This window comes from Streptomyces sp. NPDC059788 (assembly GCF_042732265.1).
Classification (GTDB): Bacteria; Actinomycetota; Actinomycetes; order Streptomycetales; family Streptomycetaceae; genus Streptomyces.
In genome coordinates this window covers 113560-170692 of the sequence record NZ_JBHWHY010000011.1, presented here as the reverse complement: position 1 = coordinate 170692, position 57133 = coordinate 113560, and the positions used below count along the sequence as shown (strand labels likewise).

At 72.1% G+C, this 57133-nt stretch carries 50 protein-coding genes (2 of these 50 running past the window's edge); 16 read left to right on the top strand and 34 right to left on the bottom strand.

Annotated features, from left to right (window positions below; all coding sequences use genetic code 11):
• Nucleotides 1-456 carry the 3' end of a type VII secretion protein EccCa gene (gene eccCa / locus ACFV57_RS12630; protein ID WP_385229445.1) on the top strand. The gene continues 3501 nt to the left of window position 1, outside the view, so 456 of the gene's 3957 nt are visible here — the last part of the coding sequence; its start codon lies off the left edge, out of view; its stop codon occupies nt 454-456.
• Between the two features lie 126 nt (nt 457-582).
• Here the strand turns inward: eccCa and ACFV57_RS12625 are convergent, their stop codons facing one another.
• Nucleotides 583-1464 carry a WXG100 family type VII secretion target gene (locus ACFV57_RS12625; RefSeq protein ID WP_385229442.1) on the bottom strand — a complete coding sequence of 294 codons (882 nt, stop codon included), beginning with the start codon at nt 1462-1464 and terminating at the stop codon, nt 583-585.
• Complete coding sequence (locus ACFV57_RS12620; protein ID WP_385229439.1) at nt 1461-1769, bottom strand: hypothetical protein; 309 nt, start codon at nt 1767-1769, stop codon at nt 1461-1463. Before ACFV57_RS12620 ends, ACFV57_RS12625 begins: the two co-directional genes overlap by 4 nt.
• Before the next feature lie 271 nt (nt 1770-2040).
• On the opposite strand from ACFV57_RS12620, the gene ACFV57_RS12615 reads away from it, so the two are divergent.
• The 4 genes from ACFV57_RS12615 to ACFV57_RS12600 all read left to right on the top strand — a co-directional run bounded on the left by ACFV57_RS12615 (nt 2041) and on the right by ACFV57_RS12600 (nt 7674).
• Nucleotides 2041-2469 (top strand): hypothetical protein, encoded by a 429-nt coding sequence (locus tag ACFV57_RS12615; RefSeq protein WP_385229436.1) that lies wholly within the window; start codon nt 2041-2043, stop codon nt 2467-2469.
• 496 nt (nt 2470-2965) lie between these two features.
• Nucleotides 2966-4324 carry a hypothetical protein gene (locus tag ACFV57_RS12610; protein WP_385229433.1) on the top strand — a complete coding sequence of 453 codons (1359 nt, stop codon included), beginning with the start codon at nt 2966-2968 and terminating at the stop codon, nt 4322-4324.
• A 342-nt stretch (nt 4325-4666) separates the two neighbouring features.
• Nucleotides 4667-6898 (top strand): ATP-binding protein, encoded by a 2232-nt coding sequence (locus tag ACFV57_RS12605; protein ID WP_385229430.1) that lies wholly within the window; start codon nt 4667-4669, stop codon nt 6896-6898.
• 92 nt (nt 6899-6990) lie between these two features.
• Complete coding sequence (locus tag ACFV57_RS12600) at nt 6991-7674, top strand: hypothetical protein (RefSeq protein WP_385229427.1); 684 nt, start codon at nt 6991-6993, stop codon at nt 7672-7674.
• 97 nt (nt 7675-7771) lie between these two features.
• On the opposite strand, the gene ACFV57_RS12595 is transcribed toward ACFV57_RS12600, so the two are convergent.
• The 4 genes from ACFV57_RS12595 to ACFV57_RS12580 form a co-directional block, all read right to left on the bottom strand.
• Nucleotides 7772-8071, bottom strand: coding sequence for a hypothetical protein (locus tag ACFV57_RS12595; protein ID WP_385229424.1), 300 nt, complete (start codon nt 8069-8071; stop codon nt 7772-7774).
• A gap of 188 nt (nt 8072-8259) precedes the next feature.
• Nucleotides 8260-8898: a hypothetical protein gene (locus tag ACFV57_RS12590; RefSeq protein ID WP_385229421.1), complete on the bottom strand. Its 639-nt coding sequence runs from the start codon at nt 8896-8898 to the stop codon at nt 8260-8262.
• A gap of 155 nt (nt 8899-9053) precedes the next feature.
• The gene (locus ACFV57_RS12585; protein WP_385229418.1) at nt 9054-9710 is read right to left on the bottom strand and encodes a hypothetical protein; all 657 of its coding nucleotides are present in this window, start codon (nt 9708-9710) and stop codon (nt 9054-9056) included.
• Nucleotides 9710-10309: a hypothetical protein gene (locus ACFV57_RS12580; protein ID WP_385229415.1), complete on the bottom strand. Its 600-nt coding sequence runs from the start codon at nt 10307-10309 to the stop codon at nt 9710-9712. The genes ACFV57_RS12585 and ACFV57_RS12580 overlap by 1 nt, the downstream gene beginning before the upstream one ends.
• Before the next feature lie 12 nt (nt 10310-10321).
• Here ACFV57_RS12580 and ACFV57_RS12575 point away from each other — a divergent pair, with 12 nt between their 5' ends.
• The 3 genes from ACFV57_RS12575 to ACFV57_RS12565 all read left to right on the top strand — a co-directional run bounded on the left by ACFV57_RS12575 (nt 10322) and on the right by ACFV57_RS12565 (nt 12484).
• On the top strand, nt 10322-10516 hold the full coding sequence (locus tag ACFV57_RS12575; protein ID WP_385229412.1) for a hypothetical protein: 195 nt from the start codon (nt 10322-10324) through the stop codon (nt 10514-10516).
• 348 nt (nt 10517-10864) lie between these two features.
• Nucleotides 10865-11194 (top strand): WXG100 family type VII secretion target, encoded by a 330-nt coding sequence (locus ACFV57_RS12570; protein ID WP_385229409.1) that lies wholly within the window; start codon nt 10865-10867, stop codon nt 11192-11194.
• Nucleotides 11195-11491: 297 nt separating this feature from the next.
• A complete protein-coding gene (locus ACFV57_RS12565; RefSeq protein ID WP_385229405.1) occupies nt 11492-12484 on the top strand; it encodes a PE-PGRS family protein in 993 nt (330 codons plus the stop codon).
• 414 nt (nt 12485-12898) lie between these two features.
• Here ACFV57_RS12565 and ACFV57_RS12560 read toward each other — a convergent pair whose 3' ends face one another.
• The 9 genes from ACFV57_RS12560 to ACFV57_RS12520 form a co-directional block, all read right to left on the bottom strand.
• A complete protein-coding gene (locus ACFV57_RS12560; protein WP_385229402.1) occupies nt 12899-14011 on the bottom strand; it encodes a PE-PGRS family protein in 1113 nt (370 codons plus the stop codon).
• 42 nt (nt 14012-14053) lie between these two features.
• The gene (locus ACFV57_RS12555) at nt 14054-14395 is read right to left on the bottom strand and encodes a WXG100 family type VII secretion target (protein WP_385229399.1); all 342 of its coding nucleotides are present in this window, start codon (nt 14393-14395) and stop codon (nt 14054-14056) included.
• A gap of 566 nt (nt 14396-14961) precedes the next feature.
• On the bottom strand, nt 14962-16251 hold the full coding sequence (locus ACFV57_RS12550) for a S8 family serine peptidase (RefSeq protein ID WP_385229396.1): 1290 nt from the start codon (nt 16249-16251) through the stop codon (nt 14962-14964).
• Between the two features lie 90 nt (nt 16252-16341).
• Complete coding sequence (locus ACFV57_RS12545) at nt 16342-17829, bottom strand: WXG100 family type VII secretion target (protein WP_385229393.1); 1488 nt, start codon at nt 17827-17829, stop codon at nt 16342-16344.
• 2 nt (nt 17830-17831) lie between these two features.
• Nucleotides 17832-18161 carry a hypothetical protein gene (locus ACFV57_RS12540; protein WP_385229390.1) on the bottom strand — a complete coding sequence of 110 codons (330 nt, stop codon included), beginning with the start codon at nt 18159-18161 and terminating at the stop codon, nt 17832-17834.
• On the bottom strand, nt 18161-19300 hold the full coding sequence (gene mycP / locus ACFV57_RS12535) for a type VII secretion-associated serine protease mycosin (protein WP_385229387.1): 1140 nt from the start codon (nt 19298-19300) through the stop codon (nt 18161-18163). The genes ACFV57_RS12540 and mycP overlap by 1 nt, the downstream gene beginning before the upstream one ends.
• Nucleotides 19301-19622: 322 nt before the next feature.
• On the bottom strand, nt 19623-19916 hold the full coding sequence (locus tag ACFV57_RS12530) for a WXG100 family type VII secretion target (RefSeq protein WP_030024340.1): 294 nt from the start codon (nt 19914-19916) through the stop codon (nt 19623-19625).
• Between the two features lie 134 nt (nt 19917-20050).
• Entirely contained in the window at nt 20051-20374 is a 324-nt protein-coding gene (locus tag ACFV57_RS12525) for a WXG100 family type VII secretion target (protein ID WP_385229383.1), read from the bottom strand.
• A 274-nt stretch (nt 20375-20648) separates the two neighbouring features.
• Nucleotides 20649-22277 (bottom strand): type VII secretion protein EccB, encoded by a 1629-nt coding sequence (locus ACFV57_RS12520; RefSeq protein WP_385229380.1) that lies wholly within the window; start codon nt 22275-22277, stop codon nt 20649-20651.
• A 375-nt stretch (nt 22278-22652) separates the two neighbouring features.
• Here ACFV57_RS12520 and eccE point away from each other — a divergent pair, with 375 nt between their 5' ends.
• The 3 genes from eccE to ACFV57_RS12505 all read left to right on the top strand — a co-directional run bounded on the left by eccE (nt 22653) and on the right by ACFV57_RS12505 (nt 28189).
• A complete protein-coding gene (gene eccE / locus ACFV57_RS12515) occupies nt 22653-23873 on the top strand; it encodes a type VII secretion protein EccE (RefSeq protein WP_385229378.1) in 1221 nt (406 codons plus the stop codon).
• Nucleotides 23873-24721 (top strand): hypothetical protein, encoded by an 849-nt coding sequence (locus ACFV57_RS12510; RefSeq protein WP_385229375.1) that lies wholly within the window; start codon nt 23873-23875, stop codon nt 24719-24721. Before eccE ends, ACFV57_RS12510 begins: the two co-directional genes overlap by 1 nt.
• A 414-nt stretch (nt 24722-25135) precedes the next feature.
• Complete coding sequence (locus tag ACFV57_RS12505; RefSeq protein WP_385229372.1) at nt 25136-28189, top strand: SCO5717 family growth-regulating ATPase; 3054 nt, start codon at nt 25136-25138, stop codon at nt 28187-28189.
• Nucleotides 28190-28410: 221 nt separating this feature from the next.
• Here the strand turns inward: ACFV57_RS12505 and ACFV57_RS12500 are convergent, their stop codons facing one another.
• The 8 genes from ACFV57_RS12500 to rimP all read right to left on the bottom strand — a co-directional run bounded on the left by ACFV57_RS12500 (nt 28411) and on the right by rimP (nt 36945).
• Nucleotides 28411-29361 carry a bifunctional riboflavin kinase/FAD synthetase gene (locus ACFV57_RS12500; protein ID WP_385229369.1) on the bottom strand — a complete coding sequence of 317 codons (951 nt, stop codon included), beginning with the start codon at nt 29359-29361 and terminating at the stop codon, nt 28411-28413.
• Nucleotides 29362-29768: 407 nt separating this feature from the next.
• On the bottom strand, nt 29769-30752 hold the full coding sequence (gene truB, locus ACFV57_RS12495) for a tRNA pseudouridine(55) synthase TruB (protein ID WP_385229366.1): 984 nt from the start codon (nt 30750-30752) through the stop codon (nt 29769-29771).
• Complete coding sequence (gene rbfA / locus ACFV57_RS12490) at nt 30749-31198, bottom strand: 30S ribosome-binding factor RbfA (RefSeq protein ID WP_385229363.1); 450 nt, start codon at nt 31196-31198, stop codon at nt 30749-30751. Before rbfA ends, truB begins: the two co-directional genes overlap by 4 nt.
• A 55-nt stretch (nt 31199-31253) precedes the next feature.
• On the bottom strand, nt 31254-31550 hold the full coding sequence (locus ACFV57_RS12485) for a DUF503 domain-containing protein (RefSeq protein ID WP_385229360.1): 297 nt from the start codon (nt 31548-31550) through the stop codon (nt 31254-31256).
• A 148-nt stretch (nt 31551-31698) separates the two neighbouring features.
• Nucleotides 31699-34788, bottom strand: a complete 3090-nt coding sequence (infB, locus tag ACFV57_RS12480) for a translation initiation factor IF-2 (protein WP_385229356.1) — start codon at nt 34786-34788, stop codon at nt 31699-31701.
• A gap of 147 nt (nt 34789-34935) precedes the next feature.
• Nucleotides 34936-35247 carry a YlxR family protein gene (locus tag ACFV57_RS12475; RefSeq protein ID WP_385229353.1) on the bottom strand — a complete coding sequence of 104 codons (312 nt, stop codon included), beginning with the start codon at nt 35245-35247 and terminating at the stop codon, nt 34936-34938.
• 169 nt (nt 35248-35416) lie between these two features.
• Nucleotides 35417-36409: a transcription termination factor NusA gene (nusA, locus tag ACFV57_RS12470; protein ID WP_385229350.1), complete on the bottom strand. Its 993-nt coding sequence runs from the start codon at nt 36407-36409 to the stop codon at nt 35417-35419.
• A gap of 2 nt (nt 36410-36411) precedes the next feature.
• Nucleotides 36412-36945, bottom strand: coding sequence for a ribosome maturation factor RimP (gene rimP / locus ACFV57_RS12465; RefSeq protein ID WP_385229347.1), 534 nt, complete (start codon nt 36943-36945; stop codon nt 36412-36414).
• 118 nt (nt 36946-37063) lie between these two features.
• Between rimP and ACFV57_RS12460 the strand changes: the two genes are divergently transcribed.
• The 3 genes from ACFV57_RS12460 (at nt 37064) to ACFV57_RS12450 (ending at nt 39238) form a co-directional block, all read left to right on the top strand.
• Complete coding sequence (locus ACFV57_RS12460) at nt 37064-37669, top strand: hypothetical protein (protein WP_385229344.1); 606 nt, start codon at nt 37064-37066, stop codon at nt 37667-37669.
• Nucleotides 37670-37745: 76 nt separating this feature from the next.
• A complete protein-coding gene (locus ACFV57_RS12455) occupies nt 37746-38252 on the top strand; it encodes a ferritin-like domain-containing protein (RefSeq protein WP_385229341.1) in 507 nt (168 codons plus the stop codon).
• Nucleotides 38253-38320: 68 nt separating this feature from the next.
• On the top strand, nt 38321-39238 hold the full coding sequence (locus ACFV57_RS12450; protein WP_385229338.1) for an aminoglycoside phosphotransferase family protein: 918 nt from the start codon (nt 38321-38323) through the stop codon (nt 39236-39238).
• A gap of 491 nt (nt 39239-39729) precedes the next feature.
• Here the strand turns inward: ACFV57_RS12450 and ACFV57_RS12445 are convergent, their stop codons facing one another.
• From ACFV57_RS12445 to dxr, 6 genes are all read right to left on the bottom strand, one after another.
• Complete coding sequence (locus tag ACFV57_RS12445) at nt 39730-41430, bottom strand: proline--tRNA ligase (protein WP_385229335.1); 1701 nt, start codon at nt 41428-41430, stop codon at nt 39730-39732.
• Nucleotides 41431-41525: 95 nt separating this feature from the next.
• Nucleotides 41526-42059 carry a GNAT family N-acetyltransferase gene (locus tag ACFV57_RS12440; protein WP_385229332.1) on the bottom strand — a complete coding sequence of 178 codons (534 nt, stop codon included), beginning with the start codon at nt 42057-42059 and terminating at the stop codon, nt 41526-41528.
• A 96-nt stretch (nt 42060-42155) separates the two neighbouring features.
• Nucleotides 42156-43001: a GNAT family N-acetyltransferase gene (locus tag ACFV57_RS12435; protein ID WP_385229328.1), complete on the bottom strand. Its 846-nt coding sequence runs from the start codon at nt 42999-43001 to the stop codon at nt 42156-42158.
• Nucleotides 43002-43251: 250 nt separating this feature from the next.
• Entirely contained in the window at nt 43252-44409 is a 1158-nt protein-coding gene (gene ispG, locus ACFV57_RS12430; RefSeq protein WP_073760739.1) for a flavodoxin-dependent (E)-4-hydroxy-3-methylbut-2-enyl-diphosphate synthase, read from the bottom strand.
• A gap of 178 nt (nt 44410-44587) precedes the next feature.
• The gene (locus tag ACFV57_RS12425; protein WP_385229325.1) at nt 44588-45889 is read right to left on the bottom strand and encodes a M50 family metallopeptidase; all 1302 of its coding nucleotides are present in this window, start codon (nt 45887-45889) and stop codon (nt 44588-44590) included.
• On the bottom strand, nt 45886-47157 hold the full coding sequence (dxr, locus tag ACFV57_RS12420; RefSeq protein WP_385229322.1) for a 1-deoxy-D-xylulose-5-phosphate reductoisomerase: 1272 nt from the start codon (nt 47155-47157) through the stop codon (nt 45886-45888). The genes ACFV57_RS12425 and dxr overlap by 4 nt, the downstream gene beginning before the upstream one ends.
• A 75-nt stretch (nt 47158-47232) precedes the next feature.
• Between dxr and ACFV57_RS12415 the strand changes: the two genes are divergently transcribed.
• Entirely contained in the window at nt 47233-48057 is an 825-nt protein-coding gene (locus ACFV57_RS12415) for a YwqG family protein (RefSeq protein ID WP_385229319.1), read from the top strand.
• Between the two features lie 57 nt (nt 48058-48114).
• Here the strand turns inward: ACFV57_RS12415 and ACFV57_RS12410 are convergent, their stop codons facing one another.
• The 5 genes from ACFV57_RS12410 to ACFV57_RS12390 all read right to left on the bottom strand — a co-directional run bounded on the left by ACFV57_RS12410 (nt 48115) and on the right by ACFV57_RS12390 (nt 56477).
• A complete protein-coding gene (locus ACFV57_RS12410; RefSeq protein WP_385229316.1) occupies nt 48115-50034 on the bottom strand; it encodes an acyl-CoA dehydrogenase family protein in 1920 nt (639 codons plus the stop codon).
• A 522-nt stretch (nt 50035-50556) separates the two neighbouring features.
• Nucleotides 50557-51249 carry a response regulator gene (locus ACFV57_RS12405; RefSeq protein ID WP_385229313.1) on the bottom strand — a complete coding sequence of 231 codons (693 nt, stop codon included), beginning with the start codon at nt 51247-51249 and terminating at the stop codon, nt 50557-50559.
• Nucleotides 51224-52639, bottom strand: coding sequence for a sensor histidine kinase (locus tag ACFV57_RS12400; protein ID WP_385229310.1), 1416 nt, complete (start codon nt 52637-52639; stop codon nt 51224-51226). Before ACFV57_RS12400 ends, ACFV57_RS12405 begins: the two co-directional genes overlap by 26 nt.
• Before the next feature lie 326 nt (nt 52640-52965).
• Nucleotides 52966-54411 carry an aldehyde dehydrogenase family protein gene (locus ACFV57_RS12395; protein WP_385229307.1) on the bottom strand — a complete coding sequence of 482 codons (1446 nt, stop codon included), beginning with the start codon at nt 54409-54411 and terminating at the stop codon, nt 52966-52968.
• A 398-nt stretch (nt 54412-54809) separates the two neighbouring features.
• Nucleotides 54810-56477 (bottom strand): PucR family transcriptional regulator, encoded by a 1668-nt coding sequence (locus tag ACFV57_RS12390; RefSeq protein ID WP_385229304.1) that lies wholly within the window; start codon nt 56475-56477, stop codon nt 54810-54812.
• Between the two features lie 262 nt (nt 56478-56739).
• On the opposite strand from ACFV57_RS12390, the gene ACFV57_RS12385 reads away from it, so the two are divergent.
• Nucleotides 56740-57133, top strand: partial view of a RidA family protein gene (locus ACFV57_RS12385; protein WP_385229301.1) — the 5' portion only. The gene runs 191 nt beyond the window's last position; 394 of the gene's 585 nt are visible here — the first part of the coding sequence; the start codon lies at nt 56740-56742; its stop codon lies off the right edge, out of view.

The following is a 57133-nucleotide window of genomic DNA, read 5'->3' as shown; positions in this document are numbered from 1 at the left end:
GGGCCGCAGCTCCAGGAGGTCATCACCGGACTGGCCGGTTCGCTGGGCCGCCGGATGCCGGGGCCGGACGTCACGCCGGAGCAGCTGCGCAACCGCAGCTGGTACGACCTGCCGGACGCGTTCGTGATCGTGGACGACTACGACCTGGTGGCGACCAGCAGCGGCAACCCGCTGCAGCCGCTGCTGGAGTACCTGCCGTTCGCCCGCGACCTCGGCCTGCGCCTGATCCTGGCGCGCAGCTCGTCGGGGGCGGGACGGTCCTCGTTCGAGCCCGTGATGCAGCGGACCAAGGAACTCGGCGCCCAGGGCCTGATCCTGTCGGGCGACCCGGGCGAGGGTCCGCTGATGGGCAACATCAAGGCGACCAGCCTGACGCCGGGGCGTGCGCACTTCATCACGCGCAAGCGTGGCGCGCAGCTGGTGCAGACCGGGTGGCTGCCGGCGCACAGCGGGTGACGGGCGGTACGGCGGTGCCGTACCGGCTGTGACGACAGCGAGAAGGCGGTGGGGCGCCTCTCCTTCGGGAGGGGCGCCCCACCGGCGTTGCGGGACCTCTACGGGCCGTGTGACGAGGCGCCGGGCTCAGCCGAAGGCGCCGTGGCGGCGGACGTCGGGGTCCTTGGCGGCCTTGTTGTCGGCGGCGGGCTGTTTGCCGGAGGCGGGCTGTTTGTCGGAGGCGGGCTGTTTGTCGGCGTCGCCTCCGGGGGCGGACTGCGGGGCGTCCGTCTTCCGATCCGCCGCTGCCATCCCGTTGGGCGCCTCCCGCGGGGCTTTGGAGGCGCCCGGAGCCGCCGGGTCGGTCGGCGCCGCGGACCCGGCCGGTTCGGCCGTCGTCGTCGGCGTGGCCCCGGGGGTGCCCCCGTCGGCGGCCGCGGACTCCCCCGTACGTACGCCCCCGGCCACCCCCGCGCCGCCCCGCGCGCGCTTCGGATCACCGGTCTGTGGCGGCCCGAAGGGGTCGGGCCCCTGAGGCGCGCCGGAGGTCGCCCACTGCGCGGTCAGCGGGGGCCGCTGCCCCTGGCCGCCCTTGCCGCCCTTGCCGCGGAAGACGCCGCCGAGCGACGTGGCGAGCTGGCCCAGGGCCATGAAGCCGTACGCGGTCTGCGTACCGGAAGACTGCGCGCCGTCGCCCTGGGAACCGGCCGAGGCGGAGTCGTGCGCGCCGGAGCCCGCGCCCGCGTGCGCTCCCTTGTCCTGGGAGGCGTCCTGGGTGGCTCCCTGGGAGGCGGCGTTCTCCAGATCGGCGGCGGCCAGTTCGAAGGCGGGCAGCGTCTCGTCGACGGACCGCTTGAGGCGGTGCCACTCCGCCGCGAACGCCTCGCCCGCGGGGCCGTGCCAGTTGGCGGCCGCCGCCTTGCCCACGTGCCGGTCCAGGTCCCGCACGAGGCCGTCCAGATGCCTGCCCATGTCCCGCCAGCCGGCCGCCGCCTCGTGCAGGGTCTGGGGGTTGCGCTGCTCGCTCACTGGACACCCCGGATCGTCTTGACGAGCTCTTCCTCCGCCGCGTCCGTCGACACGGCGGTCTCCCTGATGCCGCCGGCGACCTCGGCCAGCCGCTCCCGCAGCTGTTCCAGCGCGCGCTCCGCCTGCTCGTACACCTCCAGGTACGGCGCGGCCGCCTCGCGGGAACCGAACCCGTCGCGCAGCGCCTCGGCGTCACCGCGCCGTCTGAATGCGGTCAGCTGCCGGCCCAGGTCGTCCGCGGATATCTCGAACTTGGTACCGAGCTTGTGCAGCTCCTCGGTACTGATCCGGACCTCGTCTGACATCTTTTCTCCCCGAATTGATTGGCGCGGCCCGAATGTCGCGGCTCGAAAGCGCGGCGGACTGCCGGACAAGGCCCCAGGTCTAGCACACCCGGATAGCGGCCGACCGCCGCGCACGAAGCGGCGGGAGGGCATCACGGGGAGGGAAAAGGGACCTATATCCCGCAATGCCAACAACCCTCCTTGACGAGTCGTTCGGATCCGTCATTAGACTCATGACGCCGGTGCAGCTCTCGCGGTTGCTGTACCACCGAGTTCACAGGGGGCAGAAGACATGAGCGGTATGAGTGGCATGGGCAATGAGCGGCAGATCCAGGACGAGGATCTGATGGACGTAGCCCAGGACCCCGAGCAGGCGCACCGGCTGCGCAAGGCCCTGCAGACACTGGCCGGCAACCCCAATGTCGGCGGGAAGCTCCAGGAGATGGCCAAGGAGGTGCTCTCCGGGCGGATCGGCATGAAGGACGCCATCCAGTCCGAGGAGTACATGGGCGCCATCGGGGACCGTATGCAGGAGATGCGGCGGGCCGCGGAGAACCAGACGCAGGCCGAGCGGGAGGCCTCCCGCGAGCAGTTCGCGAAGTGGCAGAAGGAGCAGGAAGCGAAGGAGGACCAGGAGCGCGCCGAGCGCGACGGGCCCTCGGGCGCCATCGTGACGGGGCCGCGGCGGGGCGGCCGGGGCGGCACGAGCCACCGGAACTGAGCCTGCGGGCCCGGTTTTTCACCACCGGGCCCGAAGCCCGGCCCTTGTTCGTGTCCGGCGCCCGCGGCCGGTGCCCGCGGCCGGTGTCCATGACCGGCGCGCGCCCGGCGCCCGTGCCCGGCGCCCGTGCCCGGCGCCCTTGGCCGGTGTCACGCCGGTGTCCACGGTCGGGGCTTATCTTGTCGTTGCGGTACGGGATTCGGATCGGCCGGGGCCTTCGGCCGCCTTCGCCGCCGGCGCCCTCACGACGCCTTCCGTACCTTTCGGACTTCATTCGATATCACGTTCTCCCGCTCGCCCGCGCTCCCGACCGGCGTTTGATCGCATTCGCCGGTTTGCGGCCGCTTCTCGGTGGCACTTGCCGGTCCCTGATGGATCTCGATCGGCGTTGCAATCGTGCGCGGTCGCGTGCCGGAGAAGCGCACGCGGGAGAGAGCGGAGCAAAATGCCACAAATTCGGGTGCTCGGTAAGGGCGCGCGGATCACGGCGGGTACCTTGTGCCTGCTTTTCCTCCTGCACACCCTGTACTGGCTGGGCCATGATCTTGTGACGGCCGGTCCCGGCTTTCTGTGGGATTTGTGGACCGGCGGCGTGTCACCCGGCTCCGGCGGCACTTCCGGCGCTTCCGGTTCGGCCGGCTCCTCCGGTTCCGGTGGCGTTCCGGCGGCCGCCTATCCGGCCACGACTCCGTACGAGCTGGGCCTGGCCCTGGTCCAAGGCGCGGCCGTGGGAGCCGCGTTCGCCGGGCGGCGGGCGGCGGGCGGCCTGCTCGCGGTGGCGACGGCGCTGACGTTCTCCACGCGTGTACAGGCCATCGTCAGCACCGGCAACCACACCTCGACCAACCGCTGGTTCCCCGGCCTGAACCACAGCGACGACTCGGTCCTCCTGGCGGTCTTCCTCTCCGCCGGGCTGCTGGTGCCGCTGGCCCTCGTCGCCGCCGTCGTGCTCCCGGCCGGCATCCGGACCTGGCCACGTCCCGGCACGGCGCCCGGAACGCCGCCGACGCGCCCCGCGGGCCCGGCGGGCCCCGTGTCCGCGATCGTGCTGGGCGTGCTCACGCTCCTCTGGGTGTGCTGGATCTGCTACATGCTGGTGCAGAGCCTCGGCAGCGGATACGGAGTGCCGCTGGACGTCCTGTTCACCGGCCGCGGTCTGCTCGTGGGCCTCCTGGCCCTGGCGCCCGGCTGGGCCTGGCTGACCTTCCTGCCGCTGTCCGCGGTCGGCGCGCTGCTGGCCGCCACCCGCCGGGTCTCCGCCCGCGGCTTCGCCCTCGGACTGGCGCTGACGCTGCTGCCGGCCGCCCTTCTGGGCATGTGCGCCTATCTCCGTACCGGGACGCTCTTCGAGCTGGGCGACGTCGCGCCGGGAGGCGCGCTGCTGAGCCGGGCGCAGACACTGGTCGAGCTGGTCGGTTCGATCGCGCTGCTGGTCCTGATGGGGCGGCGCGGGGTGCCGGTCCAGCCGGGGGTGCCCGGGATGCCGGCGATGCCGGGGCCGGGGGTGCCTGGGTACGGGGGTCCCGCGTACGGGGTGCCCGCGTACGGGGTGCCCGGGGCGCCTGGCCTGCCGGGGCCCATGGGGGCGCCCGCGTATGGGGCGGCCGGCGGGCCGGGGCCGATGCCGATGCCGGGCGCTCCGATGCCGGGCGCTCCGATGCCCGGCGGTTATCAGGGGGCGCCGGGGCACCAGGGGCCGCCGGGGCACCAGGGGCCGACTGGGCACCAAGGGCCGTCGTACTCGCCGCCGGGTGGGTTCCAGACGCCCGGTGGCCAACCGGGTCCTGGCGGCGCTCCGGCGCCCGGCGGGTATCCGCCACCGCAGGGCGGCTTCGGACCGCCGCCCACGGGCTGACCTGGGTCTCGGCGGCGCGACGGTGCCGGTGTCAGTGCCGGATCGTAGGATCGGCCCGAGTCGAGGTACGGGGTTCGGGCCGAGGAACGGGTTCGGGCCGAGGTGTTGGTTCGCGTCGAGGTATCGGGCCGCGTCAAGGTTTCGGTTCGCGTCGAGGAACATAGCGCGAGCCGAGGAACGGAGCAGGGGAAGCGGAACGGAGCACGGGAAGCTCTGACAGCACGAGCGGCGCGGAGCGCGCGGACGGCGCGCGCGGAGCGCCCATCGGGAACGGGACGATCGGCGCGGCAGCCGGCCGGCACGCACACGCGGCGATCCACGACGGTGGAGGGCGAAGGATTCATGGGGGACGAGGAATTCAGGAACGCCTCGGACGAGGAGCACAGCGGTAGGGAGGGGTACGCGCCCCACCCCGCCATCGGCGGCCGCACCGCCGTCCTGCGCGTACTCGCCGCATGGCGCATGCAGTGGCCCGGCGCGCCCCGGGTCATCGTGATCACCGGTAGCCCCGGCAGCGGTCGTTCGCGCCTGGTGGCCGGCTTCCTCATGCTGTGCGACCCGGAATACCGCAAGCGCCTGCCGCTGGACGACCTGGACCCGACCACCGTGCCGCCCGACCTGCCCTCGCCCGCCGTGCCGGACCCCAGGGGCATCACCACCGGCCAGTTCCTGTGGACCATCGCCGACCACTACGGCCTGAGCGCCACCCGCACGGCGGACATCGTCCCCGAACTCGCCGCGGCCGACGATCCGGTGACGGTCGTCGTCCCGGACGTCGACCGGGCCGGCCCGGTCCGGGCCGCCGACGAGCCCGCTCGCCTGGTGCGGGACGCGCTGAAGCCGCTCGCGGAGTCCGGGAGGGTCCAGCTGCTCGCCGATGTACCGCGTGCGCTGGCCGCCCAGGTGATCGAGTCGCTGCCGGCCGGCCAGGGGCAGATCATCGATCTCGACGAGCCGCGCTGGGCCGACCCCGAGGGGCTGGTCCTCCAGGTGGAGACGTCGCTCGACCCGGGTGCCGGGGCCCCGGCACTGCCGTACACAACCGCCCCCGCGGCACGCCGGGCACTCGCCGAGGCCGTCGCGGAGCGCGCCGGGGGCAGCCGCCTGACCGCGCAACTCGCCGTGCAGTGCGTCCTCATGCGGCCGGAGGGCTTCGACCCGGCCGACACGGCGCAGCTGCCGGCCGGTGCGGGTGAGGCTCTGGACTGGCACGCACGGCGGCTGGGCGCCGATCCGCAGACACTGCGGATGATGCTGGCGCCGCTGGCGCTCGCCGAGGGGGACGGGCTGCCCCACGCCCTGTGGGGGCCGCTGGCGACCGCCGTCGCCGGACGCGACCTGAGCCAGGACATCGCGGACGGGATGCTGCTGGCGGGGCCGTTCGTCGAATCAGTCGCGGCGCCGGAGGCCGTGGAGGCCCGGGACACAGCGGAGGGCACGGCACAGGAGGCGCAGAGCGCGGCCGAGTCGGACGGTGAGGTCGTCGCACCACCGGCCGCGGAGGCCGCCGCCGGGAGCGGACGGACGCTGCTGCGCCTCGTGCACCCCGCCCTCGCCGACGAGATACGTGCCGGACTGGCCGACCCGCGCGACACGCAGACGCGGATCGCCATGGCCCTGCTGGAGGCCGTGCCGCAGCAGGACTGGTCCCTGGCCGACCCGTATGTCCGCGATCATCTCGCCGCGCACACCCTCGACGCCGGCCTGCTTCCGCAACTGCTCACCGACCCGGCCCTGTTCGCACACGCGGACCCGGTGACGCTGCGCACGGCGGTCGAGACCGTGCCGTACGAGTCCTTGGGCGCGCCCGCCCGTACGTACCTGCGGACGGCCCCGCTGCTCACCCGGACCCAGGCGCCCGTGGTGTTGCGCGCGGCGCTCCTGGAGACGGCCTTCGTCGAGGACGGCCTCGGACCGTACGCGGAGGCGCTGCACGCGCTCGGCCTCGGCCTGCCGTGGCGCACCCTGTGGAGCGTGCCGCTGCCCGGGGTCACCGGCGTGACGGTCGGCAGCCTGCCGCAGGCCCCGTCCCCCGCGGACGCGGCCCTCGCGGACGGCGATCAGGCGGGCAGCGGGCAGGCGGACGGCGCGGGGGCGATGACCTCCGCCGCGCTGCCAGTAGCTGTCTTCGTCGTCCCCGAAGGCACCCCTGGCTCCCGTACGGTCGCCGCCGACGACAGCGGTACGGGCGACTCCGCCGTGCTCGTCCACCCGTTGCTGAGCCCGGGGCAGGTGGACGCCGATCCGGCGCGGGTCCTGCGGCCCTCGGAGGGCATACGGGCAGCGTCCCCGCTCGCGCTGAGCCGGGGCGCGGACCACCTCCGGGTGTGGGACCGGCAGCGCGAGGAGGCTGTGGCCACCCTCATCGGCGACACCCCCTTCACCGGCGCCGACCTCTCACCCGACGGTGTCCTCGTCGTCGCCACGGCGCGCGGCGTCAAGGCGCTGCAGATCCCGCTGCCCGCCCCCGCGGCCACCGCCCCCGCACCGGCTCCCGCCACCACGGACGCGCCGCAGGCCGCCGCGTCCGACACCTCCGTACCGGCTCAGGCGCGCCGGATCGGCATGGAGTAGTTCGATCTCGGCTGGGTGGTCCGGGCGGCCCCGCCACCCGAGGCCGACCCGGCGACCGGCTGACGACGGCCGTCGCCCGAGGTGCGCGACGCGTGCGGCGTCGTCGACCGCGCTGGTGGCGGACGGTCTGGCCATCCGTACCGGTCGAGGAGGTCGTACGGATGTACCGGTACGCCGCCGACGGCGCGGGCGGCGGCGCGGCGTCGGCGCCCCCCGGAGCCGCCAGTCACCAGCCCCGGCAACGCCGCCGTCGCCACGTACAACGCCCCGCCCAGCGGCACGGAGACCAGCCTCGTACGGGTGTCGGCGCCCGACCTGCCCCGGCCGAGGACCAGCTCGCCGACGAGCTGTGGCGCACCGGCGTGCGCGGCGAGGACGTGAGCGCGGTCCACACCCGCCTTCGCCCGGCACCGCTGCCCGGCAGCTGCACCGGCCACTTCGTCATCCGCGCCTTCTCCAACGCCCGCTTCTCCCGCACCGAAGGCTACGGCCCGCCCCGAGGAACGCGCCCAGAATGTCGCCGGGCTGCTCCGGCAGTCGAGAGGATGCACCAGCTCGCGGAGCAGCCGCAGCCCCGGCCGCACCGGCTCACGGTTCCGCCACCCGACAGCGTGGAGCGGGCAGAGCCCGTACGGGACGTGGAGCTCGGCAAGCGGCTCGCCGAGGGGACGCTCGCCGGCCCGGCGGACCATGTCCGCAGCGACGGGTGGCCACTGAACAGCGACAAGAACTGGCGGCCCCTGATCGTCGAACAGATGCGGCGCGGACTGTTCTGACCGTTCCGACGGCCCCTCTCGGCCTCTCGCGGCCCATCGGCGGCCCCTGGGGCCTGTCGCGGCCCCCTCGCGGCCTGCCGGGCCTGGCGGCCTCCGGTCAGGGCAGCAGCAGCCAGTCCGCGGCGAGGGCCGCCGCCAGCCCGATGCCCAGCAGCCAGGTGCCCAGCCGGGTACGCCCGTGCCGGCTCAGCTCGATCACGACCCCGCAGAGAACCAGCGCGGCGCCGTACACCCCCACGACCAGGACCGACGTACGGCTCGCGAGACGGACCACGAGCACGACCGCCAGCGCGGCCATCAGCACGGAGGCCAGAACGATCCGTACCCGCCGGGCCTGACGAGGCGTCAGCTTTACGCGGCGTGCGGGCACGGGCTGTTCGTCGGCGGGTGCGTCCATGAGCGGGAATGGTACGGGACGGCTGTTCGGCACCGTACGACCGCGTTCGCATCCCGAACTCCCCGGCCGGGGAGCGTGCGCCAGGCCGGGCACCGTACGACAGGCCGGCCCCGCGCGGCTCCGTGCGCCAGGCACCGTGCCCGCCCCGCTCCACGCCCCGCAGGCCTCCGCTTCCGCCTCCGCCTCCGCTACGTGAAGAACAGCACCGCGCCGGACAGCACCGCGCCGATCAGCCCCGCGGCCATCACGCCCACCATGACCGTCCGCAACACGCCGGGACCGACCGAGCGCCATGCGTCGTCGAAAGACGGGGCGCCCCGGAAGCGGTAGCCGGTCACGGTGCAGAGCACGCCCAGGACGAGGACGACCAGCCCGCCGCAGAGGCACAGCACCCCGTTGGCCAGCCGGTTCCAGCTGTGCTGCACATAGCTGGAGCGGCCGACCTGACGGACCTCGATCAGGTCGCCTTCCTTGAACTTGTGCCAGGAGTCGACGCTGGCGTTCAGGTCCTTCGTCCTGCCGTCGTCCGACCGGAAGGTGCCGTAGCACTGGATGTCACGCGTGCGGTTACCCGAGTGCTGCTTGTTCGCGTAGTGGTAGTCCGTGGCGCACGCCTCCACTGTGATCTTGCCGGGGCTGCCGTCCACCCACACCGAGTACGGGCCCACGTAGACACCGATCGCGATCAGCATGAGGCCGGCCAGCAGGACGCCCACCCCGATCAGCCGCCCCAGGCCACGCTTCACGCCGTCCTCCACACCCGGCACGTCGCCCGCACTGGATGCATGGGACGCGCCTGACCTGGTGTGTTCCGACTGTGCTGCCATGGTCAGCGATCCTTTCCAGGGGCGTGCGAAGGTGCGGGACAAGCGATGCGCGCACGACATGGGGCATGTCGCGCGTGCGGGACGTACGGACTTCCGCGATGTGCCGAGCCTACGGCCCGGACGCACCCGCCCGGCCGGCCAGGCGGTCTCCGGCGTCACCCGTAATGCTGCAAAAAGACAAAGACGGCTGCACCAAGGATGCCCACCCCGGTGACGGACAGCAGCAGCGGGCGCAGCACCGGCCCGCCGGGCAGCCCGTCCCAGCTGTCGCCGAACGACCGGCCCCAACGGGCACCGAAGCCGGTCAGCAGGCAGAACGCGCCCGCCGCGAGCATCGGCAGCGCCACGAACACCCCGGCGACATCGCCCCACGCCTGCTCCCAGCCGGCGGCCACATACGTTCCGCCGTCGCCGCTCTGTACGGGGACCCGGGTGCCCGGCGGGTACACCGTGTCGGGGTGGAACGTGCCGAACGGATTGACAGCGCCGTCACCGTCGCCGTCGAGGTCTGCCCGAAAGGACCCCGTGCAGCTGACCGTCCGGCCCGTGTGACGGCCGTCGGCACCGGACGGGTAGCGCTCATGACACGCCTCGACGGTGTACGTGCCGCGCGTGCCTGTGTACCCGGCAGCGAGCGCCGCCCCCTTCACGGAGATCACGCAGACCATCACCCCCAGCACCACCAGGACGAGGCCGGCGGCCCGCCCCACCACGTACCGGGCGGCGTTGCGGCGGCTGGTCACCGCCCCGAGCGCCCGCCCCGTGGAGCGCAGTGCCGCGAGCGGGGTACGGCGCCCCGTCGGCGGCGGCATCAGACGATCCCGTCGACGAGCAGCGCCGCAGCGGCACCGAGCGCGGCCAGGCCGCCGACCCCGGCCAGCACGGCGCGGACCACGGTGCCGCCGGGCATCCGGCCCCAGGCCGCCCGCAGCCCCGGACCGCGGCGGGTGCCGAATCCGGTGAGCAGGCAGAACAGGCCCGCAACGATCGCGCACACCGAAACGCAGACGATCGCCAGGCTCCGCCAGATCCACTGCTCGTCGATCATGACGAACTTGTAGTCCGTCTTCTGCACCGCCAGCTGCTTGCCCGGCTCGAACTTGGCCCCGGTCTCGACCGTCGCGTCCTCGACGGTGGCGCCGTCCCGGTCGGCGCGGAAGGTGCCGGTGCACGTGTCGACGGGCCGCGCGTGCCGGTGGCGGGAGGAGCCGACACGGTCGAAGTGGGTACGGCACTCCTGGACGGTGAGCGTGCCCGTCTCGCCTTTGTGGCCGTTGGCGTAGCCCATGTCCTTGGCGGTCAGCCCGCCGAAGAACAGCCCGGCGAGGACGAGTCCGGCGCCGACGATCCTGCCGGCCGAGGCCGTCAACCGGGCCGGGGACCACGTGCGTATGAAGGACTGCGTAGGCATGGAGGGACCGCGTTGCTGTGGAGGACAGTGCCGGCCTGCTCACAGTCGTACGGACAGGCGCGGGCGCCATGCGCGTACGCCACCGGGGCGCGCGCCGCCGAGGCACAGACCGTCGAGACGCGCACCACCGGGGCGCGCACCGCCGAGGCACACGCCATCGAGGCGCGCGACATCGGTCACGTGCCACTGAGGCTCGCGGCCGCTTGACCGAGCAGGTACCGGAACTTAACCACCTCTTTCCCCGTCCGCACCACTCCCCTCCCGCACCGCATTCCGTCCGCCACCCGCACCTCAGCACGGTCAATCCCCCCGAATTCGAGCCGCATTCGATCGCATTCCCCGCGTCAGCACCTCTCAACAGCGCGCCACAAGCGCCCTGTTGTCCCCACTTTCGACGCCACTGTCCCCCGCGAGGTCCCCCGTCGGCCAGCCGCCGCCCGCACCCGACGACCCGCCTTGACATGCCTGCGTTAAGAGCACATAAAGTGGTCGCGCTGGACGTGTCGAGAGGGAAACGCGCCAAGCGCGAATGGCAGGGCAATGACGGGGGTCAAGGTGACGGACAAGGCATTCGACGTAGATCCTGACGTGCTGCGCACGCAGGGGCACGCGTTCGTGAGCATCGGCACGGAGTTCGGCAAGGCGGCCAAGAAACTCAAGGACGATCTGCACGCCCTCGGGAAGCCTTGGGAGGACGCCGACTTCGGCGCGGCCTTCGACGTCATCTACACCCCGATACGCGACGGCATGTTCGAATCCATGGATTCGCTGGGCGAACGCCTCGAAGACATCGGCGACAAACTCCAGGGCATGGCCCGTACCTACACGGCATCCGACGAACAGGGCGTACACGTCGTCAGCTCGGTCCAGCGCCCCGCCATCTGAGCGGCACCCGCCGGACCGCGCGGCTGCCCGCTCGTCAAGCCGTACAACCGCCCGCGCACCAGACCGTACGGCCGCCCGCGCGTCAGACCGTACGGCCGTCCATGTGTCCGGCCAGGCGTCCGGTCACGCGGCGCGGGCGCCCTTCGGCCCCGTACGAATCGATTCACCGACACACACCAGGGCGCGCACCGCCTCACCACCCCGGCGCCCCGCCCGCACCTCCAGCCCCAGCCACATCAAGAACGAGAACGCTCCAGCCGCACGCACACGGCTGCAACCGCACGGGGGACGATCACTGTGTCACTGACGCTGCCGAGCGAGGTCGCCTGGGTCCTCGGGCTCCTCGGGTACGACTGGCCGGAGGCCGACGAGGACGCGCTCTTCAAGTGCGCCGAAACCTGGCGGAACTTCGCCGCGCAGGTCGAGCAGGCGTCCTCGCACGGCACGTCGGCGGCGAATGAGGTGGTCGGGGCCAATACGGGCGAAGCGGTCGACGGATTCAACAAGGAATGGGGCGCCTTCTCCGGCAGCTCCGGTTCCGACCACTATCTGCGCGACGCCCAGATCGCCGCCGAAACCATCGCGTTGGCTTTCGACGCGGCGGCCATCGCGGTACTCACCGGCAAGATCGCGATCATCGCCCAGCTCGTCATCCTCGCGGTCGAACTCATCGCCGCCCAGGCGGCGGCCCCCTTCACATTCGGCCTCTCCGAAGCGGGCGCGGCGGGCGCGACGCAACTCACCCGCGTCGCCGTCCGCGAGATTCTGAACAAGATCAAACAAGAGGTCGTCCAGGCCGTCACCAAGGCCATGGAACACGCCACAATGGACGCCATCAAGAAGCTGGCGAAGAAGGCGGTGTCCAAGGAGGCCCGGCAGCTGGCGACGGACTACGCCAAGAAGACGGTCAAGGACACGGTCAAGGAGACCGTCAAGGACAAGGTCGTCGAAGAGGGCAAGGCGAAGGCCACCGAAGCCGCCACGGAAATGGGGCAGAACGTCGCCCAGCAGGGCATCGAAAACCACTTCGGCGCCCGTGACGGTATGGACTGGGGCGAAACCGCCGACATCGGCAAGGAAAAGGGCGGCGAATACGTCGACGGCCTGAAGGAAGGCGCCCAGAGCCTCGCCGACCCCCAGACCTACGTCGACCACGCCAGGGAAGACCTGACCAACCGCGGCCTCACCGCGGCCCAGAAACACGCCGACAACCGCACCGGCGGCGCAGCCACCCGCCACCAGGGCGTCACCGACGGTGCGGGGGATTCGGTACGGGCCGTGTTCGGGTGAAGCGGGTCGGATGAAGCGGATCGGGTGCGGCGGTCCTGCGCCATGGGGTTGTGGGGCGTGGGGCCACGGGGCCACGGGGCCACGGAGCGTGGGGCGCGGGCATGGGGCCACGGAGCACGGTGCGTGGGGCGCGGGGATGGGGCACGGGTCGTGGGGCCACGGGGCACGCACGAGGCGCGGGGCATGGGGCGCCGGACGGGGGCGCGGTACGGGGCGGTGCGTACCGGCGATGTGCATCGGCACGGTGCGGGGCAACGTGGGGCCTCACGCCCCGCGGGGCGTGAGGCGGGGCGGTACGAAGGCGATGCGTGGTGAGGCGGGGCGGCGCGACGTTGACTCGCGCGGCACGGCGCGGCGCGGCGCGGCGCGAGCAGCGGGACGCAGGCTCAGCTCAAAAAAATCACACCGTCTCCCTCAGCCAAAAACGCTACGAACATCCTCAGCAACCGCCCCTCCACCAACTCCACCACCCCCACGTCCGCTATCCCCACCATCGCCCTCGCTCCCAGTCACACTCCCGCTCCCGCTCCCTTCCGCCCTCTCCGCCTCCCCCACTCCTCCCCTCCCGCGCTGAATCCCCGCCCGCACCTTCGCCGCCGCGAGGTTGTTCCCCGCCTCGGTCGCCCCGTCGAGTAAGCGCTCACGATGAGTCGTGGGGTCGAGCAGACCCGCCAATCCCCCCTCCCTCTCCCCCGGACCACTCGGCGCGCCGACGACGTACTCGCCGGCCTTGAATTCCCCGCCCTCGATCACGCCGAACTGCTTCCCGAACTCCTCCTTTGCCCCACGCACCGTGTCCCCGAAATCGACGCCGGCGCGGGCACCGAAGTGGCTTTCGATGCCCTGCTGGACAACGCCTTGTCCCGCCCCGGTCACGATCTCCGTGGCCTTTTCCCTGGCGGGATCGACGACGATGTCCCTGACCGCCTTGCGCGCATAGTCTTTCGCGAAGTCCTTGGCCTGGTTCTTCACGAAGTCCGAGGCGATCTCCTTCACCCCCTTCTCCGCGGCTTCCGCGACCGCCTTGGTGACCGCCTCGACGACTTCCTTCCGCAGCGTGTCCAGGAGCCGCCGCACCAAGATGCGGGTGGCCTGAGTAACCCCGAGCGCGCCCACCTCCGAAAGTCCGAACGTGAAAGGTGCGGCGGCCTGTGCCGCGATGAGTTCGACGGCCAGGATGACGAGCTGCACGATGACTTCGGCCTTGGCCGCGAACACGGCGGCCGCCGCCACCTCGAAAGCGAGGCCGATGACATTGGCCGCGATCTGTGCATCGGCCAGATACGAACCCGGCCCACCCGAGAATTCGCCCCACTCCCCCGTGAAGCGGTCCACCGCCTCGCCCGCATTGACGGCGGCGACTTCCCGTACGGCCGATCCGCCCCGCCCGTCGGTCCGCCCGACCTGGGCCGCGAACTGCAGCCAGGCCTGCCCGCACTCCATGAGCTTGTCCTCGTCGGCCTCGGGCCAGGCGTAACCGAGCAGGTCGAGCACCCATACGACTTCACCGGGCAGCGTCAGCGCCACAGCCGCCCCCTCCCCGAGCGCTCGCCCTCATCGCAGTCCCCATCACAGCCCCCAAGGGGAGGGATGCGAACGCGCAACCTGCCCGACGAGCTCCGCCCCTTCCCGCTCGGCGGTTTCGTACATCCTCGCCATCTCCTGCAGGTTCTCCCCCATCCCCTCCATCCGCTTTCCGAGCGATTCCATGGACTTGAACATGCCGTCCCGGACCGGCTCATAAACCATCGCGAACACGTCCGCGAATTCAGCTCCTCGCCACGGCTCCCCCAACCCCTTCAACGTGTCCTGCAACCGTTTCGACGCCACCCCGAACTCCACCCCGATAGCGGAAAACTCCCACCCTTGACGCCGGATCTCCGCGCAATCGACATCAAATGCCGCACCCATCACACAGCCCCCACTCGAACAATCAAACAGCAACAGGGATGGCGAACTCCACGCCCGCCTCATTTCGGCGCCGCGAGCCTTCCACGCCCACACCACAAGCAGCAAACGCCCGAACCACCACCCCAACCGCCCCCACCACCCCCGCGCACCAGACCAACACCCCCCGCACCACCCCGTACGGACAATCAGAAGAAACCTTTACCGCACCGCACTCCGCCTCCACGGCCCCGAATCCCCCGAGCCACTTCCCGCACCGAAACAAAGCCCACCTCGAACCTCAATCCACAAAACGAGTCACTCTCAGCCCCAAAACCGAAAGAAACCAGAACACACCCACACCTACATCAGTCACCACTCATCCGAGCGAACCGCACACGCGCCGATGACGCTTCTGAACCGCAGAGGCTCGGTTGTTGCGACCACCGGAGTTGATCGCCGTGCCGTCTTCGACAGCCCAGGGACGAGGAGGCAGATGGTGCGGGCCGTAATACGAGCCCTCCCTAACCGGTACAAGTACGGGGCCCTGCAGATTGCCTGTAGGGCCCCGCTCAAAACTCACACGTCTACTACTGGTTGGGAGGAACTTGCGGGTAGCCGCCAGGAGCACCGGACTGGTGGTAGGGGCCGGGCTGCTGCGGCGGGTAGTAACCCGGACCACCAGGACCGCCGAAGCCTCCGCCGGGGGGCGGGCCGTTACGCTTCTTCTTTTTCCTCACCACGACGGCCACGATGATGCCGATGATCACCAGGACGATGAGCGAGAAGGCCGCAATTCCGATGGCGGCCTTCGTGTTGCTGTTGTCGTCCTCCTGCCAGCCGTCCCCGTTGGCGTTGCCCGCGGGAGGCTGCTCCTGCCCCTGGGCCTCTGCCGCCTTGAGCGGACCGTTCTTCGAGCCGGCCGGGATGTTTTCCGTCAACGCCTCATACGGGCGGACGACCCCATATCCGTAGTGGGCGTCCGGCCCCTCCCCGGCAGAAACTCCCGAGGGCATCTGAGCAGTCTTGACCAGGCGATTAGCGACCTGTCCAGCCGTCAGGTCGGGGAATTTGGCGCGGACCAGGGCAGCCGCCCCGGATACATAGGCCGCTGCGTCCGAAGTGCCGCTCGCCAGCCGGTAAGGCTTGGTGGCGGCCGCGGAGCGGATGACCTCGCCCGGCGCGGTGAGGAGAAGGTGCGGACCGTAATTGGAATCCTTCCAGATCTTCTGGCCCTCCCCTACGGCACCTACTGCGAGTACCCCCGGCGACGCGGCCGGGTAATTAGGGTTCGCCGATCCTGAGTTTCCCGAACTGGCCACCAACAAGACGTCGTGCTGCACCGCGTACGCGATGGCTGACTTGTCGGCGTCCGTCACGTCGCCGACGCCACCGATCGACATGTTGACGACTTTCGCCCCTTGGTCAACGGCGTAACGCAAGGGTTCGGCAAAGGTGGAGTCGTACGTGTCACCTTCGGAGTCCGAGTGCTTGACCGGCAGAATCTTGGCACCAGGGGCGAGCCCCATCACGCCCTGTGCGTTCCCGGGACCATGGCCATGTCCGGCGATCACCGAAGCCATCGAGGTTCCGTGATTGTTCTTGGTCTCCCGGTCTGCGGGGTCCCCGGTCGAGAAGTTTTTCCCGGGGAGAACATTCCCCTTCAGGTCGGGGTGGTCCCCGTTCACGCCGCTGTCGATGACAGCGACGGTGACACCTTTACCGGTGGACTGCTTCCATGCCTTTTCGGCATCAAGGGAGCGAAGCGCCCATTGGTCGTTACGAATCTGGTCTGCTGAAGCAGCCGGCGCAGTGCCGAAGAGCAGCGCTCCCACCACCGCCGCGCCGCTCACCGCACGCAGCGTCCGCGTGAAGCTCATGCCGTACACCTCTCCTGTGCAGGACGGGGCCCACAGCCCGAGGACTGCGGGCCCCGTCTTGGTTCCGCCGGCTACTGGGCCAGAGCGGCCCTACTCGATGACCTTCGGCGCCACATTACGCTCCGGCGTCCAGGTCTCCTCGTCTTCCACAAGGTAGTCGGGGCGCTCCCCGTTCCGGCCCTTGTCGTCGCCCTTGCCGCCGTGCGCTCCGGGGGCCCCGGCCATGCCCATCGGGCGACGCCCGCCGCCCGCGCCCGACTGCGTACCACCGCGGCTACGGTGCAGTCCGGAACCGCCTTGCCCGCCGGTTCCGGACTTGCCGCCGGTGCTTCCGATGACGCCGCCCTTCTGCCGGGCCAGGGCTCCCCCTCGCCCGGCGGCGGCGCCCTTGGCTCCGGCACCGCCGCCGGCACCGCCGCCCATGCCGGGCATACCCGCGCGTCCACTACGCGCACCGGCGCCACCGGCGCTCCCGCCCGTACCCGAACGGCCGGCCATGGTGCCGCCGGCCATGCCGCCACCACCGGGCATTCCCGTCGCTCCGGAGTTGCCTCCGCTGACATGGCCGCCGCCCGGGGTGCCGTTCAGGCTTCCCCCGCCGTTGAGGCCTCCGGTGCCGCCACCGGTATTGAGGCCCCCGCCGCCGGGACCGCCGGAGAAGCCGTCGAGGCCGGTTCCCACATGCGGAACGGTCGAGGCCTTCGGCGGGATCGTGCTGCCGACACCACCGGAGATGCCCCGCTGGCGGGGTGCCTCCAGGCCACCGGGCGACGTGTAACCCGGCCCCTTCGGGGTGGAGGGGAGGGAACCCTTCGGAGTGGACGGCTTGGGCCGGTTGACCACTCCGTCGGGCAGGGGGACGAAGGGAGGCGGCGGAGGCGTGTCGCCTCGTTCCGGCACCTCGGTGTCCCGTCCACCACCCCGCGGCGGCTTCCCCATGGCCAGTGCGTTGGACCGGTACGACGAGCCCAGGTATTCCATCATGATGGCGGTCTGGAGCTGGCGTTCCTTGCCCTCCGACAGCTCTCCCGAGTTGCCGTTGAGGACGTCCGTGGTGTCCTTGCCCTGCTGGAGTTCGTGGATCGCCTTCGAGTCGTCGCGTCCGCCCTTGGCGCCGAACGTGACCACCTTCAGTGCGTAGTTGCCCACGGCATCGCGGTTGCTCTCCGCGTCTGTGGGCATCTGCATTTCGTCGATCTTCTTCTTGTACTCACTCAGCGTGTGACCGACACCGTCCATGACGTGTCGCATGTTGGACGCGTACGGCGCCGAGTTGCCGATGTTCTGGCTGATCTTGTCGGCGCGCTGCCGGAATCCTTCGGCGGCCTTGCCGCCCCAGTGTTCGAGGACTTCCTTGACGGCGTCGTCGAATTCCTTCCGGAGGCCGCCGCGCCCGTCCTCGCCCACGAGGGTGTCGTGGATCCACTTCCAGTTCGCGGCGACTTCCTTGACCTTGCCGGGGTCGGCGTGGGCCACCATCGCCTTGAGTTCCTGCATGTTGCGCTCGAAGAACTTGGTCTCGTGCTTGGCGTAGAAGCAGCCCTTGTCGGTGGAGACACCGCCGTTGCTTGCCGACATGGTCACTTACCCCCGGGGTTCAGCGCGTTGTGCACGTCGTATTCACGGTCGTGGTACGCGTCCTTCGTCTTGGCCGTCTTCTGGCTCAGATCGTCGACGAGATCGGCGAGCTTCTTCAGAATCTCGTCGTCCATGAACGCCTTCATCTCGTCGTGCGCCCGGCGCAGCTCCTCTTCCTCCCTGAAGCCGTTGCCCAGGGTTCCGGCCGGAAGGTACGTGCTGTGTCCCGCCTTGCTCTTGGCCTCCGTCATGGCCCTGAGCACGCCGTTGAGCTTGCGCCCCACGGTGTCCAACGCTTCGAGATCGACGTAATACTCGTCGTTGCTGCCCATTAATGTCCTCCCCGTGTGTTCAAGGTGTTCTTACGGCGCCAATCGCGCAACGCGATCGAGGTGCCGACGACCGTGGCGACGGCGAGGGCGCCGCCGCCGATGATGTAGATGGCGATGCGTGACTGGCGTTCCTCGGGGGATTCGCCGATGGTCAGGGCGGCCGGCTGGATGTTGGCGCCGGTGTCGGCCGCGTTGGCGTCGGAGTCCGGTTTCGGTTCGCCGGTCGGCTTGGTCTTGTCGTTGAGGGCCGCTACGGGGTCGACGACGCCCCAGCCGATGTTGTGGTCCCGGTTCTTGCGGACGCGCTCGGCGGTCTTCTCCAGGTGCCAGATGATCTCGCGCGGCTTCCACTCCTGGTGTTCGGCCTTGTTGCGGCCGATGAGGAGGGCCGCGGCGCCGGCCGCGTACGGGGCGGCGAAGCTGGTGCCCTGGTCGACGCAGTTGCCGCCGTTGGGGACGGTGGAGACCATGTCCACGCCGGGGGCGGCGATGTCGACGAAGGGGCCGGCCTGGGAGAAGGGGGCACGCTCGTTGTTGCGGTCGGAGGCGGCGACGGCGAGGACGTTGGAGTTCTCGAAGGCGGCGGGGTACATGCTCTGCTCGGCGCCGCTCGCGCCGCCGTTGCCCGCGGAGGCGACGATCAGGACGTTTTGGGCCTCGGCCTTGGTGACGGCGGCGCGCAGGCCGCCCAGGAGCGCGGGGTTCGCGTTGGTGCCCTGGGAGATGTTGATGATGTCGGCGCCCGCGGCGACCGCGTCGTCGATGGCCTTGGCGAGGCTGGCGGCGGTGCCGCCCTTTTCCTTGTCGGTCTGCTGGAAGGGCAGGATCTGCGCCTTCGGGGCGAGGCCGTAGAAGCCGGAGCCGCTCTTGGGGCGGGCGGCGATGATGCCGGCGACCTTCGTGCCGTGACCGACCTGGTCCTCGGTGGGTTTGCCCTTGTCCACGTAGCTCTTGCCGCCGCTGATCGCGCCGCGCAGCTGTTCGTTGCCCGCGTCGACGCCGGTGTCGATGACGGCGATCTTGATGCCCTCGCCCTGGCCGTAGGCCCACATCTGCTTGGTGAGCAGGCGTTGCAGCGACCACGGGGTCTCTTTGATGTCGTCGGTGCCGAACGTGCACTGGCCGCTGTTCAGGGGCACGTTCGGGTCCGCGATCGCCGGCGCGGCCGTCGCGCAGGACAGTGCGACGGTGCCGGCCGCACCGGCCAGTGCTACCGCCGCGCGTCGGCGGTGACCGGCTCGGTGACCATTGGCGCGAGATCCCACGAGGTGTCTGCTCTCCGTGTGTGGCGGATTCGAGAAGGTGAAAGGGAGGAACCGGGGAGGCGGTGGAGGAAGTGGGTGGACTGCGTGAGGGCGAGCGCACTGGTGCAGCGCGCCCGCCCTCATTCACCACTGTGCGAGCCTTCGTGGCTGCTCAGCCGTTGTGCCGTAGCCGTTCCCGTCGGTGGACGGTGACGGGTCAGCCGCCCCAGATGCTGGCGTTCTTGGACTCGGTGCTCTGGTAGTTCTGAGCGGCCTGGTCCAGGGCCTTCGCGATGGCTTCCAAGGTCGAGTGCAGGGAAGCGGCGCGCTGGTCCCACTCGCGCTGACGGGCCTGGTAGCCCTCCTGCGCGGCACCTTCCCAGCTGGCGGCGATCTTCTTGACACCCGACTCGAGGTCGTCGAGCTGGGTACGGATGTTGTTGGCCGTTCCGCGCACGTCGGAGGCGGCCTGGGAGATCGTCGCGAAATTGACGAGGATCTGGCCGGACATATGGTCTCCTCGGGGAGTTGAGCTCTGGTCGATTCACATGCCGCAGCAGGCCGGCCGGCCCAGGGGCCGCCGGGGCGGTGGGCCGGTGCGTGCTGCGGCGAAGTGGGCGCGCCGCGGAGGGCGGCGCGGTCCCGTCATCCGAAGGGCGAAGCCTGCGCGGAGACGTGGGACATCGACTGGGCCTGCTCCTCTTCCGAGGCCACGTAGTTCTTCGTGGTCGAGTCGATCGCTTCCTTGATCTCGTTCAGCAGCTGGTTCAGGCGCTTGGCGTCGTCATTCACCTGAGTCTGCAGCTGGTGGTACGAGGAGGCAGCAGCGCCCTTCCACCCAGACGTGATGCCCTCGACGACCCCGTTCAGGCGAGTGATCTCGCCCTGGATCGACTGGTTGACGGAGGAGATACGGCCGCTGAATGCGACCATCTCCTCCTCAGTGGTTGTGAACTGCTGACCAGCCATAAGTCAACGTCCCCCATGAGACTCGTACGTCGTGCCGGGGGACCCACGTGAAGAGCTCCCCCGGTCGGCATCTTCTGCTGACGCCTTCCGCCACTTTAACCACTCCATACGCCTGTTCCCAACAGCGGGTGGGCGGTTGTGACGGGATCACAACAAAGGCAACTGACCGGCTCCGAATGTCAATTCGATGGAACCGGACAGATGCCTTTCTTTCGGTCAAGCGTGAAGCCGGAACCGCTCCTTCGGATGTGAAGGAGCGGTGCGGATCGGGGCGTCAGGAGCTCTGCGGCTTCTTCGCGCTGTCGACGTCCAGCGACGGCCCTTCGGACAGCAGTTGGGACCACGCCTTGTCGACCGTCGGCGGATGCACGCCCTCGTATCCGAGGTGGATCTGCGCCTGGTCGCGCGCCTTCTCCGCATTGCCCGCCTTGGTGGCGCTGTCGTTGCTGCGGGGCACCGAATAGCGCAGGCCGGTGTCGGTTACCAGGAACAGCGTTCCGCTCTTGACGTTTCCAGTTACCTGCTGATAAAGGAGGCCGCTGCCCGGCGTTACGTACGAGGCCGAGCCGGAGGCAATGGTGGCCGGGTAGTCCTTGCCGACCCAGGTGGTCATTTTGGGGACGCCGCCCTCGAAGCCGAGGGCCTTGCCGGCGCCGTTCGCGTACTCCGTACTGGTGCCGTGGTAGACGCTGCACGCGACGTCCGCGCCCTTGCCCGAGTCGCCGATACCGGTGCTGCGCCGCGTCGCGGCGGCGTTGGCCATGGTGACGGCCTCGGAGGGCCACAGGGCCGCGCCCGGGTACCTGGACATGAACTGGACGACCTGGTCCTTGTCGTCACGCTTGGGGGTGATGCTGTCGGTGGAGACATTGATCGCGTCCATCTTGTCGCCGCCCTTGTTGACGGCGGTCGCGTTCGGCCCCTCCAGCAGCAGCTTGGCCTGGAAGTTCGTCACCTTCTCCAGGCCGTCCGCGGTCACGACGTACTTCTGGCTGTCACCGGCCTGCAGGACGTTGCCGATGACGCTGTACTTGCTCGGCACCCCCTCGACGGCCGCCCGCGTGCCCGCCTTCTCCACGCGGGGCATGATGAGCGGCAACTGGCTCTTGATGAGGGTGTTCATCCATTCGGAGGTCACCTGCTGCGGCTGCGCGTCGCCGAAGATGACCTGGCGCAGCTTGTCGTCCTGCTGCTCCTTCACAGCCGGCGAGGGGGCCGTGCCACGGAGGGCGTCGAACTTGAAGGCCACGCCGTTCTCGTCGACCAGGTACTTCTCGCCCTGCGGGTCCTGGACGTACAGCGCCTGGTGCAGGTCCAGCTTTCCGTGGTCGAGCACCCGGGCCTTGTCCTTGCCGCCGAGGACGAACACGGCCTGCTGGGACTTGCTGTTCTCACCGCTGCCCGGACGGTCGCACACCGCCCAGATCTTGGGAGTACCGGCCTCCTTCTCGGTGGGCAGCCGGTCGGGGGCGTACGGGATTCCGATGGCCGGGCCGTGCGGAATCTTTCCGTCGAGTTCCTCTTCCTTCACCTTTACGACCTGAAACTTCTTCGGGTCCAGAAGGAGTTTGGCGGACGCCAGGTTGAGGATCGGGTGGAGGAGTTTCTGATTGCTTCCGTTTTCGCCCTTGTTGTTCAGCACGACATACCGGGTGGTGGACTTGTCGCCGACGATGACGTTTTGCGCCGGGGTGTCCCAGCCCTTCGGCGCAACCGGCTTGAGGATGCCGCAGGCGCCGAAGCCCACGGTGACCACCAGGCCGAGCAGGATGCTCGGGAGCACTGCCTTCAGCGGTCGCGGCGCACTCTCGATCGAGCCGTTCGGCAGCGGCTTCAGAAATGCCGCAGTCGTCCGCTTTCGAGCGAACGAATACGCATTCAGCTCGTCCCGACGTGATGCCATTGTTGCTTTCTCTCCCCGCCTGTCGGATCCACCGTGGACCGCCCCCGGCACTCAGGCCGCAGCGCCCTCTACTATGCCGTGTGTCGATCGACCCGTACGGTACGGGTGCCACCTTCCGGCGCACCAGTCCCGACGACGGTACCGAGGCCGGGAAGACATACCGCTCAGAAGCACAATGCTCGGAGCCACATCATCAGCAGAGGAGCAGGCCGGGGGATGTCCAGCGCCACCAGGGCTCGACGCCGCAATGGGCGGCAGCAACAGCAACAGCCTTCCGTCGCGCCGCAATACGCGGGAAATGCGGACCAAAACGGTATAGCTCCGGGCAATGGAGAAAATCGGGGCCGCGGAACGGCGGCCCGGCCGGCCGGGCCGGTGGCACCCCGGCTGCGCGCGCAGGCCGGAAGCATCGGCGGCGTCCGCGTACAACAACTCGCGATCATCGAGATCGCCGCGGCGCTGGTGCTGGTGGGCTGGGCGATCCACCCCGTCGCCCTGACCGTCGCGGCGGTGGTGGCGGCCGTCCTCGTCGTCTTCGCCCTCGGCCGGCGCCGGCGGATTCCGCTGCCGGAGTGGATCACGACGGTGCGCGCGATGAAGCGCCGCGCCAAGCGCAGCGGTTCGGCCGCGGGCAGCGGCGGCGTCGATCCGGCCTTCGCGCCGCTGGTGGAGTGCGACCCGGCGCTGCGGACGTACGAGTACACCGACTCCGAGCAGCGGGCGATCGGCTTCGTCGGGGACGGTACGTTCCTGACCGCCGTCGTCCAGGTGGAGGGCCGCGACGAGCCGCTGCGCCCGGCGAGCGGCAGCCGCCCGCTGCCGATGGACGTGCTGCACACCGCGCTGGACGTGGAGGACATCCACCTCGAATCGGTGCAGTTCGTGCAGTACACCCAGCCCGCGCCGGCCCCGCACCTGCCCGAGCAGGCGGTCGCCGCCCGCTCATACGCGCCGCTCCAGGCGCAGACCAGGACGCCCGCGCTGCAACTCACCTGGATCGCGCTGAAGCTCGACCCGGAGCTGTGCGCGGAGGCCATCGAGGCACGCGGCGGCGGCCTGGAGGGCGCCGAGCGGTCGCTCCTGCGCGCCGCCGACCAGCTCGTCAGCCGGCTCTCCGCGCATGGCGTACGGGCCAAGGTGCTCGGCGAGCGCGAGGTGGTGGCCGCCGTCGGCACCGCGGTGTGCGTCAGCCCGCGGGCCGCGAACGGCGCCATGGGGCGGGACGGCCGCGCCGCACGCCGCACCCAGGAGACGGTCCGCGCCATGCGCTGCGACGACCGCTGGCACACCACGTACTGGATCGGCCGCTGGCCCCAGCTGGGCCAGGGCGGTACGCCGCTGGCCGGCATCGTCCAGCTGCTGACCAGCACCCCGGCAATGGCCAGCACCTTCTCGCTGACCGCCACGCACGGCGGCGGCCGGGCACCCGCCATCTCGGGCTACGTCCGCCTCTCGACCCGCAGCGAGAACGAACTCACCGCCGCACAGGGCGAGTTGGAGCGCCGCTCCGGTTCCGCGAAGGTCGGGCTCGTACGGCTGGACCGTGAGCAGCTCCCCGGTCTCCTGGCCACGCTCCCCCTCGGAGGTACCCGCTGATGGCGACGCCCACCTACCAGCCCCGCGCCACCCCGAGCAGCGACGGCTGGCGCAATCCCCCCATCGGCGGCGCGCCCGCGGGCGGCGGACGGCGGCTCTCGCACGAACCCCGGCCCGACGAGCGGCAGTCGGCGCCCACCGGCCCGCGCCCGCAGCCGGGCTTCGGTCTGCGCGGCCCGCGGCGCAGCCCGCACGTCCTGACCGCCGAGTCGCTCGGCTCGCTGTCCCTGCCGGTCGCCGAGGACGGCGTCGTCATCGGCATCGACCCGCAGAACCAGCCCGCCGTGCTGAGCCTGCTGCGGCCCAGCCCGCTCGAAGTGGTGCTGGTGGGCAGCATGTGGCTGGCGCAGGTGCTGGCGCTGCGTACGGTCGCCACCGGCGCACGGGTCGCGGTCGAGACCGCGCGCCCGCCGGCCTGGGCGCAGATGGCGCAGGCCGCGGGTGGCGGGCAGCAGTGCGTGTCGGTCCACGACGTACGGCAGATCGCGCCGCAGGGGCCGTCGGTTTCCAGCCCGGTCCTGGTCGTACGGGACATGGGCGCGCGCCCGCCGCGCAACCAGCTGGCGCCCGGCCCCTGGCAGTCCGTGCTGACCGTGCTGCCCTTCCTCGGGCCGCGCTCGCCGCAGCTGCTGGCCCGCGCCGACCTCGTCTGCCTGCAGCGGCTGTCGCCGGAGGAGGCCGAGGTGGTGACGCGCATCATGCGGCTGCCCGCGCAGATCGGCGGGGTGCTGCCGACGCTCAGCGACAACGCGATGCTCTGGTGCACGCGCGACAACCACCAGTTCGTGATGACGCAGCCCACCGACGCGGAGACGAATCTGCTCGGCGGGGCGCGAAGGATGGACTGACGGAGCGGCATAAGTACGACATACGTACGGCGCGGGCTTTCGCGGGTCCCTCTTGAGGGTGTCCGCGAGCCCGCGCGCGACTGCTTCTCGCGCCGGATCGCATGCCGGGGCGAACCGCGTAAGAGCGCGGCAGCGGGCCCGTACCACGGCGCGGCGGGCGGTGTGCGGGCGGTGTGCGTCCGCGGTGCGGCCGGGTTGCCAAGACGAGATGACATCGACTGCCGTTCGAGGCCGACTGTTGATTAGTCTGTATTGGAGAGCCGCAGGAGCACACCGACGGCTGCCGATACGGGGATGGAGACAGTTAGTGTTGGCGCTACCCGGGGTGGTGTGGTCCGACGTCCGCTACATCCGATTGATCCGCCTGTATCCGGTCCTGCCGTTCAGGTGCGTTTCAGTACACCAGGAGGCACAGTGAGGGAGCAGGAGGCTTTCCGTCCGGACGGGAACGATCCTGACGACGACCAGTCCGAGTTCGATCTGACGGGTGAGTTCAAGATCGATTTTGCGGCTCCGGCCTGGTACGCGAGCAACGACACCAGCGGCGGCGGTTCGGCCGCGGCCGCCCCGGCCACACCTCCCGCTGCCACGCCCTCCACGCCGCCCACCGGCGCGCCGCTGACCGGGTCCGCGCAGACAGGCCCCGGCCAGGCGGCGCCGCAGGGCGGCCCGGCCCACGGTGCCCCGCATGGCGCGCCGCAGGGGGCTCCGCATGGTGCACCGCAGAGCGCCCCGCACGGCGCGCCGCAGGGCACTTCGGCGCCGCCTGCCGCCCCGCCCGGGTTCCCGACGCTGCGGCCCGACGACGGCGCCGCCCCCACCACTCCGGCGCCCGCGCCCACCGCGCCGCCGGTTACGCCGGCCCCTGTCGCGCCCGCGCCGCCCGCTCCCGAGCCGGTGGCCCCCGTGACGCCTCCCGCCCCCGTCGCCGAGGCGGCGCCCGAAACGCCCGCCGACCCCCCGAAGACCGACGCGCCCGCGTCCGGGAACGTACGGGCCGGCAGCGGCGTCGACCCGTCCGCGTCGCTGTGGGACGACGACCCGGAGCCCGAACCGGCCCCCGCGCCCGCCCCGGTGGAGGCCGCGCCGGCCGCCGATGAGCAGCAGACCGACGAGGCGGGCCGGTCCGGCGGTCCCGTCGAGGCCGAGGCATCTCCCTCCGCCCCCGCTCCCCTGGCGCAGCCCGAGGCCGAAGCGTCGGTGGCCGCGCCGCAGCCGCCCGTACAGCAGCCGGTGGAACAGCAGCCGGTGGAGCAGCAGTTCGCGCCCGAAGCGCAGCAGCAGCCGGAGGCCGTGCGGCAGGACGTACCGCAAGACGTACCGCAGGAAGCCCCGCAGCAGGGCGTTCCCCAGCAGCAGACGCCGCAAGAGCAGTTGTCCCAGCAGCAGATGCCGCAGGAGCAGCCCGCGCCCCAGCAGGTGCCGCAGCAAGGCGCTCCCCAGCAGGGCGCGCCTTGGGGCGCCGCAGCAGGGCAGCAGGCAGGTGCGCCTGCGCACCTGCCGCCGCTGCCTCCGGAGTACCAGCCTGCGGACCCGCGTACGGCTCAGGGACAGCAGCAGCCGTACCAGCAGCAGGCAGCGTACGGCTATCCGCAGCAGCCCCAGCAGCAGGCGTACGCACAGCCGCAGCCCCCGCAGCAGCCGTACCAGCAGCAGCCCGGCTACCCGCAGCAGCAGGCACAGCAGCCTCAGCCTCAGCAGCAGGCGCCCCAACAGGCCCAGCAGCAGGCCGCTTACGGCTATCCGCAGCCCGCCTACGGCTACCCGCAGCAGGGCACCCCGACGCCGCAGCAGGCGCCGGCCGACCCCAACTCCGCAGCTGCACAGGGCGGTTACGGTTACCCGCAGCAGCCCCAGCCGCAGCAGCAGACGCCTCAGCAGCCGCAACAGCCCGCGTACGGCTATCCGCAGCAGGGCGCCTACGGCTACCCGCAGGCCGCCCAGGGGTACCCGCAGCAGGCCGCGCCCGCACAGCAGCCTCAGCAACAGCAGCAGTACCCCGGCTACCCGCAGCAGCAGGCTCAGTCCCAGGCGCAGCAGGCTCAGCACCCCCAGGCCCAGCACCCGCAACAGGCCCCTCAGCACCCACAAGCCCAACAGCCCCAGCAGCAGCCCCCGCAGCAGCCGCAGCAGCCCCAGGCCCCCACCCCCGTCCAGGGCGCCGACCCCAACGCCGCGGCCAACTACGCGCAGTACTCGCAGCCGGGCCAGCAGCAGCCGCAGCAGCGCGCCGCCCCCGGCGCCCCCCTGGGCTACAGCGCCGCCGTCGAGCTGACCTCCGACCGGCTGCTCCGCAACCAGCCCAAGAAGAAGAAGCCGGGCGCCAACGCTCAGCCGTCGCGCTTCAAGCTGGGCGCGAAGAAGGAGGAGCAGGAGCGCCAGCGCAAGCTGGAGCTGATCCGTACGCCGGTGATGTCCTGTTACCGGATCGCGGTCATCAGCCTCAAGGGCGGCGTCGGCAAGACCACGACGACGACCTCGCTGGGCGCCACGCTCGCCTCCGAGCGGCAGGACAAGATCCTGGCCATCGACGCGAACCCGGACGCCGGCACGCTCGGCCGCCGGGTCCGCCGCGAGACCGGCGCGACCATCCGTGACCTGGTGCAGGCGATTCCGCAGCTGCACAGCTACATGGACATCCGCCGGTTCACCTCGCAGGCGCCGTCCGGCCTGGAGATCCTCGCCAACGACGTGGACCCGGCCGTCTCGACGACGTTCAACGACGACGACTACCGGCGGGCGATCGACGTCCTCGGCAAGCAGTACCCGATCATCCTCACCGACTCGGGTACGGGCCTGCTCTACAGCGCCATGCGCGGGGTGCTGGACCTCGCCGACCAGCTGATCATCATCTCCACACCGTCGGTCGACGGTGCGTCCAGCGCCAGCACCACGCTGGACTGGCTGTCCGCGCACGGCTACGCCGACCTGGTGCAGCGCGGTATCACGGTGATCTCCGGGGTCCGCGAGACCGGCAAGATGATCAAGATCGACGACATCGTGTCGCACTTCGAGACCCGGTGCCGCGGTGTGGTCGTGGTCCCGTTCGACGAGCATCTGGCCGCCGGTGCCGAGGTCGACCTGGACATGATGCGCCCCAAGACCCGCGAGGCGTACTTCAACCTGTCCGCGCTGGTGGCCGAGGACTTCTCCCGGACCCAGCAGGCGCAGGGCGGGTGGAACGAGGCCGGTGTCCAGCAGCAGATGCCGCCCGCCGACCCGAACGCCCAGCAGTACGGGCAGCAGCAGTACGGCCAGCAGCCCTACCCGCAGCAGGGCCAGGAGGCGCAGGGCCAGCAGCCCCCCGCCGGGTACCCGCCGCAGCAGGGCGGTTGGACGCAGCAGCCCCAGCAGCCCCAGGGACAGCAGCCTCCGCCCGGCTGGCAGCAGCCCCCTCCGGATGCGCCCCAGGCGCCCGGTCAGCCCGGCCTCCAGCCGGGTTGGACGCAGCAGCCCCCGCCCCAGTAGGGAGCCCCCGCCGCAGCGAGCACCTGCCGCCGTCCCGGCCCCGCACCCACGGAAGCCCGGACGGCGGCCCGCACGCCGCCGGCGCCGAACGGCACGCGACGGCACGCGACGGCAACAACAACGAGGCCCGGCACTTTCCCAGTGCCGGGCCTCGCCCCGTCCTCCCCGACGGCCCCGACGGCCCCGACGCGGGAATCGCCGGGCTCCGCCGCGTACCGCCGTCAGCCCTCGGCCGACGCGATCAGCTCGCGCGCTTCCTTCACGTCGACGGCCATCCGCTCCAGCAGCCCGTCGAGCGTCTCGAACTTCTCCATCCCGCGCAGGTACGCGTAGAAGTCCACCGCGACGTGCAGGCCGTACAGTTCCAGGCCGACCCGGTCGATGGCGTGCGCCTCGACGGTCCGCACGGTGCCGTCGAACTGCGGGTTGGTGCCGACCGAGATCGCCGCCGGCATCGCCTCGCCCGCGGCGTGCAGCCACCCCGCGTACACCCCGTCCGCCGGGATCGCGGTATGCGGCAGCGTCTCCACGTTCGCCGTCGGGAAGCCCAGCTCCCGGCCGCGCTGCGCGCCACGCACCACGACGCCCTCGACACGGTGCGGCCGCCCCAGGACCTCCATGGCGCCCGCGACGTCGCCCTCGGCGACCAGGCGCCGGGTCAGGGTCGAGGAGAACGGCACGCCGCCGCCCGCCGCCCCGCGCTCGAACAGATCGACGACCTCGACCGCGTAGTCGTAGGTGCCGCCCAGCTCGGCGAGGGTCTCGACGTTGCCCGCCGCCTTGTGCCCGAAGCGGAAGTTCGGCCCCTCGACGACCAGCTTCGCGTGCAGCTTGTCGACCAGGACCTTGACCACGAAGTCGGCCGGGGCCAGCTTCGAGAACTCCTTGGTGAACGGCAGGATCAGCACGGCGTCCACGCCGAGCCGCGCCATCAGCTCCGCACGGCGCTCGTGCGGCGCCAGCAGCGGCGGGTGCGTGCCGGGCCGTACGACCTCGCTGGGGTGCGGGTCGAAGGTGACCACCACGGCCGGTACGCCCAGCTCCCGGGCGCGCTCCACCGTCTTCCCGATGATCAGCTGGTGCCCGCGGTGCACGCCGTCGTAGGAGCCGATGGTGACGACGCTGCGTCCCCAGCCCTCGGGGATGTCCTCCAAGCCACGCCAGCGCTGCACTGTGCCCGCTCCTCGCCAGAACTCTCGTCCGTCACTGCGCCGGAAGAACCCGGTCGGATCCGGGCACCCTCGGCCTTACGCAGGTCTAAGACTGCCATGCCGCGCGCACCGCTTCGCGGGAAGGGTCGCCTCGCTTCTGTGGAGTGCGGCACCCGCGGGCGTACGATCCGCCGCCCCGGCCCGCCCGTGTCACCGGCGCGCCGGAGCGCACCACCGCCGGCCGCGCCCCGCCGACCTCGCCCCGCCGCCCGCGCGAGCCCGTCCGTACGCATCGGTGCCGCCCCATGCTGCGGATACGGCGGCGGGCGGCGCCATGGGCATGGCGCCGCCCGCCGTACTGTCCGCGGCCTGGGGCCGTACGCCCGTGCTCCGGGGCACGGGCGGCGTGCGCCGCGACCCGGCCTTCGCTACGACGCGAAGACCGCCAGGCTCTTCGCTCGGCCGCCCTGGTTCTCCAGCAGCGCCAGGAACGTCCCGTCCGGCGCGAACGCCGCGGCGGGCCGCGCCGGGCCGTCGCCCTCCTCGTCGAACCGCGGCATCGGGATGCGTACGCCGTTGGTGAGCAGCCGTGCCTGGTCCAGCGTGACGTCCCAGCGCGGGAAGGCCGCGGCCGCCGCCTCGCCGATCGGCATGACGGGCAGCCCGCCGCCCGCCTCGTCGTCCACGGCCGTCTGGAGCTGCTCCAGCGTGCGGGCCCGGTCGAGCTTGTACGGGCCGACCCGGGTGCGCCGCAGGGCGGTCAGGTGGCCGCCGACGCCCAGGGCCTCCCCCAGGTCGCGGGCGAGCGCCCGGATGTACGTACCGGAGGAGCACTCCACCGAGACCAGCAGGTCGGTCACGGGGGTGCCGTCCGCCGCCTCGGTCTCCTCGGCCGAGTACACGACGAAGGAGGAGACGGTGACCGGGCGGGCCGGTATCTCCACGTCCTCGCCGTTGCGCACCCGGGAGTACGACCGCTTGCCGTCGATCTTGATGGCGCTGACCTTGGACGGCACCTGCATGATCGCGCCGGTCAGCGCGGCGACACCCGCGTCGATCGCCGCCCGGTCCAGGCCGTGCGCGGCCTTGGCGGCGGTGATCTCGCCCTCGGCGTCGTCGGTGACCGACGTCTGGCCCAGGCGGATCGTGCCGACGTACTCCTTCTCGGTCAGCGCCAGGTGCCCGAGCAGCTTGGTGGCGCGCTCGATGCCCAGGACGAGCACGCCCGTCGCCATCGGGTCCAGCGTGCCGGCGTGCCCGACGCGGCGGGTGCGGGCCATGCCCCGCATCTTGGCCACCACGTCGTGGGAGGTGAAGCCGGCCGGCTTGTCGACGATGACCAGGCCGTCCGGCGCCCCCTGCTTGGCGCGGGTCCGCTCCACGCGCTTCGCGCCGGTGTTCTCGCGCTTCATTCCGCCGTGGTGTCCTCGTCCTCGTCGCCGGGCTTGCGGTACGGGTCCGCCTCGCCCGCGTACTTCGCGCCCGAGGAGGTCTCGCGCACCTTGGCGTCCGAGGCCCGTGCCTTGTCGAGCAGGTCCTCGATCGTCTTGGCGTTCTCCGGCAGGGCGTCCGCGACGAAGGTCAGGGTCGGCGTGAACTTCACGCCCGCCGCCCGGCCGACCTCGGAGCGCAGGATGCCCTTGGCGCTCTCCAGTCCGGCCGCCGCCTCGGCGCGCTCCTCGTCGTCACCGTAGACCGTGTAGAAGACCGTCGCCTCCCGCAGGTCGCCGGTGACCCGGGTGTCCGTGATGGTCACGTGGCTGCCGAGCCGCGGGTCCTTGATACCGCGCTGCAGCTTCTGGGCGACCACCTCCCGGATGAGGTCCGCCAGCTTCTTCGCCCGCGCATTGTCGGCCACTGGTCCGTCTCCTTCTGTGTCTTTCACCATGGTGCATGTGGCGCCGACGACCCGCTCAGTCGTCATGGTCACCGTGGAGCCGCCGCCGTACCGACAGCAGTTCCACTTCGGGCCGTGCGGCGACCAGGCGCTCGCAGCGGTCCAGTACGTCTGTGAGGTGCTCCGTGTCCCCGGACACCACCGCGAGTCCGATGGTGGCTCTGCGGTGGAGGTCCTGGTCACCGACCTCCGCCACGCTGACCGCGTACTTGCGGTGCAGTTCGGCGACGATCGGGCGGACGACGGAGCGCTTCTCCTTCAGCGACCGTACGTCGCCGAGGAGGAGGTCGAAGGACAGCGTCCCTACGTACATGCGATGCGGGTAAGGCCACCCGTGGGGCACTAGACGCCGGATGTACGAGCCATCCGAATGTACGAGCCATTCGAACCGTACACGCAACGGCCGGGGCCGATCGACGGAAATATCTTCCGCCGACCGGCCCCGAGCGTGCAGAGCGTGATCAGCCGCGCGGCTTCTCCCGCATCTCGTACGTCGCGATGACGTCGTCGACCTTGATGTCGTTGAAGTTGCCGAGGTTGATACCGCCCTCGAAGCCTTCGCGGATCTCGGTGACGTCGTCCTTGAAGCGGCGCAGACCCTCGATGTTGAGGCTCTCCGCGATGACCTTGCCATCGCGCACCAGGCGGGCCTTGGTGTTGCGCTTGACCTCGCCGGAGCGGATGAGAACACCCGCGATGTTGCCCAGCTTGGACGACTTGAAGACCTCGCGGATCTCCGCCGTACCGAGCTCGACCTCTTCGTACTCCGGCTTGAGCATGCCCTTGAGGGCCGCCTCGATCTCCTCGATCGCCTGGTAGATGACCGAGTAGTAGCGCACGTCCACGCCCTCGCGCTCGGCCATCTGCGTCGCGCGGCCTTCGGCGCGGACGTTGAAGCCGATCACGATCGCGTCGGAGCCGGACGCCAGGTTGATGTCGGACTCCGTGACCGCACCGACGCCGCGGTGCAGGACCCGGATGTCGACCTCTTCGCCGACGTCGAGCTGGAGCAGCGAGGACTCCAGGGCCTCGACCGAACCGGACGCGTCGCCCTTGATGATGAGGTTGAGCTGCTGCACCTCGCCGGCCTTGAGCACCTTGTCCAGGTCCTCCAGCGACACCCGGCGGGTGCGCTTGGCGAACGCGGCGTTGCGCTCACGGGCGGCGCGCTTCTCGGCGATCTGGCGGGCCGTGCGGTCCTCGTCGACGACCAGGAAGTTGTCGCCGGCGCCCGGGACGTTGGTCAGACCCAGGACCAGGACGGGGGTCGACGGACCCGCTTCCTCGACGTTGTTGCCCTTGTCGTCGAGCATCGCCCGGACACGGCCGTACGCGTCGCCGGCCACCATCGTGTCACCGACGCGCAGCGTGCCGCGCTGGACCAGGACGGTCGCCACGGCGCCGCGGCCGCGGTCGAGGTGGGCCTCGATCGCGATGCCCTGCGCGTCCTGCTCGGGGTTGGCCCGCAGGTCGAGCGAGGCGTCCGCGGTCAGGACCACGGCCTCCAGCAGCTCCTCGATGTTCTGGCCCTGGCGGGCGGAGATGTCGACGAACATCGTGTCGCCGCCGTACTCCTCGGCCACCAGGCCGTACTCGGTGAGCTGGCCGCGCACCTTGGTCGGGTCGGCGCCCTCGACGTCGATCTTGTTGACCGCGACCACGATCGGCACGTCGGCCGCCTTGGCGTGGTTCAGCGCCTCGATCGTCTGCGGCATCACACCGTCGTTGGCCGCCACCACGAGGATCGCGATGTCGGTCGACTTGGCACCACGGGCACGCATGGCGGTGAACGCCTCGTGACCCGGGGTGTCGATGAAGGTGATGCGCCGCTCTTCGGCGTTGACCTCGGTCGCGACCTGGTAGGCACCGATGTGCTGGGTGATGCCGCCGGCCTCGCCCGCGATGACGTTCGTCTTGCGGATCGCGTCGAGCAGTCGCGTCTTACCGTGGTCGACGTGACCCATGACGGTCACCACCGGCGGACGCGCGACGAGCATCTCCTCGCCGCCCTCGTTCTCGCCGAAGTCGATGTCGAACGACTCCAGGAGCTCGCGGTCCTCCTCCTCCGGGGAGACGATCTCGACGACGTAGTTCATCTCCTCGCCGAGGAGCGTGAGCGTCTCGTCGGAGACGGACTGCGTCGCGGTGACCATCTCACCCAGGTTCAGCATGACCTGGACGAGCGACGCCGGGTTGGCGTTGATCTTCTCGGCGAAGTCGGTCAGCGAGGCACCGCGCGACAGGCGGACCGTCGCACCGTTGCCACGGGGCAGCATGACGCCGCCCACCGACGGGGCCTGCATGGCCTCGTACTCCTGGCGCCTCTGCCGCTTCGACTTGCGGCCGCGGCGCGCGGGGCCGCCGGGACGGCCGAAGGCGCCCTGCGTGCCACCACGGCCACCGGGACCACCCGGACGGCCGCCGAAGCCGGGACGACCGCCGAAGCCGCCGCCACCACCGGGACCGCCGCCACCGGGACGACCGGCGAAACCGCCGCCGCCACCCGGACGACCGCCACCGCCGCCACCGGGACGGCCGGCGAAGCCGCCGCCACCGGGACGACCGCCGCCACCGGGACGACCGGCACCGCCGGGACCGCGGCCACCGCCGCCGGGACCCGGACGCGGGCCGGCAGCCGGGCTCTTCGGCATCATGCCGGGGTTGGGGCGGTTACCGCCGCCGGGACGCGGGCCGCCCTGGCCGGCGCCCTGCGGGCGGGGCATGCCGCCCGGGGTCGGACGGTTGCCGCCGGGAGCCTGCGGACGGGGGCCGCCCTGGCCACCCTGGCCGCCGCCCTGCGGACGCGGGCCGCCGGGGGCACCCGGGCCGCCGGGGCGCGGGGCGCCGCCGGGACGGGGCGCCTGCGGGCGCGCCATGCCGGTGGAGCCGCCGGAGGTGAAGGGGTTGTTGCCCGGACGCGGGCCGGACGGACGGTTGCCGCCGGGGCGCGGGGCGCCGCCCTGGCGGTCGCCGCCGGGACGGGGTGCGTTGCCGCGGCCCTGACCACCCTGGTTGCCGCCCTGGCCGCCCTGCGGGCGGGCCGGACGCGGGCCGGGGGTGGCGCCCGGCTTGGGAGCCGGGGCCGACGGCGGGGCCTGGAACTCGGGCTGCGCGGGCGCGGCCGGAGCGGGCTTGGGCGCCGGGGCCTTGGGGCCCGGCGTGGGGCGCGGACCCGGGGCCGGGGCCGACTTCGGGGCCTCGGCGGGAGCCGCCGGGGCCTGGGACTGCGGTGCCTCGGGGGCGGCCGGCGCCGGAGCCGCGGGGCCCGGCTTGGGGGCGCCCGGCTTCGGGGCGGCGGGACGTGCAGCCTGCGCCGGGGACGGCGCGGACGGCTTCGCAGGCGCGCTCTTGCGCGGCGCCGCGGGCTTGCCGGCGGCACGGCCGTTGCCGTTGCCCGCCTGGAAAGCGTCGGTCAGCTTACGAACAACCGGCGCCTCGATCGTCGAGGACGCCGAACGGACGAATTCACCAAGTTCTTGGAGCTTGGCCATGACGACCTTGCTCTCCACTCCGAACTCCTTGGCGAGTTCGTATACCCGGACCTTAGCCACTTCGCTCCTTCTAGGTCCGGGTGTCCACCGGACCGTCGCTACTTCATGGGCGTACTCATCGCGTACTCATCGAGTGCTCATCGCAATCTCGACCTACTTCCGACTCGCGAGGTACCTGACCGCACGGTTTTCCGTGCGCTGTGCTTCTTACGGTGTTGCCTGATCAACCGGTGCGGCTTGATCAACATGCGCCCGTTCGACGAAGCGGCGCAAGGCCGTCACATCGAACGGTCCCCGGCCCCGGAAGGCCCGGGGGAAGACCCGGCGGCGGACCGCCAGGTCGAGACAGACCCGTGTCCGGTGCACATAAGCACCCCGGCCGGGCAGCGTACCGCGAGGATCGGGGACACACTCACCCTCGATCGCCACGATCCGCAGCAGATCGCCCTTGGCCGCTCGCTCCCGGCACCCCACACAGGTGCGCTCAGGGCATACGCGGGCATGCGTCCGGCCAGACACTGCTTAAGTCTACCTCCCCGCGCCGGCCTCACCCCTACGGGGTAATGCCCGAACGGTCGCTCAAAATTCCGGTGGGCCGCCACCGATTTTCGGCTGCGGCCGCACCCCCATGGGACCCGGACCGCCGCCGGGCGCGGGTCGTGACCCGTACCCGGCGGCGCCCCGGGGTTCAGTCCTGGTCCGCGCCCTGGTCGGTGTCCGGACGGATGTCGATGCGCCAGCCGGTGAGCCGGGCGGCGAGCCGGGCGTTCTGCCCTTCCTTGCCGATGGCCAGGGAGAGCTGGTAATCGGGGACGGTCACCCGCGCGGAGCGCGCCGCGAGGTCGACGACCTCGACCTTGCTGACCCGGGCGGGCGACAGCGCGTGCGCCACCAGCTCGGCCGGGTCGTCCGACCAGTCGACGATGTCGATCTTCTCGCCGTGCAGCTCGGCCATGACCGCGCGCACCCGGCCGCCCATCGGGCCGATGCAGGCGCCCTTGGCGTTCAGCCCGGAGCGGGTCGACCGTACGGCGATCTTGGTACGGTGACCCGCCTCACGGGCGATCGCCGAGATCTCCACCGAGCCGTCGGCGATCTCCGGTACCTCCATGGCGAAGAGCTTCTTCACCAGATTGGGGTGGGTGCGCGAGAGGGTCACGGACGGGCCGCGCACGCCCTTGACCACCCGTACGACGTACGAGCGAAGCCGCGTGCCGTGCGCGTACTCCTCGCCGGGGACCTGCTCCTGCGCCGGCAGGATGGCCTCCAGCTTGCCGATGTCGACCAGCACGTTCTTCGGGTCCCGGCCCTGCTGGACGACGCCCATGACGACGTCGCCCTCACGCCCGGCGTACTCGCCGAAGGTGATCTCCTCCTCGGCGTCCCGCAGCCGCTGGAGGATGACCTGCTTGGCAGTGGTGGCCGCGATCCGGCCGAAGCCCGACGGGGTGTCGTCGAACTCACGGGGCTCGGCGCCCTCTTCGAGGTCGGCCGGGTCCTCCTTGGCCCACACCGTCACGTGCCCGGTGTTGCGGTCCAGCTCCACCCGCGCGTGGCGGCGGCTTCCCTCGGTGCGGTGGTACGCGATGAGGAGGGCCGACTCGATCGCCGCCACCAGCAGGTCGAACGAGATCTCCTTCTCCCGTACCAAACCCCGCAGGGCACTCATGTCGATGTCCACGGCTACGCCTCCTCCTGGCTCTCGTCGTTCTGCTCGGCGCGCTCGTCGCGCCCCTTGTCCTGCTTACGGTTGAACTCGATCTCCACGCGTGCCTTGGCGATCTCGGCGAAGGCGACCCGGCGGGCGGTGGGCTTGCGCCCCTTCACACCCGGGACCTCCAGGTCCAGGCCCTCGTCGTCCATGGCGGTGATACGTGCCACCAGCTCGCCGCCCTCGTGGAGTTGAGCCCTGACGAGGCGGCCGACGGCGCGGCGGTAGTGCCGCGGCTCGGTCAGCGGGCGGTCGGCTCCGGGGGAGGTGACCTCCAGCGTGTACGGGGCGCCGCCCATCACGTCGGAGTCGTCGAGTGCCTGCGAGGCCTCCCGGCTCAGCTCGGCACACTCGTCCAGCTGCACGCCGTCGTCGGAGTCGACCACGATCCTCAGCACACGCCGCTTTCCGGCCGGTGTCACCTCGATCTCTTCCAGATCCAGGTCTCGCGCGGCGACGAGCGGTTCAAGCAGTCCGCGCAGCCTCTCGCTCTGGGTGGTGCTCATCCGGGTGACTCCTCGGCCGCGTGTGCTGTTGTGGGAAGGTCGCGTGTCGGGTCAAAGCCTAGCTGTTCCGGCGGGGTACTGACGATTCGGTGGCCCGTCACGGATACGCTCGCCTGCGGTGATCACTACGGACGCCCCCACCGAAGACCCCGGGAAGTCACACGTGCACAACGTCGCGCTCACGCGCAGGAGAACCTTGCTGGCCGGCTCCGTGCTCGGCGGGACGGCACTGCTGCTCTCCGGATGCTCGGAGGATTCCGGGCCCGGCAAGGGCAGGCAGGACGCGGACGCGGCGGCCGAGGCACGGCTGCGCGGGCAGGCCGCGCGGGACAGCGCCGCGCTGCTCGCCCGGTACGACGCGACGCTCGCCGCGCATCCAGGCCTCGACGAGCGGCTGCGGCCGCTGCGTGCCGAAGTGGCCCGGCACGCGGCGGCGTTCGGGGCCTCCCCCGCGCCGTCCGCGTCCGCCGCGCCGTCCACGCAGCCCCGTGCAGGCGCGTCGGCGTCCGCCCCGGCGTCCTCCGCCCCTCCCGCGCCCTCCGCGCCCCCTGTCGCGCCCGACGAGAAGCAGGCGCGTACGGACCTCGCCACGGCGGAGCGGCGCACGGCGGACGCCCGTGCCGCGGCTCTCGTGAGCGCGCCTCCGGAGCTCGCCAGGCTGCTCGCGTCGGTCGCGGCGGCGGGCGCGGCGCACGCGTACCTGCTCACGGAGGCCGGCGCATGAGGCGCGCCGGAGCGGCGGCCACACGCGACGCGGGACAGCAGCCGGGACCGGACCCGGCCACGGAAGGGGCACAGCGATGCTGACATCCACGGCGACGGAGAACGGCGCGCACGGCGCCGGGCTGCGGGCGCTCCAGTCCGCGCTGGCGGCCGAGCACGCGGCCGTCTACGGCTACGGCGTGGTCGGCGGCCGGATCGGCGCAGACCGGCGCAAGGAGGCGCAGGAGGGTTACGACGCGCACCGTGCGCGCCGGGACGAGCTGCGGCGCGGAGTCCGGGACCTGGGCGGCACGCCCCAGGCCGCGGCGGCCGCGTACGAGCTGCCGTTCCCGGTGCCCGACGCGGCCGCCGCGGTCCGGCTGGCTGCGGAGCTGGAGGACCGGGTGGCGGCCGTCTACGCCGATCTCGTACGGGCCGGAGACGGCGCCCGGCGCCGGGACGCGGCCGGGGCGCTGCGGGAGGCCGCGGTGCGCGCGGTGCGCTGGCGCGGCAGCGGCGTAGCCTTCCCTGGGCTCACGGAGCGGGCCCAGGGCGCCGGTGCCCCGTCCGGCGCGGCGCCCGGCGCCGCCGCGGACCGGCACTGACGTACCGCCCGCACCAGGGCCCCGCACCAGGGCCCACCGAACGTCCACGCGAAAGGGACAGCACAAGCATGGCTACGGCACCCATCGAACCGCCGCAACGGCTGGTGAGCTCGCTCGGCGGCGATCCGGACGGCCCGGCCGGTGCCTGGCTCGAAGCCCTGCCCGGCCTGGTGCAACAGCTCCTGGACGCCTGGGGGTTGACGCTGGAGCGGGTGCACGAGCCGGGCGGGCGCAGCAGCCTGCTCGTGTACGTACGGCAGGCGGACGGCACGTCCGCCGCGCTGAAGTTCCCGGCTCCGGGGCGCGCGCCGGCGCACGAGGGCGCGGCGCTGGCACAGTGGGACGGCTGGGGCGCGGCACGGCTGCTGCGCGCCGACGCGGACAGCGGTGCGCTGCTTCTGGAGCGGTTGCGGGGAGCGGTGTCGCTGCGTTCGTTGCCGGAGGCGAAGGCCCTGCTGGAGGCGGCGGGCACGGTACGGCGGCTCTGGGTGCCGCCGGCCGACGGGCATCCGTTCGTGTCTCTGGCGGGCCGTACGGAGGAGGCCGTCGAGGAACTGCGCGCACTCGGGGCGACGACGCGGGCCGAGGGGCCGTTGCTGGACGAGAGCCTGGAGCTGCGCCGGGCGCTGCCGGCCGACGCGCCCGAGGAGGTGCTGCTGCACGGGGCGTTCCGGCAGGGCAAGGTGCTGGCCGGGGAGCGGGCGCCGTGGCTGGCGGTCGGCCCGTCGCCGGTGGTCGGCGAGCGGGCGTACGACCTGGCGTGGCTGGTGCTGGACCGCTTCGAGGATCTGGCGGCCGGCTCGGGGGCCGCGTCGGCGGCCCGGCGCCGGGTGGCCAAGCTGGCGGACTCCCTGGACGTGGACCGCGACCGGCTGCGCAGTTGGACGCTGTACCGGGCGGTGGACTCCGGGGTGCGCGAGATGACGACGACGGGCGGCGACGTGCAGCGCGGCGAACTGCTCCTGGAGTTCGCCACGTGGCTGTAGGCACGGCGCGGCGACGCTGACGGACGGGGCCGGGCGACCCGTCGGGCCACGTACGCGACGGTGTCCGGCCTGACGCGGCCCCCAGGCCGTACGCGCCGGTGCCCGGCCCCACGCGGCCCCGTACGCGCCGGTGCCCGGCCCCGTATGCGACCGTGCCCGCCCCACGCGGCTCCCCGGGCTACGCGTCGTGCCCGGCCCCACGCACGACGGCGCCCCGCCCCACGCGGCTCTCCGGCCGTAGGCAACGGTGCCCGGCCCCACGCGGCCCCGTACGCAACCGAGCCCGCCCCACGCGGCTCCCCGACCCGCCCCACGCGCTCCCCGACCGTACGCGCCGGCGCCCCGCCCCACGCGGTCCCCGGCCGTACGCGACGTGCCCGGCCCCACGCACGCCGCTGCCCCGCCCCACGCGCCTCCCCCGCCATACACAACGGTGGCCGGGCGGAACCGTCCACACGGTTCCGCCCGGCCACCGGGCCGCTCTCTGCCGGTTACGCGCTCAGCCGGGCCACGGCCTCCTCGACCGTCAGCTCCTCGCGCTCGCCCGTGCGGCGGTCCTTCAGCTCGACGACGCCCTCACCGGCGCGGCGCCCCGCGACCAGGATCTTCGGGATGCCGAGCAGCTCAGCGTCGGTGAACTTCACGCCCGGCGAGACGCCTGCCCGGTCGTCCACCAGCACGCGCAGGCCCGCCGCGCCGAGCTTGTCGCCGACCTCCAGGGCCAGCTCGGTCTGCTTGGCCTTGCCCGCGGCGACCACGTGCACGTCGGCCGGGGCGATCTCGTCCGGCCAGCACAGGCCGGACTCGTCGTGGGTCTGCTCGGCGAGGGCCGCGACGGCGCGCGAGACGCCGACGCCGTACGAGCCCATCGTGACGCGCACGGGCTTGCCGTTCTGGCCGAGCACGTCCAGCTCGAAGGCGTCCGCGTACTTGCGGCCCAGCTGGAAGATGTGGCCGATTTCGATCGCCCGGTCGATGCGCAGGCCCGCACCGCACTTGGGGCAGGGGTCGCCCGGCTCGACCACGACGACGTCCAGGTACTCGTCGACCTCGAAGTCCCGGCCCGCGACGACGTTGCGCGCGTGCTTGCCGTCCTTGTTGGCGCCGGTGATCCAGGCGGTCCCGGAAGCGACCCGCGGGTCGGCGAGGTACTTGAAGGACTTCCCCGCCAGGCCCTGCGGGCCGACGTAGCCGCGCACCAGGTCGTCGCGGCCGGTGAAGTCCTCGGCGGTGACCAGCTCGACCGTGGCCGGGGCCAGGTGCTCGCCGAGCTTGCCGAGGTCCACCTCGCGGTCGCCGGGCACGCCCACCGCGACGATCTCGCCGTCGACCTTGACCAGCAGGTTCTTCAGCGTGGCGGAGGCCGGGACGCCCAGGTGCTCGGCGAGGGTCTCGATGGTCGGGGTGTCGGGGGTGTCCAGCTCCTCGACGGAGCCGTGCCCGGAGCCGTCGACGGCGGGGACGGTGACCGTGACGGCCTCCGTGTTGGCCGCGTAGTCACAGGCCGGGCAGTCGACGAAGGTGTCCTCGCCGGCCGCGGCCGGGGCCAGGAACTCCTCGGAGGCCGAGCCGCCCATGGCGCCGGAGACGGCGGAGACGATGCGGTAGTCCAGGCCCAGGCGCTGGAAGATCTTCTGGTACGCCTCGCGGTGCAGGCGGTACGACTCGGCCAGGCCCTCGTCGGTGGTGTCGAAGCTGTACGAGTCCTTCATCTGGAACTCGCGGCCGCGCAGCACGCCGGAGCGGGGGCGGGCCTCGTCGCGGTACTTGGTCTGGATCTGGTACAGGGTCACCGGCAGGTCCTTGTAGGACGTGCACTGGTCCTTGACCATGAGCGTGAAGATCTCTTCGTGGGTGGGTCCGAGGAGGTAGTCCGCGCCCTTGCGGTCCTTGAGGCGGAACAGCTGGTCCCCGTACTCCTCCCAGCGGCCGGTGGCCTCGTACGGCTCCTTGGGCAGCAGGGCCGGCAGCAGCACCTCCTGCGCGCCGATCGCGTCCATCTCCTCGCGGATGATGCGCGACACGTTCTCCAGCACCTTCTTGCCCAGCGGCAGCCAGGACCAGATGCCGGCGGAGGTGCGGCGGACGTAGCCGGCGCGCACGAGCAGCTTGTGGCTGGCGGTCTCGGCGTCGGCCGGGTCGTCGCGCAGCGTCTTGATCATCAACCGGGACATGCGCTGGACCTGGGCCATGGTGATTCTCCTGCGTAAGAAAGGTGACTTCCGCGAGGTTATCCGCAGGGGCACGCCCCATGGAAATGGGATCCGCCCCCGCCTGGTCGCGTTCGTCAGCGTTTGAGCGGCAGGGGCGCGCCCATCACCGCGTACGGGAGCGGGGCGCTCGGGAACAGGACGCGGCGGGCCAGGTCCTGGTAGCCCAGCGAGCGGTACAGGCCGCGGGCCGGGCTGTCGGTGTCGATGGCGGACAGGATGCTGCGGGGTTCGGCGGCGCCGTCCGTGATGCGGGTGATCAGTGAGCGGCCGATCCGCCGGTTCTGGAAGGCGGGCAGCACGTGCAGTTCGGTGATCACGAAGGAGTCGTCGAGCCAGTGGTCCAGTTCGCGGGAGCGCAGGTACGGCTCGACGACCGTGGACCACCAGTGCGTACGGCTGTTGGGCATCCCGTAGACGAAGCCGACCAGGCGTCCGGCCGGGGTGGTGGCGCCGAAGGCGCGGGCGCCGGGCCCGGCAAGGTGCCGCAGCACGATGTGCCGGCGGACGCCGATCTCGTCGTCGGTCAGGCCGAAGGCGAGCGCCTGCACGGCGAGCGCGTCGTCCACGCGGGCAGCGAGATCCAGGGGGCCGACCGCGACGTCATCCATGGTCGGGAGCGTACAAGGCGCCGGGGCGTAAGACGATCGGCGGGCGGGCGCCAAGGGCGCGGGTGAGCCGCCGTGACGATTCGCCTGACGGCGGTCTCAGAAGAGCACGCTCATGAAGGCGCCGGTCTCCTCGAAGCCCACGCGCCGGTACGCGGCCCGCGCCGCCGTGTTGAAGTCGTTCACGTACAGCGAGGCGACCGGCGCGACCTCGGTGAGGGCGTGGCGCAGCACGGCGGCCATGCCCGTCTCGGACAGGCCCTTGCCGCGGTATTCGGGGGCGACCCAGACGCCCTGGATCTGGCAGGCCTGCTGGGTGGCGGCGCCGATCTCGGCCTTGAAGACGACCTTGCCGTCGTCGACGCGGGCGAAGGACCGCCCGGCGGCGACCAGCTCGGCGACGCGCGCCTGGTAGAGCAGCCCGCCGTCGCCGGCCAGCGGCGAGATGCCGACCTCCTCGGTGAACATGGCCACGCACGCGGGCATGATCACGTCCATCTCGTGCTTGCCGACGCGCCGTACGTACGGGTCGGGCTCGACCTCGGTGGCGAAGGAGGACGTGACCATCAGCGGCTGGCGGGCGCGCACCTCGCGGGCCGGGCCCCAGGCGGGCTCCAGGAGGGACCACAGCTCGGCGGTCGGGCCGGCCGGGCCGACGATGGAGGAGCAGCGGCGGCCCTGGCGGCGGGCCCGCTCGGCGAAGCCGCGTACCGCCTCGGGGGTGGCGCAGACGGGGACGAGGTTGGCGCCCGCGTAGCACAGCGACTCCAGGCGACCGCCCGCGTACCAGCCCCACATCTCGCCGCCGAGCCGCCAGGGGTCGAGCCCGGCGACCTGGACACGGGCGGCGACGAAGGCGTTGGCGACCGGGTCGCGGTCCAGGACCGCCAGCGCGTCGTCGAGCTCCCCCGGTTCCAGAACCTTGGTGGTCGTGGTCGTCAGCACGTCTCGGAAAGCCTCACCTTTACGGGCCTGGGAGGCCAGGCGATAGCAGGTCCTGGAACTTTACCTCCCCTGCGGCGGAGCAGCGTTTCTGCTGCGGGTACCGCTCCTGACGCGGTTCACGCACGAGCCCCGCCACCGGTGTGGTCCGGCGGCGGGGCTCGTGGGGCGCGCGAGGCGCCAGGGGCTGTACGGGGCGCGGAGCTGTGCGGGGCGCGGAGCTGTACGGAGCGCCGGGGAGTGTACGGGGGCGTCAGCCGGCGACGGCGATGGTGGGCTCGCCGGACGCCACGCCGTCCTTCTCCATCTGCTCGGCGATCTTCATGGCCTCTTCGATGAGCGTCTCGACGATCTTCGACTCGGGCACGGTCTTGATCACCTCGCCCTTGACGAAGATCTGGCCCTTGCCGTTGCCGGAGGCCACGCCGAGGTCCGCCTCCCGGGCCTCGCCCGGACCGTTGACGACACAGCCCATGACCGCGACGCGCAGCGGCACCTCCATGCCCTCCAGGCCCGCGGTGACCTCGTCGGCGAGCTTGTACACGTCCACCTGGGCCCGCCCGCAGGACGGGCACGAGACGATCTCCAGGCGGCGCGGGCGCAGGTTCAGCGACTCCAGAATCTGGAGACCGACCTTGACCTCCTCGGCCGGCGGGGCGGACAGCGAGACGCGGATGGTGTCGCCGATGCCCTCGCTCAGCAGCGCACCGAAGGCCACCGCCGACTTGATCGTGCCCTGGAAGGCCGGGCCCGCCTCGGTGACTCCGAGGTGCAGCGGGTAGTCGCTCTGGGCGGCGAGCTGACGGTACGCGTTGACCATCACGACCGGGTCGTTGTGCTTGACCGAGATCTTGATGTCCCGGAAACCGTGCTCCTCGAAGAGGGACGCCTCCCACAGGGCGGACTCGACGAGCGCCTCCGGGGTGGCCTTGCCGTACTTCTGGAGCAGGCGGCGGTCGAGGGAGCCGGCGTTCACGCCGATCCGGATCGGGGTGCCGGCGTCGTTGGCCGCCTTCGCGATCTCCTTGACCTTGTCGTCGAACTGCTTGATGTTGCCCGGGTTGACCCGGACCGCGGCGCAGCCGGCGTCGATCGCGGCGAACACGTACTTCGGCTGGAAGTGGATGTCGGCGATGACCGGGATCTGCGACTTGCGGGCGATGACCGGCAGCGCGTCGGCGTCGTCCTGGGTCGGGCAGGCGACCCGGACGATCTGGCAGCCGGAGGCGGTCAGCTCGGCGATCTGCTGGAGCGTGGCGCCGATGTCGGACGTCCGCGTGGTCGTCATCGACTGCACCGAGACCGGTGCGTCTCCGCCCACGGCGACCGGTCCGACCTGGATCTTGCGGCTGACCCGGCGGTCGGCCAGCTTGGTCGGTACGTCCGGCATTCCCAGTGAAATGGCAGTCATCTGGCGAGCAACCCCAAGGTGTGGATCTAGGTCCCGAGATCGGCGGGCTCCGGCCTTCGAGATTACGGCACGAGCGTTGCGGTGGGCACATCGATCCCCTCCAGCCCCCCGTTGGGGGGCGGAGGAGCACCCATGTGCGCGGTTTGCCCCGCTGGCAGGCGGGGCAGCGGCCCGGTACCTAGGTCAGCTTCACCGGATTCACCACATCCGCCACCAGTACCAGCAGCGTGAAGCAGATGAAGATCCCGGCGACGACATAGGCGACCGGCATCAGCTTGGCCACGTCGAAGGGGCCGGGGTCGGGGCGGCGGAAGACGCGGGCGAAGGCGCGGCGGACCGATTCCCACAGGGCGCCCGCGATGTGACCGCCGTCCAGCGGCAGCAGCGGGAGCATGTTGAACAGGAAGAGGGACAGGTTGAAGCCCGCGACCAGGAAGAGCATGGTCGCCACCCGCTGCTCCGGGGGGATGTTCAGCGAGAAGACCTCGCCGCCGACACGGGCGGCGCCGACCACGCCCATCGGGGAGTCCTGTTTGCGCTCGCCGCCGTTGAAGGCCGCGTCCCACAGGTCGGGGACCTTGGCGGGCAGGTTGACCAGCGACTGGACACCCTGTTCGACCATGCTGCCCATCCGGTCCACGGACTGGCCGAAGGACTGCGGGACGATGCCGGTGGCCGGGGTGAAGCCGAGGAAGCCCGCGGTGACGTACTCGCCCGGCACGTACGCGCCGTGGCCGTCGGTCTTGGCGACCTTGTTCTCGATCAGGTCGGCGTGCAGCTGCTGCCGCTTGCCGTCCCGCTCGATGGTGATCGTCGCGGGTCCCGTGGTGTCCCGGATGCTCTGCTGGAGACTGGCCCAGTCGGGCACCGGCTTGCCGTTGAAGTCGACGATCTTGTCGCCGGCGCGCAGGCCGGCGGCCTTGGCCGGGGAGTCCTTGGCGCCGCCGGTGCACTTGTCGGTCTTGGCGGAGGCCGCGATGACGCAGTCCGAGACCGAGCCGACCTGGGTGGTCTGGGTGTTGATGCCGAAGCCCATCAGCACGCCCATGAAGATCACGACCGCGAGGATCAGGTTCATGAACGGCCCGGCGAACATCACGATGACGCGCTTCCAGGGCTTGCGCGTGTAGAACAGGCGCTTCTCGTCGCCCGGCTGCAGCTCCTCGAAGGCCGCCGAACGGGCGTCCTCGATCATGCCCCGCCAGGGCGAGGTGGAGCGGGCCTGCAGGGCGCCGTCCTCCCCCGGCGGGAACATCCCGATCATGCGGATGTAGCCGCCCAGCGGTATGGCCTTGATGCCGTACTCGGTGTCGCCCTTGCGGCGCGAGAAGATCGTCGGCCCGAAGCCCACCATGTACTGCGGCACCCGGATGCCGAACAGCTTGGCCGTGGACAGGTGCCCGAGCTCGTGCCAGGCGATCGAGAAGAGCAGGCCGACGACGAAGACGACTATGCCCAAAATGGTCATCCAGGTCGTCATGCGCGAGCCTCCGATGTCGTACGGGCCGCACGGGCGGCCAGCTCACGGGCGCGGGCGCGCGCCCAGGTTTCCGCCTGCAAGACGTCCGCGACCGTCAGGGAGGTTCCCCGGGCGGGCTCACCGTGCTCCGCGACCACCTCGGCGACCGTATCGACAATTCCTGTGAACGGCAGCCCGCCCTTCAAGAACGCGTCGACGCATTCCTCGTTGGCGGCGTTGAAGACGGCGGGCGCGGTGCCGCCCAGATCGCCGACGTGGCAGGCCAGCGGCACGGACGGGAACGCCTCGGTGTCCAGGGGCGCGAACTCCCACTGGTGCGCCCTGGTCCAGTCGATGCCGGGCGCGGCGTCCGGGACCCGGTCCGGCCAGCCGATACCGAGCGCGATGGGCATCCGCATGTCGGGCGGACTGGCCTGGGCCAGGGTGGAGCCGTCGGTGAACTCCACCATCGAGTGGATGTAGGACTGCGGATGGACGACGACCTCGATGCGGTCGAACGGCACGTCGTACAGCAGGTGCGCCTCGATGACCTCCAGGCCCTTGTTGACCAGGGTCGCGGAGTTGATGGTGATGACGGGGCCCATCGCCCAGGTGGGGTGGGCGAGCGCCTGCTCCGGCGTGACGGACGCCAGCTGCTGCTTCGTACGTCCGCGGAACGGCCCGCCGGAGGCGGTGACGACGAGCTTGCGCACCTCCTTGCGGGGGCCGCCCAGCAGGCCCTGGAAGAGGGCGGAGTGCTCGGAGTCGACGGGGACGATCTGGCCGGGGCGTGCCTGCTCCTTCACCAGCGGGCCGCCGACGATCAGCGACTCCTTGTTGGCGAGGGCCAGCGCCCGGCCCGCCTTCAGGGCGGCGAGGGTGGGCGCGAGGCCGATGGAGCCGGTGATGCCGTTGAGGACGGTGTGGCAGTCCGAGGCGGCGAGCTCGGTGGCCGCGTCGGGCCCGGCGAGGATCTCCGGCAGCGGCTCCCCCGCCCCGTAGCGGGCGGACAGTGCCTCGCGCAGGGCGGGCACCACGTCCTCGCGGGCCACCGCCACCGTACGGACCCGCAGCTGGTGGGCCTGCTCGGCCAGCAGCGCCACCCGGCCGCCGGCCGCGGACAGCGCGGTCACGCGGAACCGGTCGGGGTTGCGCAGCACCAGGTCGATGGCCTGGGTGCCGATCGAGCCGGTCGAGCCGAGGATCACGATGTCACGCGGTCCGTCGCCGTCGCCGGTGAGTGGGGCGGGGGTGAAGCGCAGATGCGGGTCAGCGAGGGTGTCCGTCATGGGGACCATTGTTGCCGGTCCGGACCCGGTCGTGAGCCGCAGGGGATTGTCAGTGGCGCGTGCGACCGTACGGATATGGAACGAACGATGTCCCCGCCGGAGCGACTGGCCGCCGCGCATCTGCCCGCGGGCGTGGCGGAGCGCTGGACGGCGCTGCTGCGGCCCGCGGTGCGGCTGACGCGGCCGGATGACCGCCGCAGCCCGATGTCCGGGCCGGTGGTCGGCCATCTCGGCGGCCTTCCGGAGCTGCCGGCAAACGAGCCGTGGCCGGTGTGGGAGGGCAACGGGCCGCTGAGCTTCGTCGCCTCGGTGTCACTGTTCGCGCTGGGCGGCGCGGCGCTGGACATACCCCTGCCGGACGAGGGCACGTTGCTGTTCTTCGTGTCCTACGGCCCGGGGCAGGTCGGCGACGGCGTGCCCGGCCTCGGTCCGGAGGGGCAGCGGGGAGCCCGCGTGCTGTACGTCCCCGAGGGCACTCCCGTGGCCGAGCGCGGGGCTCCCGAGGGCATCGAGCCGTACCACCGGGTCCGGCTGTCGGCGGAGCCGGAGATGACGTTTCCCGACCGCGAGGACTTCTGGCTGGGGGATCTGGTGGGTGCGCAGACCCTGGACGATCTTCCCGAGTGGGCGGACGTCTTCCGGGACGCTCTGGACGACCTCGGCCCCGACGTGCGGCACCGCATCGGGGGCCATCCGACGGGCGTGCAGGGCGGAGTGGGCCTCGACGACCTCGGCGAGGACGAGGACCCGGACGACTGGGTGCTGCTCGCCCAGATCGACACCGACCACCGGGCCTGGATGGACTGGGTCCACCAGGGCACCCTGTACTGGCTGATCACCCGGGCGGACCTGGCCGCGCGGAACTTCGCGGCGGCGCGCTTCACCTGGCAGTTCCTCTAGGGCCGCCCCGGTCGGCGGCTCCTGCGGGACCGCTCGGTGCGGCGCGCCGCGCGCGGGTCACCGGATCGGCCGGTGGACGTTCTCCTTCGCCGTCGGTCCGGGTGTGGCGTCCGCGATCCAGGGGCCGTCGCCGCTCGGGTCCACGACGCCGTCCTCCAGCCAGGTGTACGTGCCGGTCAGCACGCCGGAGACGACCTTGCGGTCCAGGTCGTCGGTGTTGGTCCACAGCCGGCCGAAGAGTTCCTCGACGCGGATGCGGGCCTGCCGGCAGAACGCGTCGGCGAGCTGGTGCGCCTCGCGCCCGTGGTCGTCGGTGGCGCGCAGGTGCTCGGCGCGTACGACGGCCGCGCTCATGGCGAAGAGTTCGGCGCCGATGTCGACGATCCGGCCGAGGAAGCCCTGCTTGGTCTCCATCCGGCCCTGCCAGCGGGACATGGCGTAGAAGGTGGAACGGGCCAGCTTGCGGGCGGCGCGCTCCACATACCGCAGGTGCCCGGCGAGGTCGCCGAACTCCGCGTACGTACGGGGCAGCTGGCCGGGACCGGCGACCAGCTTGGGCAGCCACCGGGCGTAGAACGTACCGGCCTTGGCGGCGGCCTTGCCCTTGTCGGTGAGCGACGTGTCGGGGTCGATGAGGTCACCGGCCACGGACAGGTGCGCGTCCACCGCCTCGCGGGCGATCAGCAGGTGCATGATCTCCGTGGAGCCCTCGAAGATCCGGTTGATGCGCAGGTCGCGCAGGATCTGCTCGGCGGGCACCGCGCGCTCGCCGCGGGCCGCGAGCGAGGCGGCGGTCTCGAAGCCCCGGCCGCCGCGGATCTGCACCAGCTCGTCGGCCATCAGACAGCCCATCTCGGAGCCGTACAGCTTGGCCAGCGCGGCCTCGATGCGGATGTCGTTGCGGTCCTCGTCGGCCATCTGGGAGGCGAGGTCGACCACGGCCTCCAGGGCGAAGGTGGTGGCCGCGATGAAGGAGATCTTGGACCCGACGGCCTCGTGCCGGGCGATCGGCTTGCCCCACTGCTCACGGGCCGCCGACCACTCGCGGGCGATCTTCAGACACCACTTGCCGGCGCCGACGCACATGGCGGGCAGCGACAGGCGGCCGGTGTTGAGCGTGGTCAGCGCGATCTTCAGGCCGGCTCCCTCGGGCCCGATGCGGTGGGCGGCGGGCACCCGTACGCGGTGGAAGCGGGTGACGCCGTTCTCGATGCCGCGCAGGCCCATGAAGGCGTTGCGGTTCTCGACCGTGACGCCCTCGGCGGCCGCCTCGACGACGAACGCCGTGATGCCGCCCTTGTGGCCCTCGCTCTTCGGCACGCGCGCCATGACCACGAGGAGGTCGGCGACGACCCCGTTGGTGGTCCACAGCTTCACGCCGTCCAGGACGTAGTCCTCGCCCTCCGGTACGGCGGTGGTGGCCAGCCGGGCCGGGTCGGAGCCCACGTCCGGCTCGGTGAGCAGGAACGCCGAGATGTCCGTACGGGCGCAGCGCGGCAGGAAGACGTCCTTCTGCTCCTGCGTGCCGAACTGTTTCAGCGGCTGCGGTACGCCGATGGACTGATGCGCGGAGAGCAGCGCGCCGATGGCCGGGTTGGCCGAGCCGACGAGGGCGAGCGCCTTGTTGTAGTAGACCTGGGTGAGGCCGAGGCCGCCGTACTTGGTGTCGATCTTCATGCCGAGCGCGCCGATCTCCTTGAGACCGTCGATGGTCTCGTCGGGGATCTGCGCCTCGCGCTCGATACGGGCGCTGTCGATCTTCGTCTCGCAGAAGTCGCGGAGCTTGGCGAGGAACTCCTCACCACGCTGGGCGTCCTCGGTGGCGGGGGTCGGGTGCGGGTGGATGAGGTCGAGCCGGAAGCGGCCCAGGAACAGTTCCTTGGCGAAGCTGGGCTTGCGCCAGTCCTGCTCCCGGGCGGCCTCGGCGACCTGCCGGGCCTCGCGCTCGGACACATTGCGGGTGGATGGAGCGGTCATGAGGGGCTCACCTCGCCGCGGAGTCGGGTCTCGGTCTCGGAGTGGGTCGTCGCTCTGTGGGGACCTGCGGTCGGCGGGTCACGGAATCCGGCGTTCCGTACCGGTCGGCGCCGGGCCGGCAGGCGTACGGCGTCCCGCCGCCGTCCGGCTACCGGCCAGTGCTACTTGTGAGTCTCTACCCGTTCCGTTCGACTTGCACCAGACTTCGCGGCACGGACACGGGCGGACGGGCGAGCCCGGGCGTCCGGTTTCCGGCGGGCCGGTGGTTCATGCGGCGCTGTTCGGTGGCTGGTTCGTGGGTGGCTGGTGTCCGGCTTCGTGGGTGGTCGGTGCTCCATGCGGGGCCGCCCGGGGCCCGGGGGCACAACCGCCCCGTGCCCGGCTTCACGGGCGGCGGGCGCCTCATGCAGGGCCGCCCCATGCCAGGGTCACGGTCGCCCCGTGCCCCGTTTGCGGGCTGCCCCGTGCCCCCGCTTACGGGCCCGCGCCCCATGCCAGGTCCACCGCCGCCCCATGCCCCCCTTACAGCCGCCCCATGCCCGGTGTGACCAGCCCCGTCTCGTACGCCAGCACCACGGCCTGGGCCCGGCTGCACAGGCCCAGTTTGGCCATCGTCCGGTTCAGGTGGGTCTTGACCGTGGCCTCGCTGATGACCAGCCGGGCCGCGATCTCGGGGTTCGACAGGCCCTTGGCGGTGTGCCGCAGCACCTCCAGTTCGCGGGCGGTGAGCGCCTGGAGGGTCTGCGGCCCGTCGGCCGCCTCCGGGGCGGGCTCGGCCGCCCGCTGGGCGTACGCCTCGACCAGCCTGCGGGTGACGCTCGGCGCGAAGAGCATGTCGCCGCCCGCGACGGTGGCGATGGCCGTGAGCAACCGCTGCGGCGGGGTGTCCTTCAGGAGGAAGCCGCTGGCTCCGGCGCGCAGCGCCGCGTACACGTACTCGTCCAGGTCGAAGGTGGTCAGCACCACGACGCGTGGGGCGGGACCGTCGGCCCCGTGCGCGGCGCGCAGGATGCGTTCGGTGGCCGTGATGCCGCTGACCCCGGGCATCCGGATGTCCATCAGGATCACGTCGGGACGGTGTTCGGCGGCCAGCCGGACCGCCTCCTCGCCGTCCGACGCCTCGGCCACCACCTCGACGTCGGGCGCGGCGCGCAGCAGGGCGGCGACGCCGGCCCGGATGAGGACCTGGTCATCGGCCACCAGCACCCTGATCATGTCCCGTCGTCCCTTTCCGCGGCGGTGCCGGCCCCGCCGCGGTGTGGACAGGCAGGGTGAGCCGCACCTGGAAGCCGCCGCCCGGGAGAGGACCGGCCCGCAGACTGCCGCCGTAAATCCTGGCCCGCTCGCGCATCCCTATCAACCCGTGTCCGGTGGAGGTCTGGCCGGAAGTCGCCGGTGGCACGGCTCCGGCGTGCAGGGCGTGCGCGGTGCGCCAGGCAGGCGGCGTGCGCACGGTGCGTGGGGCGGGCGGCGTGCGTGGGGCAGGGGGCGTGTGTGCGGCGCGGGCGGCGGGCGTGCCGCCGTCGTCCCGTACCTCGATCGTGAGGCGGTCGGTGCCGTGATCGATCCGCACCTCGACGTGGGCGGCCGACGCGTGCTTGAGGGCGTTGGTCAGCCCTTCCTGGACGACGCGGTAGGCGCACTGTTCCAGCCCCGGCGCGTACGGCCGCCGCTCCCCCGCCGTACGGAGTGCGACCGGCAGCCCAGCGGCCCGTACCCGCTGGACGAGGTCGCCGATGCGGTCGAGCCCCGGCGCCGGGGCGTAGGCGTCGGCCGCTTCGCCCGCGCCCGTCTCCCCGCGGTCCGCGGCGGCCGGTCCACCGGCCATCTCCCGCGGGTCCACGCGCAGTACGGCCAGCAGCCGCCGCATCTCCTCCAGGGCCTCGCCGCTCGTCCCGGCGATGGTGCCGAGCGCGCGGCGGGCGGTGTCCGGGTCGGAGGTGAAGACGTATCCGGCCAGCCCGGCCTGTACGGAGATCACGGACATGTGGTGGGCGACCACGTCGTGCAGTTCGCGGGCGATGCGCACCCGTTCCTCGGCGACCGCGCGCCGGGCGTTCTCCTCCTGCTCGCGGCGCAGCTGCGCGGCCATCTCGGCGAGCCGGACGTTGCGTTCGGCGGAGGTGCGGGCGATGTTGCCGAACCAGCACAGGATCACCGGGTACAGGACGCTCTGCCCGAGCGTGGTCGCCCAGGAGCTCTCCTCGCCCGTCAGCCCGGCGAAGTTCCACAGGGCGGCCAGCAGGACCGAGCAGGCGGCGGCGACGCGCGGCGGGCGGTGCGCGGCGACGGTGTAGAGGGCCATCAGGCCGGCGAGGCTGTTGACGACGGGCCAGTAGTCCAGCGCGATGTAGCCGAACCACAGGAGGAAGACGCCCAGGCACACCGCGACGGGGGCCTGCCTGCGGGCCATGATCAGCAGGTTGGTCAGGCAGGTCAGCGCGGAGCCGAGGCCGTCCAGGCGCTGCCAGCCGGCGGGCACGTTGTCGTGGCCGAGCAGCAGCGAGACGGTCGCGAAGGCGGTCGCGACCGCCGCGTCGAGGATGAGCGTCGGGGGCCTTCGCACCCGCCGTCGCACCGCCCCGGCCACCCCGCCCCTGCGCACGGCCGCAGCGTAACGCGGGCCGCACGGCGCGGCATCGAACCGGAGCAGGCCGTCCGCATACCGCGGAGGTTGTACGTCCGGGACCGGGCTACCGCGGAAGTCACGCCCGGGTTTCCACCTGTGACGGGACGCCCCGGCGGGCCGCGGAAGCGTACGGTCGCAGCACAACACCCCAGACGTGCGGGGGCACGGGGGAAGAACGGCCCTGCCGCACGGGGGAAACGGGGGAGGCAACGCGCTCCGGGACAGGGTGCCGGAGCGCGTTGCTCACCGTCCGCGCCACGCCGCCCGGTGGCGGGCGACGGCGGGGGCGGCGCAGGGCGTCCTTAGAGGTCCAGCCCGGTCAACACGAGCACCCGCTCGTACGTGTAGTCCTCCATCGCGAAGCGCACACCCTCGCGCCCCACGCCGGACTGCTTGGCACCGCCGTACGGCATCTGGTCCGCGCGGTAGGACGGCACGTCGCCGATGATCACGCCGCCGACCTCCAGCGCACGGTGCGCCCGGAAGGCGGTCTGCACGTCGTGCGTGAACACGCCCGCCTGGAGGCCGTACTTGGAGTCGTTGACGGCGGCGAACGCGGCCTGCTCGCCGTCCACCTTCGTCAGGCTGAGGACGGGACCGAAGACCTCCTCGCAGGCCAGGGTCGCGCCGGCGGGCACGTTCTCCAGCACGGTCGGCGCGTACGAGGCGCCGTCGCGCTTGCCGCCCGCGAGCAGCTTCGCGCCCGCCCCGACGGCCTCGTCCACCCACGCCTCGACGCGCTTGGCGGCGTCCTCGCTGACCAGCGGGCCGACCTCGGTCGCGTCGTCCGACGGGTCGCCGGTGACCTGCGCGTTGACGGCCGCCACGATCCTGGGCACCAGCCGGTCGTAGACGGACGCGTCGGCGATCACCCGCTGCACGGAGATGCAGGACTGTCCGCCCTGGTAGTTGGAGAAGGTGGCGATGCGCTGCGCCGCCCAGTCCAGGTCGGCCTCGGAGGCGTAGTCCGCCAGGATCACGGCCGCGCCGTTGCCGCCCAGTTCCAGGGTGCAGTGCTTGCGCGGCACCGAGTCCATGATCGCGTAACCGACCTGCTCGGACCCGGTGAAGGAGATCACCGGCAGCCGCTCGTCCTGGACCAGCGCCGGCATCCGGTCGTTGGTCACCGGCAGGATCGACCAGGAGCCGGCCGGCAGGTCGGTCTCGGCCAGCAGCTCGCCGAGGATCAGACCGGACAGCGGGGTGGCCGGGGCGGGCTTGAGGATGATCGGCACGCCTGCCGCGATCGCCGGGGCGATCTTGTGGGCGCAGAGGTTGAGCGGGAAGTTGAAGGGCGCGATGCCCAGGACCGTGCCGCGCGGGAAGCGGCGGGTCACGGCGAGCCGGCCGGCGCCGCCCGCGTCGGTGTCCAGGCGCTGCGCCTCGCCGCCGTTGAAGCGGCGGGCCTCCTCGGCCGCGAACCGGAAGACGGAGACGGCACGGCCCAGTTCGCCGCGGGCCCACTTCATGGGCTTGCCGTTCTCGGCGGAGATCAGCCGGGCGATCTCCTCCGTGCGCTCCACCAGGCGCCGCTGTACGTGGTCCAGGGCCGCGGCCCGCACGTGGGCGGGGGTGGCCGCGAACTCGTCCTGCACGGCGACGGAGACCGCGACGGCCTCCTCGGTCTGCGCCTCGGTGGGGACGCTCACCGTGCCGACGAGACGGCCGTCCCAGGGGGAGGTCACATCGAAGGTGTCCTCGCCGGTGGCCTGGCGCCCGGCGAGCCAAAAGGCGGTGGGAGAAGTCACAGTGGGTCCCGGCCCTTCCGAAGTGGGGGTGGTACGAACGGCCCGCACGGGCCTGGCTCCACCGTAGGGGCGGGGTGGAGTCACGGCGTTTGTCCGACGCGGAGTAGTCGTACGGCGCGTCCCGCCGCATTGGCGTACGGCCTGCCGCGGCGGCGTCCGACGCGGCGGCGCCCCCTACGCGCGGAGCCGTCCGGCCCGGTCGCGCCCCGGACGCGCGGCCCCGGCCTCATCCCGGACGCGCCGCCCCGTCCGGCCCCGGCCTCGCCCCGGACGCGCGGTGCCGGGCCCCATGCCACGGGGCCACGGGGCCACGGGGCCACGGGGCCGAGGGGCCGAGGCTACGGGGCCACGGGGCCGAGGGGCCGAGGCTACGGGGCCACGGGGCCGAGGGGCCGAGGCTACGGCTGCTGCTCCCTCGCAGCGCCGCCCCCGTACGGTTCCGCGACCGCCGTTGTCGTCTTCAGGGCGAGCCACAGCTCCATGCGCACGTCCGGGTCGTCCAGCGAGCGGCCGAGGATCTCCTCCACCCGTCGCATCCGGTAGCGCAGCGTGTGGCGGTGCACGCCGAGGTCGGCGGCGGCCGCGTCCCACTGGCCGTGCCGGGACAGCCAGGCGCGCAGGGAGGCGACGAGGTCGCCGCGGCCGGTGGCGTCGTGCTCGCGCAGGGCGCGCAACAGGCCGTCGGCGAAGGCCCGTACGGCGTCGTCGGCCAGCAGCGGCAGGACCGACCCGGACGCCACGTCCTCGTGCTCGACCAGCACCCGGCCGCGGCGGCGGGCGACGGACAGGGCCTGTTCCGCCTGGCGGTGGGCGTGCGCTGCGTCCCGCGGCCCGGAGGGCGCGGACAGCCCGACGGCCAGCCCCTCGCCGGACCGCCCGGCCTCGGCCCGCGCGGTGCGCCCACGCGGCAGCGGCTGCCCGCCGTATCGCGCCTCGGCGACCGCGGCGTGCTCCGCGCACGCCTCGACGGCGGCCCCGCCGTCGGCGGCCAGCACGACCAGCCGGGTGCCCTCCGGCACGGCCAGCACCGTTTCGCCGGTACGGGCCGCCGCCGACTCCATGGCGTCGGCGAGCGCGTCCAGGGCGGACGGCGCGTCGCCCGGCTGCTCGGCGTCCGCGGCGACCGGCTCGGCGACCACCACCCGGAAGGGGGCGTCCAGGAGCCCGCCGTACAGGCGGCCCGCGACCGCCCGCGCGTGGTCCGGTTCGCCGGCCAGCAGCATCCGCAGCACCGCGGCGCCGAGCCGCTGCTCGGCCTCCTGAAGGGCGCGGGAGCGTTCGGTGGTCAGGGTCAGCAGGGCGACGGCGGAGTGCACGGCGAAGCGCTCGGCGGTGCCCAGCGGCGCGCCCGTGCCGACCGCGAGCACGCCGCGGGCGCGGCGCCCGGTGCCCAGGGACTGCAGCTCGACCCGGTCGTCGCCCTCCGCCTCGCTGACGACGGAGCTGGCGGGCGCCGGGCGCTCGCGCAGCCGTCCCACGTCGCCGCCGAGGCGCGCCGCGCGGCGTGCGGCCCAGTCGGGGGCCGCGGCGACCACCGCGCCGGAGGCGTCGTACAGCGCGGCCCAGCCCTTGAGGTGCGCCGCGAGCCGGGCCAGCAGTTCGGCCGGCCCCTCGGTGCCGAGCGCCGCCCGGGTCAGCTCGCGCTGTGCCTCGAAACCCTCGGTCACGGCGCGGTACTGGTCGGCGGCGACCGCTGCGGAGACGGCCTTGCTGATGGCGATGAACGGGGTACTGCGGGGCACACCGAACAGCGGCAGCCCCTCCTCTGCTGCGGCGGCGACCAGTGCCTCCGGCACGTCCTCGTAGTTGACGCCGACCGCGAAGCCGAGCCCGACGACTCCGGCGCCCGCGACCCGCCGCACGTACCTGCGGGCAGTCTCCGGGTCCTCGGCGTCCAGCTTGAGGGCGGTGATGAGCAGCAGCTCGCCGCCTTCCATGTACGGCACCGGGTCGATCAGCTCGCTGGCGTGCGCCCAGCGCACGGGGGTGTCCAGCCGGTCCTGGCCCGCGAGCACCGTCAGCTTGAGCGCGGAGTGGTGGGCCAGGGAGGCGAGGGTGTGCGGCATGGGACCTTCGGTGGGGCGTCGGCGGGCGGGCTGTCGGCGGGGGTCGTCTTCGCCGTCCCGTATGAACGGTCGCTGCCGATTCTGCCTCAGTGGTGGGGTGCGGGGATGGGTTCGTCCGTGAATGCAGCCGTACGGGGGCAGTCCCGGCAGCGCGGCGCCCGCGGCTGCCGGGGAAAACGGGTGGACGCGCCCGGCCCGGCCGTGAACTGATCGGCACCGACCGGTTCTGCAGCACGCCGACGACCGTTCCGGAGGAGTCCCGATGGCCCGCTTCACGACCGTGCCCGGCCTGTTCCCGCCCCCGCGCTACTCGCACGCCGCCGTCGTCGAGGCGGGTGAGCGCCTGGTTCTCACCGCGGGCGCGGTCCCGCTCGACGCGCACGGCGCCCTCGTCGGCCCGGACGACCTCGCCGCCCAGACCCGCCAGGTCCTCACCAACCTCGCCGCCCAACTGGAAGCGGCAGGCAGCGGCCTGGACCAGGTGATCGCCAGCACCGTGTACGTGGTCGGCAGTGCCAGGGAGGACCTCTCCGCCGTCTGGGAAGAGATCCGCGCCTCGGACCTCTCCACGGGCCCGCATACCTCCACGATCGTGGGCGTCACGGTCCTCGGCTACCCGGGCCAGCTGGTGGAGATCACGGCGACGGGGGTGGTGC

What these genes read in the sequence shown, in the direction of transcription:
- ACFV57_RS12620 (WP_385229439.1), bottom strand. Translation starts at nt 1,769, where the DNA reads ATGTCAGACGAGGTCCGGATCAGTACCGAGGAGCTGCACAAGCTCGGT.
- ACFV57_RS12615 (WP_385229436.1), top strand. Translation starts at nt 2,041, where the DNA reads ATGAGCGGTATGAGTGGCATGGGCAATGAGCGGCAGATCCAGGACGAG.
- ACFV57_RS12605 (WP_385229430.1), top strand. Translation starts at nt 4,667, where the DNA reads ATGGGGGACGAGGAATTCAGGAACGCCTCGGACGAGGAGCACAGCGGT.
- ACFV57_RS12595 (WP_385229424.1), bottom strand. Translation starts at nt 8,071, where the DNA reads ATGGACGCACCCGCCGACGAACAGCCCGTGCCCGCACGCCGCGTAAAG.
- ACFV57_RS12590 (WP_385229421.1), bottom strand. Translation starts at nt 8,898, where the DNA reads ATGGCAGCACAGTCGGAACACACCAGGTCAGGCGCGTCCCATGCATCC.
- ACFV57_RS12585 (WP_385229418.1), bottom strand. Translation starts at nt 9,710, where the DNA reads ATGCCGCCGCCGACGGGGCGCCGTACCCCGCTCGCGGCACTGCGCTCC.
- ACFV57_RS12580 (WP_385229415.1), bottom strand. Translation starts at nt 10,309, where the DNA reads ATGCCTACGCAGTCCTTCATACGCACGTGGTCCCCGGCCCGGTTGACG.
- ACFV57_RS12555 (WP_385229399.1), bottom strand. Translation starts at nt 14,395, where the DNA reads ATGGGTGCGGCATTTGATGTCGATTGCGCGGAGATCCGGCGTCAAGGG.
- ACFV57_RS12550 (WP_385229396.1), bottom strand. Translation starts at nt 16,251, where the DNA reads ATGAGCTTCACGCGGACGCTGCGTGCGGTGAGCGGCGCGGCGGTGGTG.
- ACFV57_RS12545 (WP_385229393.1), bottom strand. Translation starts at nt 17,829, where the DNA reads ATGTCGGCAAGCAACGGCGGTGTCTCCACCGACAAGGGCTGCTTCTAC.
- ACFV57_RS12540 (WP_385229390.1), bottom strand. Translation starts at nt 18,161, where the DNA reads ATGGGCAGCAACGACGAGTATTACGTCGATCTCGAAGCGTTGGACACC.
- ACFV57_RS12530 (WP_030024340.1), bottom strand. Translation starts at nt 19,916, where the DNA reads ATGTCCGGCCAGATCCTCGTCAATTTCGCGACGATCTCCCAGGCCGCC.
- ACFV57_RS12525 (WP_385229383.1), bottom strand. Translation starts at nt 20,374, where the DNA reads ATGGCTGGTCAGCAGTTCACAACCACTGAGGAGGAGATGGTCGCATTC.
- ACFV57_RS12520 (WP_385229380.1), bottom strand. Translation starts at nt 22,277, where the DNA reads ATGGCATCACGTCGGGACGAGCTGAATGCGTATTCGTTCGCTCGAAAG.
- ACFV57_RS12510 (WP_385229375.1), top strand. Translation starts at nt 23,873, where the DNA reads ATGGCGACGCCCACCTACCAGCCCCGCGCCACCCCGAGCAGCGACGGC.
- truB (WP_385229366.1), bottom strand. Translation starts at nt 30,752, where the DNA reads ATGAAGCGCGAGAACACCGGCGCGAAGCGCGTGGAGCGGACCCGCGCC.
- ACFV57_RS12485 (WP_385229360.1), bottom strand. Translation starts at nt 31,550, where the DNA reads ATGTACGTAGGGACGCTGTCCTTCGACCTCCTCCTCGGCGACGTACGG.
- rimP (WP_385229347.1), bottom strand. Translation starts at nt 36,945, where the DNA reads ATGAGCACCACCCAGAGCGAGAGGCTGCGCGGACTGCTTGAACCGCTC.
- ACFV57_RS12455 (WP_385229341.1), top strand. Translation starts at nt 37,746, where the DNA reads ATGCTGACATCCACGGCGACGGAGAACGGCGCGCACGGCGCCGGGCTG.
- ACFV57_RS12450 (WP_385229338.1), top strand. Translation starts at nt 38,321, where the DNA reads ATGGCTACGGCACCCATCGAACCGCCGCAACGGCTGGTGAGCTCGCTC.
- ACFV57_RS12445 (WP_385229335.1), bottom strand. Translation starts at nt 41,430, where the DNA reads ATGGCCCAGGTCCAGCGCATGTCCCGGTTGATGATCAAGACGCTGCGC.
- ACFV57_RS12440 (WP_385229332.1), bottom strand. Translation starts at nt 42,059, where the DNA reads ATGGATGACGTCGCGGTCGGCCCCCTGGATCTCGCTGCCCGCGTGGAC.
- ispG (WP_073760739.1), bottom strand. Translation starts at nt 44,409, where the DNA reads ATGACTGCCATTTCACTGGGAATGCCGGACGTACCGACCAAGCTGGCC.
- ACFV57_RS12425 (WP_385229325.1), bottom strand. Translation starts at nt 45,889, where the DNA reads ATGACGACCTGGATGACCATTTTGGGCATAGTCGTCTTCGTCGTCGGC.
- dxr (WP_385229322.1), bottom strand. Translation starts at nt 47,157, where the DNA reads ATGACGGACACCCTCGCTGACCCGCATCTGCGCTTCACCCCCGCCCCA.
- ACFV57_RS12415 (WP_385229319.1), top strand. Translation starts at nt 47,233, where the DNA reads ATGGAACGAACGATGTCCCCGCCGGAGCGACTGGCCGCCGCGCATCTG.
- ACFV57_RS12410 (WP_385229316.1), bottom strand. Translation starts at nt 50,034, where the DNA reads ATGACCGCTCCATCCACCCGCAATGTGTCCGAGCGCGAGGCCCGGCAG.
- ACFV57_RS12405 (WP_385229313.1), bottom strand. Translation starts at nt 51,249, where the DNA reads ATGATCAGGGTGCTGGTGGCCGATGACCAGGTCCTCATCCGGGCCGGC.
- ACFV57_RS12390 (WP_385229304.1), bottom strand. Translation starts at nt 56,477, where the DNA reads ATGCCGCACACCCTCGCCTCCCTGGCCCACCACTCCGCGCTCAAGCTG.